The sequence below is a fragment of the Bradyrhizobium sp. USDA 4341 genome, assembly GCF_054063755.1.
The window spans coordinates 843292-898647 of the sequence record NZ_JBSSGO010000002.1 but is presented as its reverse complement, the minus strand read 5'-3'; the positions used below and the strand labels follow the sequence as shown (position 1 = coordinate 898647).

General features: G+C 62.8%; 60 protein-coding genes and 1 pseudogene (2 of these 61 cut by a window edge). 35 read left to right on the top strand and 26 right to left on the bottom strand.

Annotated features, from left to right (window positions below; genetic code table 11):
- Positions 1–339: the 3' portion of a hypothetical protein gene (locus ACVIGB_RS09985; protein ID WP_456722799.1), read on the top strand. Its footprint begins 27 nt before the window's first position; 339 of the gene's 366 nt are visible here — the last part of the coding sequence; its start codon lies off the left edge, out of view; the stop codon is at positions 337–339.
- Positions 332–520: a hypothetical protein gene (locus tag ACVIGB_RS09980; protein WP_456722800.1), complete on the top strand. Its 189-nt coding sequence runs from the start codon at positions 332–334 to the stop codon at positions 518–520. The genes ACVIGB_RS09985 and ACVIGB_RS09980 overlap by 8 nt, the downstream gene beginning before the upstream one ends.
- Positions 521–533: 13 nt before the next feature.
- On the opposite strand, the gene ACVIGB_RS09975 is transcribed toward ACVIGB_RS09980, so the two are convergent.
- Positions 534–719: a hypothetical protein gene (locus tag ACVIGB_RS09975; RefSeq protein WP_456722801.1), complete on the bottom strand. Its 186-nt coding sequence runs from the start codon at positions 717–719 to the stop codon at positions 534–536.
- 87 nt (positions 720–806) lie between these two features.
- On the opposite strand from ACVIGB_RS09975, the gene ACVIGB_RS09970 reads away from it, so the two are divergent.
- From ACVIGB_RS09970 to ACVIGB_RS09920, 11 genes are all read left to right on the top strand, one after another.
- Positions 807–1412: a phage tail protein gene (locus ACVIGB_RS09970; protein ID WP_456722802.1), complete on the top strand. Its 606-nt coding sequence runs from the start codon at positions 807–809 to the stop codon at positions 1410–1412.
- 124 nt (positions 1413–1536) lie between these two features.
- Positions 1537–1752, top strand: coding sequence for a hypothetical protein (locus ACVIGB_RS09965; RefSeq protein WP_456722803.1), 216 nt, complete (start codon positions 1537–1539; stop codon positions 1750–1752).
- A 144-nt stretch (positions 1753–1896) separates the two neighbouring features.
- On the top strand, positions 1897–2412 hold the full coding sequence (locus tag ACVIGB_RS09960; RefSeq protein WP_456722804.1) for a hypothetical protein: 516 nt from the start codon (positions 1897–1899) through the stop codon (positions 2410–2412).
- A 12-nt stretch (positions 2413–2424) separates the two neighbouring features.
- Positions 2425–4233 carry a phage terminase large subunit family protein gene (locus ACVIGB_RS09955; RefSeq protein ID WP_456722805.1) on the top strand — a complete coding sequence of 603 codons (1809 nt, stop codon included), beginning with the start codon at positions 2425–2427 and terminating at the stop codon, positions 4231–4233.
- 7 nt (positions 4234–4240) lie between these two features.
- A complete protein-coding gene (locus tag ACVIGB_RS09950) occupies positions 4241–4603 on the top strand; it encodes a hypothetical protein (protein ID WP_456722806.1) in 363 nt (120 codons plus the stop codon).
- 128 nt (positions 4604–4731) lie between these two features.
- Positions 4732–6351 (top strand): phage portal protein, encoded by a 1620-nt coding sequence (locus tag ACVIGB_RS09945; RefSeq protein ID WP_456722807.1) that lies wholly within the window; start codon positions 4732–4734, stop codon positions 6349–6351.
- Positions 6352–6366: 15 nt separating this feature from the next.
- Entirely contained in the window at positions 6367–6651 is a 285-nt protein-coding gene (locus ACVIGB_RS09940) for a hypothetical protein (RefSeq protein ID WP_456722808.1), read from the top strand.
- 2 nt (positions 6652–6653) lie between these two features.
- Positions 6654–7292: a hypothetical protein gene (locus ACVIGB_RS09935; RefSeq protein ID WP_456722809.1), complete on the top strand. Its 639-nt coding sequence runs from the start codon at positions 6654–6656 to the stop codon at positions 7290–7292.
- 35 nt (positions 7293–7327) lie between these two features.
- Positions 7328–7657, top strand: coding sequence for a hypothetical protein (locus ACVIGB_RS09930; protein WP_456722810.1), 330 nt, complete (start codon positions 7328–7330; stop codon positions 7655–7657).
- Between the two features lie 146 nt (positions 7658–7803).
- Positions 7804–10080, top strand: a complete 2277-nt coding sequence (locus ACVIGB_RS09925; RefSeq protein ID WP_456722811.1) for a phage tail tape measure protein — start codon at positions 7804–7806, stop codon at positions 10078–10080.
- 425 nt (positions 10081–10505) lie between these two features.
- The gene (locus ACVIGB_RS09920; protein WP_456722812.1) at positions 10506–10892 is read left to right on the top strand and encodes a hypothetical protein; all 387 of its coding nucleotides are present in this window, start codon (positions 10506–10508) and stop codon (positions 10890–10892) included.
- Positions 10893–10923: 31 nt separating this feature from the next.
- On the opposite strand, the gene ACVIGB_RS09915 is transcribed toward ACVIGB_RS09920, so the two are convergent.
- Positions 10924–11448, bottom strand: coding sequence for a hypothetical protein (locus ACVIGB_RS09915; RefSeq protein WP_456722813.1), 525 nt, complete (start codon positions 11446–11448; stop codon positions 10924–10926).
- Positions 11449–11672: 224 nt separating this feature from the next.
- On the opposite strand from ACVIGB_RS09915, the gene ACVIGB_RS09910 reads away from it, so the two are divergent.
- The 8 genes from ACVIGB_RS09910 to ACVIGB_RS09875 all read left to right on the top strand — a co-directional run bounded on the left by ACVIGB_RS09910 (position 11673) and on the right by ACVIGB_RS09875 (position 16740).
- Positions 11673–11933 (top strand): hypothetical protein, encoded by a 261-nt coding sequence (locus ACVIGB_RS09910; protein WP_456722814.1) that lies wholly within the window; start codon positions 11673–11675, stop codon positions 11931–11933.
- A 147-nt stretch (positions 11934–12080) separates the two neighbouring features.
- Positions 12081–12488, top strand: coding sequence for a hypothetical protein (locus ACVIGB_RS09905; protein ID WP_456722815.1), 408 nt, complete (start codon positions 12081–12083; stop codon positions 12486–12488).
- 90 nt (positions 12489–12578) lie between these two features.
- Positions 12579–13295 carry a hypothetical protein gene (locus tag ACVIGB_RS09900; RefSeq protein ID WP_456722816.1) on the top strand — a complete coding sequence of 239 codons (717 nt, stop codon included), beginning with the start codon at positions 12579–12581 and terminating at the stop codon, positions 13293–13295.
- A 33-nt stretch (positions 13296–13328) separates the two neighbouring features.
- Positions 13329–13616, top strand: coding sequence for a hypothetical protein (locus ACVIGB_RS09895; RefSeq protein ID WP_456722817.1), 288 nt, complete (start codon positions 13329–13331; stop codon positions 13614–13616).
- A gap of 399 nt (positions 13617–14015) precedes the next feature.
- Positions 14016–14504, top strand: a complete 489-nt coding sequence (locus tag ACVIGB_RS09890) for a thermonuclease family protein (RefSeq protein WP_456722818.1) — start codon at positions 14016–14018, stop codon at positions 14502–14504.
- A gap of 40 nt (positions 14505–14544) precedes the next feature.
- Positions 14545–15051, top strand: a complete 507-nt coding sequence (locus tag ACVIGB_RS09885) for a hypothetical protein (RefSeq protein WP_456722819.1) — start codon at positions 14545–14547, stop codon at positions 15049–15051.
- A complete protein-coding gene (locus tag ACVIGB_RS09880) occupies positions 15052–15693 on the top strand; it encodes a DUF2971 domain-containing protein (RefSeq protein ID WP_456749135.1) in 642 nt (213 codons plus the stop codon).
- 318 nt (positions 15694–16011) lie between these two features.
- Positions 16012–16740 carry a hypothetical protein gene (locus ACVIGB_RS09875; RefSeq protein WP_456722821.1) on the top strand — a complete coding sequence of 243 codons (729 nt, stop codon included), beginning with the start codon at positions 16012–16014 and terminating at the stop codon, positions 16738–16740.
- A gap of 47 nt (positions 16741–16787) precedes the next feature.
- Here ACVIGB_RS09875 and ACVIGB_RS09870 read toward each other — a convergent pair whose 3' ends face one another.
- The 3 genes from ACVIGB_RS09870 to ACVIGB_RS09860 all read right to left on the bottom strand — a co-directional run bounded on the left by ACVIGB_RS09870 (position 16788) and on the right by ACVIGB_RS09860 (position 19387).
- Positions 16788–17084, bottom strand: a complete 297-nt coding sequence (locus ACVIGB_RS09870) for a hypothetical protein (protein ID WP_456749134.1) — start codon at positions 17082–17084, stop codon at positions 16788–16790.
- Positions 17085–17271: 187 nt separating this feature from the next.
- Positions 17272–18555, bottom strand: coding sequence for a tyrosine-type recombinase/integrase (locus tag ACVIGB_RS09865; protein WP_456722823.1), 1284 nt, complete (start codon positions 18553–18555; stop codon positions 17272–17274).
- A 319-nt stretch (positions 18556–18874) separates the two neighbouring features.
- The gene (locus ACVIGB_RS09860) at positions 18875–19387 is read right to left on the bottom strand and encodes a MarR family winged helix-turn-helix transcriptional regulator (RefSeq protein WP_456722824.1); all 513 of its coding nucleotides are present in this window, start codon (positions 19385–19387) and stop codon (positions 18875–18877) included.
- Between the two features lie 453 nt (positions 19388–19840).
- Here ACVIGB_RS09860 and ACVIGB_RS09855 point away from each other — a divergent pair, with 453 nt between their 5' ends.
- Together ACVIGB_RS09855 and ACVIGB_RS09850 are read left to right on the top strand one after the other, a co-directional pair.
- Entirely contained in the window at positions 19841–21379 is a 1539-nt protein-coding gene (locus ACVIGB_RS09855) for a porin (protein WP_456722825.1), read from the top strand.
- A 431-nt stretch (positions 21380–21810) separates the two neighbouring features.
- Complete coding sequence (locus ACVIGB_RS09850) at positions 21811–21990, top strand: hypothetical protein (protein WP_092125663.1); 180 nt, start codon at positions 21811–21813, stop codon at positions 21988–21990.
- Positions 21991–22124: 134 nt separating this feature from the next.
- Here ACVIGB_RS09850 and ACVIGB_RS09845 read toward each other — a convergent pair whose 3' ends face one another.
- Entirely contained in the window at positions 22125–22256 is a 132-nt protein-coding gene (locus ACVIGB_RS09845; protein ID WP_456722826.1) for a hypothetical protein, read from the bottom strand.
- Positions 22257–22494: 238 nt separating this feature from the next.
- Here ACVIGB_RS09845 and ACVIGB_RS09840 point away from each other — a divergent pair, with 238 nt between their 5' ends.
- A complete protein-coding gene (locus ACVIGB_RS09840; RefSeq protein WP_092114716.1) occupies positions 22495–23457 on the top strand; it encodes an SDR family oxidoreductase in 963 nt (320 codons plus the stop codon).
- A gap of 74 nt (positions 23458–23531) precedes the next feature.
- Here the strand turns inward: ACVIGB_RS09840 and ACVIGB_RS09835 are convergent, their stop codons facing one another.
- The 4 genes from ACVIGB_RS09835 to ACVIGB_RS09820 all read right to left on the bottom strand — a co-directional run bounded on the left by ACVIGB_RS09835 (position 23532) and on the right by ACVIGB_RS09820 (position 27277).
- Positions 23532–23999 carry a GcrA family cell cycle regulator gene (locus ACVIGB_RS09835; RefSeq protein ID WP_456722827.1) on the bottom strand — a complete coding sequence of 156 codons (468 nt, stop codon included), beginning with the start codon at positions 23997–23999 and terminating at the stop codon, positions 23532–23534.
- 48 nt (positions 24000–24047) lie between these two features.
- A complete protein-coding gene (locus ACVIGB_RS09830; protein ID WP_016844973.1) occupies positions 24048–24248 on the bottom strand; it encodes a hypothetical protein in 201 nt (66 codons plus the stop codon).
- A 173-nt stretch (positions 24249–24421) separates the two neighbouring features.
- Entirely contained in the window at positions 24422–26248 is a 1827-nt protein-coding gene (locus ACVIGB_RS09825) for an AMP-binding protein (RefSeq protein ID WP_456722828.1), read from the bottom strand.
- 87 nt (positions 26249–26335) lie between these two features.
- Positions 26336–27277, bottom strand: a complete 942-nt coding sequence (locus ACVIGB_RS09820; RefSeq protein WP_456722829.1) for an acetamidase/formamidase family protein — start codon at positions 27275–27277, stop codon at positions 26336–26338.
- A gap of 66 nt (positions 27278–27343) precedes the next feature.
- Here ACVIGB_RS09820 and ACVIGB_RS09815 point away from each other — a divergent pair, with 66 nt between their 5' ends.
- The 3 genes from ACVIGB_RS09815 (at position 27344) to ACVIGB_RS09805 (ending at position 30285) form a co-directional block, all read left to right on the top strand.
- On the top strand, positions 27344–28138 hold the full coding sequence (locus tag ACVIGB_RS09815) for a YdcF family protein (RefSeq protein WP_456722830.1): 795 nt from the start codon (positions 27344–27346) through the stop codon (positions 28136–28138).
- Positions 28139–28230: 92 nt separating this feature from the next.
- A complete protein-coding gene (locus ACVIGB_RS09810; RefSeq protein WP_456722831.1) occupies positions 28231–29016 on the top strand; it encodes a DUF169 domain-containing protein in 786 nt (261 codons plus the stop codon).
- A gap of 93 nt (positions 29017–29109) precedes the next feature.
- The gene (locus tag ACVIGB_RS09805; protein ID WP_456722832.1) at positions 29110–30285 is read left to right on the top strand and encodes a saccharopine dehydrogenase family protein; all 1176 of its coding nucleotides are present in this window, start codon (positions 29110–29112) and stop codon (positions 30283–30285) included.
- A 129-nt stretch (positions 30286–30414) separates the two neighbouring features.
- Here the strand turns inward: ACVIGB_RS09805 and ACVIGB_RS09800 are convergent, their stop codons facing one another.
- Positions 30415–31611 carry an FAD-dependent monooxygenase gene (locus tag ACVIGB_RS09800; protein ID WP_456722833.1) on the bottom strand — a complete coding sequence of 399 codons (1197 nt, stop codon included), beginning with the start codon at positions 31609–31611 and terminating at the stop codon, positions 30415–30417.
- Between the two features lie 123 nt (positions 31612–31734).
- On the opposite strand from ACVIGB_RS09800, the gene ACVIGB_RS09795 reads away from it, so the two are divergent.
- The gene (locus ACVIGB_RS09795) at positions 31735–32229 is read left to right on the top strand and encodes a MarR family transcriptional regulator (protein WP_456725206.1); all 495 of its coding nucleotides are present in this window, start codon (positions 31735–31737) and stop codon (positions 32227–32229) included.
- Here ACVIGB_RS09795 and ACVIGB_RS09790 read toward each other — a convergent pair.
- From ACVIGB_RS09790 to ACVIGB_RS09775, 4 genes and pseudogenes are all read right to left on the bottom strand, one after another.
- The gene (locus ACVIGB_RS09790) at positions 32201–33469 is read right to left on the bottom strand and encodes an O-antigen ligase family protein (protein ID WP_456722834.1); all 1269 of its coding nucleotides are present in this window, start codon (positions 33467–33469) and stop codon (positions 32201–32203) included. The two genes, ACVIGB_RS09795 and ACVIGB_RS09790, sit on opposite strands and share 29 nt — an antisense overlap.
- Positions 33470–33545: 76 nt before the next feature.
- Positions 33546–35081 (bottom strand): undecaprenyl-phosphate glucose phosphotransferase, encoded by a 1536-nt coding sequence (locus ACVIGB_RS09785; RefSeq protein WP_456722835.1) that lies wholly within the window; start codon positions 35079–35081, stop codon positions 33546–33548.
- Positions 35082–35196: 115 nt separating this feature from the next.
- Entirely contained in the window at positions 35197–36336 is a 1140-nt protein-coding gene (locus tag ACVIGB_RS09780; RefSeq protein WP_456722836.1) for a glycosyltransferase family 4 protein, read from the bottom strand.
- Between the two features lie 3 nt (positions 36337–36339).
- Positions 36340–36979, bottom strand: a pseudogene (locus ACVIGB_RS09775) (polysaccharide biosynthesis/export family protein).
- Between the two features lie 175 nt (positions 36980–37154).
- Between ACVIGB_RS09775 and ACVIGB_RS09770 the strand changes: the two are divergent.
- The gene (locus ACVIGB_RS09770) at positions 37155–39488 is read left to right on the top strand and encodes a GumC family protein (protein ID WP_456749133.1); all 2334 of its coding nucleotides are present in this window, start codon (positions 37155–37157) and stop codon (positions 39486–39488) included.
- A gap of 87 nt (positions 39489–39575) precedes the next feature.
- Here the strand turns inward: ACVIGB_RS09770 and ACVIGB_RS09765 are convergent, their stop codons facing one another.
- The gene (locus ACVIGB_RS09765) at positions 39576–40913 is read right to left on the bottom strand and encodes an MFS transporter (RefSeq protein ID WP_092114706.1); all 1338 of its coding nucleotides are present in this window, start codon (positions 40911–40913) and stop codon (positions 39576–39578) included.
- Between the two features lie 324 nt (positions 40914–41237).
- Between ACVIGB_RS09765 and ACVIGB_RS09760 the strand changes: the two genes are divergently transcribed.
- Positions 41238–42176, top strand: coding sequence for a LysR family transcriptional regulator (locus ACVIGB_RS09760; RefSeq protein ID WP_207829860.1), 939 nt, complete (start codon positions 41238–41240; stop codon positions 42174–42176).
- Positions 42177–42179: 3 nt separating this feature from the next.
- On the opposite strand, the gene ACVIGB_RS09755 is transcribed toward ACVIGB_RS09760, so the two are convergent.
- Entirely contained in the window at positions 42180–43373 is a 1194-nt protein-coding gene (locus ACVIGB_RS09755; protein WP_456722838.1) for a GNAT family N-acetyltransferase, read from the bottom strand.
- 168 nt (positions 43374–43541) lie between these two features.
- Here ACVIGB_RS09755 and ACVIGB_RS09750 point away from each other — a divergent pair, with 168 nt between their 5' ends.
- The gene (locus ACVIGB_RS09750; RefSeq protein ID WP_456725207.1) at positions 43542–44570 is read left to right on the top strand and encodes a polysaccharide deacetylase family protein; all 1029 of its coding nucleotides are present in this window, start codon (positions 43542–43544) and stop codon (positions 44568–44570) included.
- Here ACVIGB_RS09750 and ACVIGB_RS09745 read toward each other — a convergent pair.
- A complete protein-coding gene (locus tag ACVIGB_RS09745; protein WP_050400909.1) occupies positions 44567–44776 on the bottom strand; it encodes a DUF2842 domain-containing protein in 210 nt (69 codons plus the stop codon). The genes ACVIGB_RS09750 and ACVIGB_RS09745 overlap by 4 nt on opposite strands.
- Before the next feature lie 191 nt (positions 44777–44967).
- Between ACVIGB_RS09745 and ACVIGB_RS09740 the strand changes: the two genes are divergently transcribed.
- On the top strand, positions 44968–46053 hold the full coding sequence (locus tag ACVIGB_RS09740; RefSeq protein WP_456722839.1) for a COX15/CtaA family protein: 1086 nt from the start codon (positions 44968–44970) through the stop codon (positions 46051–46053).
- A 4-nt stretch (positions 46054–46057) separates the two neighbouring features.
- Here the strand turns inward: ACVIGB_RS09740 and nadC are convergent, their stop codons facing one another.
- From nadC to ACVIGB_RS09700, 8 genes are all read right to left on the bottom strand, one after another.
- Positions 46058–46909, bottom strand: coding sequence for a carboxylating nicotinate-nucleotide diphosphorylase (gene nadC, locus ACVIGB_RS09735; protein WP_456722840.1), 852 nt, complete (start codon positions 46907–46909; stop codon positions 46058–46060).
- Positions 46906–48456, bottom strand: coding sequence for an L-aspartate oxidase (locus ACVIGB_RS09730; protein WP_456722841.1), 1551 nt, complete (start codon positions 48454–48456; stop codon positions 46906–46908). The genes nadC and ACVIGB_RS09730 overlap by 4 nt, the downstream gene beginning before the upstream one ends.
- Positions 48453–49439, bottom strand: a complete 987-nt coding sequence (gene nadA, locus ACVIGB_RS09725) for a quinolinate synthase NadA (protein ID WP_456722842.1) — start codon at positions 49437–49439, stop codon at positions 48453–48455. Before nadA ends, ACVIGB_RS09730 begins: the two co-directional genes overlap by 4 nt.
- Before the next feature lie 54 nt (positions 49440–49493).
- Complete coding sequence (locus tag ACVIGB_RS09720; protein WP_456722843.1) at positions 49494–50453, bottom strand: NUDIX hydrolase; 960 nt, start codon at positions 50451–50453, stop codon at positions 49494–49496.
- Positions 50454–50467: 14 nt separating this feature from the next.
- Positions 50468–50872 (bottom strand): hypothetical protein, encoded by a 405-nt coding sequence (locus ACVIGB_RS09715; RefSeq protein WP_456722844.1) that lies wholly within the window; start codon positions 50870–50872, stop codon positions 50468–50470.
- 157 nt (positions 50873–51029) lie between these two features.
- On the bottom strand, positions 51030–52310 hold the full coding sequence (locus ACVIGB_RS09710) for an O-acetylhomoserine aminocarboxypropyltransferase (RefSeq protein WP_456722845.1): 1281 nt from the start codon (positions 52308–52310) through the stop codon (positions 51030–51032).
- A gap of 147 nt (positions 52311–52457) precedes the next feature.
- Positions 52458–53042 (bottom strand): CoA-binding protein, encoded by a 585-nt coding sequence (locus ACVIGB_RS09705; RefSeq protein WP_092114695.1) that lies wholly within the window; start codon positions 53040–53042, stop codon positions 52458–52460.
- 110 nt (positions 53043–53152) lie between these two features.
- Positions 53153–53980, bottom strand: a complete 828-nt coding sequence (locus ACVIGB_RS09700) for an enoyl-CoA hydratase (RefSeq protein ID WP_176530969.1) — start codon at positions 53978–53980, stop codon at positions 53153–53155.
- A gap of 70 nt (positions 53981–54050) precedes the next feature.
- Between ACVIGB_RS09700 and ACVIGB_RS09695 the strand changes: the two genes are divergently transcribed.
- The 3 genes from ACVIGB_RS09695 to rpsI all read left to right on the top strand — a co-directional run.
- Complete coding sequence (locus ACVIGB_RS09695) at positions 54051–54479, top strand: PaaI family thioesterase (RefSeq protein ID WP_092114693.1); 429 nt, start codon at positions 54051–54053, stop codon at positions 54477–54479.
- A 153-nt stretch (positions 54480–54632) separates the two neighbouring features.
- Entirely contained in the window at positions 54633–55097 is a 465-nt protein-coding gene (rplM, locus tag ACVIGB_RS09690; RefSeq protein WP_050405657.1) for a 50S ribosomal protein L13, read from the top strand.
- Positions 55097–55356 carry the 5' portion of a 30S ribosomal protein S9 gene (gene rpsI / locus ACVIGB_RS09685; protein ID WP_092114692.1) on the top strand. Its footprint extends 217 nt past the window's final position, so the window shows 260 of its 477 coding nt (coding positions 1–260); the start codon lies at positions 55097–55099; its stop codon lies off the right edge, out of view. The genes rplM and rpsI overlap by 1 nt, the downstream gene beginning before the upstream one ends.

Here is a 55356-nt window from a genome sequence, read left to right as displayed (position 1 = left end):
GCTAAGGGCCTCAAGCCCGCTGCCATCGCCTTGGAGCCGGGCAAAGCCGCTCACGTGCAGGCAGGCGACACGCTCGGCCCTCAACCGGGCATATCGACCCGCGACCTCGCGCTTATCGGTATTGACGCCAAGCTGGCGCGCCTGACCGATGCAGCCGAACGCCAAGCCGACGCGCTCGAAACGTTCGTCACGCTCTTCGCGAGCTGCATCGGTACCACTCACGCGTTCTGCCCGGGTCGAGCGGAGGACGAGACGCCTCATGTCAACTTCCTACGCGCGAGCGCTGACGGCGGGCCGTTCAGATGCGACTCGTCGCCCGATGAGGCTGACGATGAGTGAACGCCACGCGCGCACGCTGCCGAACGCCGAGACGAACAGCGCGACCGCGCTTCTCGATAAGGCCGCGCAGGCGATGCCGACGCATTGGAGCCCGGGTCCGGGCTTCAATTTGTTCTATGCACGGCTGTTAGCTGCGCGACGTATCAAGCCCTTGGTGTTCGTGTCGGGGCCGATGATTTAGGCGAGGCCAATACTTAGCGTTGGTGTCCGACGCCGATACCGAGTTGCGAGGCTTTGACGCGCACCGCGCCGATAGTGCGCTTGAGTTCCTTCGAGACCTTCACGACAGGCGTACGTGCCTTCGAGTGCTTCTTCAGGCTCTTCACATCTGCCGTGGTCCATTCGCGGCGATTCTGAGTCTTCTTCTTTGCGCGCTTCAATTCAGTGACTCCACGTCCATTGACGCTGTGCAGTAGCAACAGCCGCTCGTGATCGCAACTCACAATGCCTTGCTGGGGATAAATACGATGAGTTTGTTACAAGTCAGTGTCGACGCTACTTCACTGGAGAAGTGGGCGTCGGAGCTTTCAACGCGCGGCATTCGCAATGCTATCCGCCGAGCTGTCGACCGATCAGCGACCGCAGCGCGCAAAGTCGCGCTTGAGGTGATCGCGAAGGACGCGGGCGTCTCTGTCGCGCGTATCCGTCCAGGTGTTACGAAAGTGCGGCGCACCACTCAATCCGATCTAAGCGCATCATTCACCGCGAACAAGCTGCGCATCGGCATTCTCAACACGCAAGGTGCAACCGTAAGCCGTCGCGGTGGGTTGCATGCGAGCACGTTCCGGCTGACGGGCGGCGGTAGCTCTTCGCTCGACGTGGCGAAGGCCTTCGTGATCCGCGCCAATGGCGGCAAGTTTGTAGCAATCCGACGCGGCAAGGAGCGGCTTCCGGTGAAAGGCATCTATGCCGAGCAACCGTCCACCGCGATGGCCCAGGACAATGGCGCGGCGCGATTGGCATGGCAGAAGGAAGCCAACGCGCAGGTAGCTCAGCGGTTGCCGCAAGAGATACAGAAGCAGCTTCTCGCCGAAGGCATCCCCTACAGCCCGCCCACCGACACGGGCGATTAGACCAACACCGTCGCTTGAGTGGTATCGACACGCTCGCGACGATTAGCGCGCCGCGTCCGGCAGAGTGGAATTGAGACGACGCCTGTCGGGCGTGGCGCGCGACCAACTCACAGGAACAACAACGATGAACCACGACCACACGTTAGAGCGGCTGGTAAAGCTGCGTGCGAATGGCGAGATACTGCCGAGCACGGTGAATGTCCAAGGCCGCATGGTCGAGACGCGCCGTTTCCTCGAAGGCTTTCGCTTCGACAAGCGCGAGGCGTCGCCCACGATGACCGCGCGTATCGCGACGATGGAACGCCCGCTCATGTGCGAGGTCGCGCTCTCGCTCCTGTAGGTCCCCAAGGCCACGACAATGCGCCATGGTGAGCCGCCGCAGGGGCGCTTGGGTCCCTCCCGGGCACCCCTCGCGCCGCCGAGCGGTGCACTGCCGCACCATTTTCACTGAAAACGCCGACATTTTCGATAGCAGAGAACCCTCATGGGAAGGCCGAGAGGCATTATCCGCAGGATCGCGGACGAAACGAGCCTGGATCAGGCGACCGTGCGTCGCTTGCTCGCGGCGGCCGACATCACCGAACAGAACTGCGAGGCGGACTTCGCCCGTGCTGTTGAGACAGTGAGAAGCTCGGCGGACAATGACCGAGTAATCGGCCATGCCGCGAGCGGAAGAGGCGAGGGCGGGACCAATAGCGAGTACGCCGCAGCGAAAGCGGAAGCGGAGCGCTACCGCGCCGAGAAGATGCGGCTGCAAAACGAGCGGCTGCGCGGCTCCCTGATCGACCGTGCCAGTGTCACCAAAACATACACCCGCATACTCGGCGATTTAAGAACGACGTTGTTGGCGATGGGCGGAAAGCTCGCGCCGCAGCTTCTCGGGCAAACTGACGTTCGCTTGATCGCGAAGATTCTCGACACCGAAATGAGAGACACGCTCACCGTATTCGCTGATGAGCAAAAATTTGCTGAAGCGCTAGACGACGAAGCGCTCGGCTAAAAGCGAGATACAATGATCGACAACGCATTAGCGTCGGCGATGCTCGGCGCTATGCGTCCTCCGCCGATTATATCGCCGCGTGAGTTTGCAGAAACCAACATACGGCTTCCCTCAAATGCGGCTGCCCGCCCGGGGCCGTTGCGGCTTGCACCCTACCAGATCGAGCCGCTCAATTACTTCGCAGAAGACGACGCAGACGTACTTGTGTTGGAGTGGGCGGCACAGACCGGGAAGAGCACCATTGTCAATGCCGTGCTCGGCCATATCATTGGCTGCAACCCGGGTCCCACGCTCCACGTCTCACCGACCGGGGACCGCTCGAAAGAGCTGGTTCGCGAGCGTCTAGACCCACTGATTGCAAGCTCTCCCGCCCTTCGCGCTTTGGTCGGTACCGGTAACGGTACCAAGAGGGGGAGTGCGGGCGGCACGGACAGCACGTCGCTCAAGACCTTCCCTGGGGGGTCGATTGCCTTTGCGTCGAGCTTCAAGGCCGATGAGCTTGCAGCGCGAGCGATCAGGTTTTTGCTGCTCGATGAGACGGACAGATTCGCGGGCGCGCTCCCTGGCGAAGGCGATCCCGTCGCACTCGCTTTTAAGCGTACCAAGACCTTCGAGGACAACGGCCGTCGTGTCCTCCTCGTCAGCACCCCGACGACGCGCATGGGGTCGCGTATCGATTCTTGGTTCAAGCGCGGAGATCAGCGCAAATGGTTCGTCGCCTGCCCCGATTGCGTTCACAGCGGACCGCTAGATTTTGCGGACATCAAATGGACACCGGGTAAGCCTGAGACCGCTCACCACGTCTGCCCGGACTGTGGCGTGGTTCACGGTGAGGCGCAGCGGCGCGCGATGGTGGGAGCGGGGAGATGGATTGCCACCGCAACCGGCGAGAGGGGCATTAGGTCTTACCATCTAACCGAGTTGGCCTCACTGTTCAGCACGATGGCTTCAGTTGTTCAGCAATTCGAGGCTGCGACCACGCCAGAGGCCAAGCAAGTCTTCTACAATACCGTGCTTGCCCAGGCCTACGACGCAACGACAGAAGTCGAGTTGTCTGCAAGCGAACTACAGCAACGCGCCGAGCAGATCGCGTCGCCGTACCGTGCGGATATGGTGTTCGTCAGCGCGGGCGTCGATGTGCAGTCCAATCGTCTTGAAGTGACATTCTTAGGTCACCACGCCGATCAGACGTTAAGTGTTCTCAATCACGTTAAGCTGGTGGGGGACACAAGCGGTGACGCGGTTTGGCATCAGCTTGACGCGGCAATGGAGTCCGCCTTTCGAACCGTAGACGGCCGCGTGTTGCCCGTTCTAATTCAGGCAATCGACTCAGGCTTCAACGCTGATCAAGTCGTGAAGTTCGTGCGATCTCAACGCCGAAAGTCGCGCTCGGCGTACGCCGTTAAAGGTAAGGGAGGCTTCGACCGAATGCCTCTCGTCAGTGGCGGACGACTTAAAGGTCAGATGCAGTTGCTGATTGTCGGGGTCGACGCGGTCAAGCTCGCCGTTCAAAAGGCACTTGCGATTGAGGAGCCGTCTCCGGGTTATATCCGACTGCCGGAGCACTTGGACGAAGAATACTTTGCCGGTTTGGCATCCGAGCAGTTGCGTGCCCGCGTCGTGAATGGTGCACCGCGCTTCGAATATCACCGCACCGTGAGACGAAACGAGCCACTCGATTGCCTGGTGTACGCCACGGCCATCGCAAGGCATCCCCAAGTTCGGGCGGCAATTGAAAAGCCGCCCGCACCTACACAACCCAAACCATCATTCGAAGAGTCGCTCAAGCGATTGGCGGCTCTCTCCGAACCCATGAGGTAACTACACCATGCGCGAATACAAGAAACCGGCCGCTGTTAGCGGCGAAGCGAACGCCGCAATCGCGAGTGAACGTATGCGAATCCGAGATATTCTGGAAAGCGTTGAAGCGCGGCGCAATCCTGCTATGGCGCAGAAACTTGCGCTTGTCGCGGCGCTCGACGCTGAGACAGCGAGGAGCATCCTGGGTGAAGCGCCTGTCGCTAATCCTTATCTTGCGGCCTTGGATCGCGAAGTTCCGAGCGGCCTGAACGCGGCCACGGTAGACATCACCGGCGATCCGAGGGCCGCGCGCATGAAAGAGATCGCGGAGGGTGTAAAAGCCATCAACGCCGCGAACCGTCGCGCGCAGGGCCTTGCCGCTAAGGAATAGGTCCTATGTCAAAGATCAAAGGACGCGGTGCTTTCCGCACCGCTCGCGCTGGCCGGGGATCAGGTACAAGCGGACGGACTCGTGCCCCTGGAGTGCCCAAACGGCTTGCGGCTGCCGCCAAGGACGCAATGATTAAGCCGCTCGCACCGATCGAATCTGTCGGAGCAGCACGAGCGGGTATTCTCGACGGGACGGACGGCAAGCCGTCGCTCGTTTGGGCGCGTTACGACGCCGGGCCGTTCACTGCCGGTAACCTTGGCGGATGGCAGCCGTATTGGGGCACTCCTGGCAGCGAGATTAGCCGCGAGCGCTCATTGGTCGCTTCGATCACGCTCGACCTCTTGATGTCTAATCCAGTCATTGCGGCGCTCGTGGAAGGCTTTGCGACCTACGCAGTAGGAAACGGGCTCACGCTCTCTTCGCGACCCAACTATGGCGCGCTTGGCATCTCCAAAGACGCTGCGCGGGAGTTATCGCATCAGATCGAAACGGCATGGCAGGAGTGGGCGAAAACTGGTGCCGAATGCGACGCTTCAGGCCGCCACTCGCTGCATCAGCTCGCGGTCGCAGCATACAAGAGTTTTCTGCTCACTGGCGAAACGCTCTTCATTGTCGGGCAGAGTGCAGACGGTTCGGTCACACGTACGAAGGTCAACATGCTTGATGTTCGCCAGCTCGACCAAAGCATCACCCGCGTCGCCGAAGGCAACAACGGGGGAACCATCATGCAGGGGGTGCAGTTCAGGAATGGCAGGGTAGAAGGCTATTGGATCAGACCCTTCCAACTCGGCAATTTCAACACCGCTCCGCAAGCAACGTTCGTGAGGGCTCGTACGTCGTGGGGGCGGACAGTGGTTGGGCATCTCTTCGACATGATCGCCCCGGGACAAATTCGCGGCATCTCACCGCTCGCGCCCGCTCTGACGCCTGCTCATTCGAAGTCGACGCTGCGGGAGTTTGGGCTAGCCGCCGCCCTGGTGCAGTCCATGATTGCAGCCACGGTAGAATCTGATCTACCCCGGGATGCCGCGCTTAGGTCGCTTGCGACTGCCGACGCTATGGACGTGCCTGCACCGTCGGGTGTTTCACCTGAAGCATGGGCGGAGGCTCGCGCGGCATACTATGAGACCGTCAAGGTAAACCTTCAGCCGGGCGTGGTCACTCACATGATGAAGGGCGACCGGCTCGTTCTGCATCGGCCGCAGAGCCCCAATACTGTTCATGATGCCCTAGACAAGAGCTTGTCCCGGGAGGCCGCCAAGGCGGCGGGCTCATCAGCAGAGGACGTGTCGGGAGATTACTCGCAGACATCCTTCAGCGCTTCACGCCTCGCGCAGGAACTACCGTGGCGGATCAACAAGCGCAGACGCTCTGCAATCGTTGAACCGTTCTATCAAGCGGCGTTCGTCGCGTGGCTCGAAGAGATGTGTGAGACCGGGCGTATCCGCCTCCCGGCTGGTGCACCGGCCTTCTGGCAGGCCCCCGAAGCCTATAGCAGCGCAATTTGGCGCGGCGAAGGTAAGCCAGTGGCCGACCCGTTGAAGGCAGCTCAGGCCGATATTCTCGAAATCGAAAACGGCTTGTCGACGCTCGAAGCGAAGCTCGGCGAACGTGGCTTGGACTTCGAGGAAGTATTGGCTCAGCGCAAGAGCGAGCGAGAGCAATTGGAAGCGGCTGGCCTGCCTTATCCCGTGCCAAAGAACCGGGACGATTGGAAGGCCGAAGACGACGCGTCTTCGTCGACCTAGCAGGACACTACAAACATGACAAACTGCAAACCCGGTGGAGGCGTCCCCACCGTCGACAACCCGTGCGCAATGCTTGGAGCGCTGCGCGCTGCGTTTCTTCAGCTACTTGCCGGACAGGCGAAGGCCGTGGTCCGAAACGGCGATCAGTGGCTCGAATTTCAGCGCGGCGACGCAAAGACATTGCAGCACGAGATTCGCCGCCTCGAAATCATCTGCGAATCCGGCATCAGCGTTGGGCGCGCGGTGCGCGTCGGGCCGTACATCCCCATGAACGCGCCGCACCGGCGCTTTAGGTACTGACCATGAAAGAGAAGATAGCCATTCCACTGGATGGCGTGCCCAGCATCGTCTTGCTGGACAATGGCAGCCGCATGACGAGTGTCAAAGCGGTGGCTGCGGGGTATCGAATTGTCGACGCGTCCGCGATCAAGAGCGCTGAAGCCGCAAACGTCGTAGTTGATGCGGTCTCACGCTGGCGGCTCGCAATCGAATGCTTGCCGGAGGCAACTGAACGAGCGGCGGCAACAGCCGAATTGCTGGCAAGCCGCAACCCCGAAACCCTGACGGTAGAGCAGGCCCGCGCGTTTCTTCGCGGCCTGCCCCTTGAGACCGAGCACACCGAACAGACGGAAGACACCATGACAACCGACCCGAGGGCGGAACGCCTCGCTGAGATCGAACGCTCTATGAGCACGTTCAACAAGAACAACGGGCACGCGGGCAAGGACCTCCGCGCCAATATCGCGGACATCGACCCGGCGCGACTGCGGCGTTTGGCTGAGATCAAGCTGAACGCGATGAACTCGAATGGGCGCATGACATCCGACTTCAAGAAGCTGAAGCTCGCTCTCGACACGCATTCGAGACTTGGTGGCGACTTCTCGCGTGTGCTCGCCCAGGCGGGCGTCAATGCGCAGAGCCTAGCGCCTAAGATCGCCTAATCCCATCATCCATCCGACATAGGATCAAACCCCAAATGACTGCGCAGACCTTTCCCCTCAGCAAGCCGCTCACGACACACGATGGCAAGCTGACATCGTTGACGCTCCGAGAACCCACTGCTGGCGCTTTCATCGACAACGGCGAACCCTTCAAGGCCAACGTTCGCAGAGATGCCAACGGTCAGCCAGAGGGCCTCGATTTCGACTACGACAACAAGGTCATGATTAAGTGGCTTGTAGATATGACCGTCGAGAAAGTTGATGACATCGTCCTTAAGAGTCTGAGCGCGAGGGACTACCGCAAGTTCAGGGACCTCGCGACTGATATCATCTTGCTGGGGGTGCAGGACCGCGACCCTACCTGACCGTTCAACGCGCATGCGCAACGATGATACGCTTTGGAGTGCAGCCGTCCGAGCTGCACGCCATGCCCGTTGGACGGCTAATGAACCACATCAAGATGCAAATGGAGCTGAAGAAGTTCCTCGACAAGAATAGGGGATAGCTTCTCATGAGCAATCCAAGCGTAACCGTAACGATCGGAGCAAACGATCAGGCGACGCCGCGACTACGTGAACTACTTGAACGGGCGAAGCAGGTCGATCAAACGACCAAAGGGCTGTTCAAGGATAGCGGCAGCGCGAACATCGCTAATCAGTTCAGGCAAGCGAACAGCGCTGCCCAACAGTACCTCACCACGCTTGATAAGATGCACAAAGTGCAAGCCGCTATCGGCGCGTCTGCTGCGGGAGTATTGGGTGCTAAGGCCTTTCAGTTCGCGAAGTCGGCTGTCTCCGATTACATCCCCTATGAACGGGACGTGCGGTATCAGCGCGCCATCCAGCACTATAGCAACTCCGATATGGCGTTGCTCGACAGGCAGAGGATCGAAGCCGCCACTATCTACGGCCTGAAGCCGGAAGACACGTTGCACGCTCAGCAGGCGTTCGTGACGCGCAACTTCTCCGCGCCGATCACAGAGGCCGCGACGAAGCAGGCTATCGTCCTTGCCAAGGCCTTGAACGTGAAGACGGAGGAAGCCGCGCGAATTGTCGAAGGCCTCACGTTCGGGCAGGGTATCCACCTTCACACCCGAGCCGACGCCACACGTGAGATAGCGCGACAGACCGACTTGGCCGCTATCGCGGCTAAGGCCGGTGCCATGAGCCCGGAAGACATCCAGCAGTTCGGCAAGTTCGGTATCGGCATGTCGACGGCAGCCGGTATCCGGGCCGAACAAGCGTTTGCGACGGCGATGACCCTGAAGCGCGCAAACGTGGGAGGTGACGAGTCGGGCGTCTTCATGCGCGCAGTGGGCGCTCGCCTGCTCGCACCGACGAAGCAAGCTTTCGAAGCGTTCGCCCATATGGGCATCAATTATGCCGACTACGCCCCCCAAGGCGCGGTCAGCACGGACGCAATCGATGCCTCGTTGCGCCGACGCTATGGCAAGGGTCTGTCAGAGGCAGGCAAGACGAGCCTTAGCGCAGCACTCAGCGATGAGTCCCGGAACGTGCTCGGGAGCCGTGAAGATTTCTCGGCAGCCGTCCGTGAGGCCGTCGAGGCCAGCGGCGAGAAGCTGTCCAGGATGGATCAAAAGCACCTCGTGGATACGGCGCTCCGACAATACGACTTGTCGAAAGGCTCGCTCCGGGGTGGGGAGTTGTTTGACGCGATCCTTCAACGGGCGACTGCGCGGGACATGCAGGCCCTGGTAGGCGACAAACAGGGCGGCCGGGCCGTCATGCTGCTCAACTCGCTCGGGCAGTATCAGGAGTATCTCGAAAAGCTGAACCATGGCGATGGGTTCGCGCAGAACATCGCGAACGAGCGCATGCAAGGCTTGGCGGCTGCCGCAGACCGGCTTACCGCCTCACTCGATGCCGCCGAAAAGCAGCTCGTCAAGGCGAACGAGGGATGGCTTACCCCGCTCGCGGAGGCGGGGGCGAGGCTCGCAGGTTTCACGGCTGGGCTCTCGGACGCTCAGAAGCAAGCTATCAGCGTTTCGGCTGGGCTCGCTTCGTTGTCCGGCTTGACGGCTGCGGGAGCTACCGTTGTGTCGGTCATATCCAGCCTTACGGGGCTGGCTGCGAGCGCAAACGTGGCCTCAGCGGCGTTAGCTCGCACAGCGGGTGGCAGCGCCGTAGGAGCCGCCGCAACCGCCGCTGGAGGCGTCGCGGCCGGTTCACGTGTGGCGACCGGGCTCGGACTCGCGTCCAAGGCGTTCGGCGTGACCGCCATCGTGGCGGGGACCGTGCCGCTCGTGTACGGGCTGACGAACGATGAAGCTCAAGGCGTTACACGGGACCACACCCGTGCGGCGCGAGCGCGGGAGGCTATCCGTGCTGATGCGCAGGCACGTATGGACCGGGAGCTGGCGCGGGGTGGCGGAGTTGAGTTCGAAGATTTGCTTAGTGGCTCCGGGCCGTTTGACCGGTATCAGCCGTCTTCCTGGCCGAAAGCGAGGCGCGGCGCGACAAGCGAATACCTTCGCGTGCTCGGTGCATCAGACGAACGGCCGGGGGGCGGTTGGCAAGACTCAATTCGCAACGTCGGTCAGTCGTCCGGCTTCAAGGACGTTGCCGTAACCGGCACCGTGAGCGGCGCTGCCGATTTGGCGATCAATGTGTCCGGCGACATCAAGCCGACGCCGTACCTAGAAGGCATCATCCATCGAGCCGAAGCGAACGCCAACATCTCGCTGAGCGGCATGCTCGGTACCAGCATGCAAGGCCCCGGCGACAACAACACCAAAGCTTCCAGCGGTGCACTAACAGGGACAAGGTAGGATGGCGCTATTCCCAGATTCAGACAATTGGCGCGAAGCCATGCAGACTGAAGTTGGTCCGGCAATTGATGACGCGTTCGGCGAGTGCGTGTGGGTTACGCCTGCGGAGCCCGGCAAGCCTAACTTCCCGGCAGTACCGTGCCCTGATCGCAAAGTCAGGGTACGCGCTACGTACATGGCCAAGGCAATGACCCTAGCATTTGGGGAGGGGCGACGCGTGGGAAACCACGACGCCTATCCCCTCGTTTCAACACGGAAGCCTGTCTTCAGCTTCGGCTATGGCGTGTTGCCTTGGCCGCTGACGCAAGGGTGTCGTATCGCGCGAGACAACGGAGAAGTGTTCGAAGTGACTGACATAAAGCCCGATAGCGTGTCGCGCATTGAAGTGAACGTCGTGCAGCTAGGTAGACAAAAGGACGACTATCATGGGAATGGGTGATCCCACTGCGCGCCTGTCTGGGTGGCCCCGCTCATCAGCTTCGGAGCGGGACATCCCGGATACGATTGCCTACGGGCTCGCATGCCTGCGCGACATGAACGGCGATTCCATGCGGCTCTTGATCTGGCTAGACAACGACTGGCCGGACCAACTCATCCCCGCGCTTACATGGTACGCCGCGCAACCCCGCAGCGGAGTATCGCAGACCTTCGTGAAGTACCTCATCAAATACGCAGGTCCGGCAATGCTTGAACGCGCGTTCGGGAAGCGTCGCGTGCGCGAGCTGCTGCAGCGCTATCCAGGCTGGGGTGATCCCGCAGGACTGCGCGGGCGATTTGACGGGTTTGGCGGTACAGACGGGCTTCCACACTAAGGCGTTGATAGCCGCTTGACCTGTCCCGTGACTACAGCCGGGTTGCTGTCACTTTCCCGGTTGCCGGGTCCCAAGCTTCGCTCTGTATCCTGACAAAGTCATTTAAGATCAGATCGACGACTCCCGAAAATTCATCCGGGGTAACGTGTAGAAGTCGCTTCTTCAAGTGCCAGTCGGATGCAATGGCGAGGCCGTCTTCAATGCCATATTCGTCCTGAACGATCATCAGTTGAGATGCGTGGATGATTTCGTTCGCGAACTCTCCGATTTTTAAGTCCTTCAACTCGGGCTTTTCAATCGAATAGTTGTTATGAACAGTACCGCCAGACTCTCCAACGTAAGGTTGGTGAAACTCACCATTATCCCGCGACGGGAAGGTGCGAACCGTGATCTGCACATCAGCGAGCTTGTCGGTAATCAACCGTTTTTCCACCATCCGCCGAATGGCGAACGCGGAAATCATCAATGCTCGATCAAGCATGTGGAGTGGATTATGGGGAACGTCGGCATCCGATATCGCTTCGGCGAAGTGCGAGACAACCCGGTCCCTCTGCATCGAGAGCTCGTTTTTCCAAGTGTAGGACTGCCAACTACAATAAGAAAATGACACCTGTTCCGCTCTCGATAATTGTTGATCTTCGAATCGAACAGTCCTCGATTCTGTGAGACCTGTTAGCTGACTCTAACACCAAATGCTGTCCGCTCGAAAATAATCCCTTTGACAGTCCCTCAACCGTTTTGCGACAGACGTAGCGTTCTGACTTTCAAGGGATAGGGGCAATGCAACTCATCGCTACACGGCACTACGACGACTGGCATCCAACCACGCTGGAATGCTTCGAACTGCAGGACCGGATGTACCGCAAGCCAGATGGTTCATTCGTGCTGATGGTTGCGGGGCCATTGCCGGAAGATCCTTCAGTCGAAGAGTCTTACAGTCTCGAAGGCGTGTATGAGTGGTTGAGTGAGTGCGCATGGCAGATAGAGCGGACGGTGATAGTCAACGATTCCAATCGATGCCATCCGACCTACGCAGGCTGATGGAATTAGTTGTTACACGGCACGTGTGGGGACGCGGTTTGAGCGCAGAACAGACGCAGGCGAAACTTGCGTCTGCTCTCGATGAGGGTCGGCGGCATCTCGTTCGCGTGCGCAAGGGCGACAGTGGACGCTTGGAGATTGAGTTCGATGGACAGCTCGGAGACATCGGCCGCGCCTACAGACAAGCGGCAAAGACGGCACCCAACAATCTCCCTAGCTGAGTTCAGCGCGATACATGACGTTGATGTATCCGAGCTTGATCGGCCCGTCTCGCTAAAACAAGCTTGTGAGCAGATTTTTGCCAACGAAATCTCCGTAGCGACGCTCAAGGCGGAGCACAGGAGAGGCAATCTCGACCTGTTCAAAATTGGAAGGCAGTACTTCACGACGCGCCGGGACATCGCGGCGATGAAGGAGAAGTGTCGCCTCCCGTCTAAAGCGGGGAGCCACGCCAACCCGACAGACAGCCGAATCGAGGCCGCGCGCCTGCACGCTGCACAGGTGGCCCTCCGGCTAAGCCTCGCGAGACGCAAAATACGGGCTGATAAGACCTAAGATAGACGACAAGTCCCCCACCCACACTTGCGCGGTATCGTTGAGCTGTGGTCTAATCGCAACCTAACGATCTTGCGGGGACGGGGTGCGATGAAGAAGCGGCGCTGGGTTTTCTCGGCTGCTATTGGGGTGTCTGTACTGTTCACGCCGTCGGCTCTCCCAGCCAAGGGGGATGGCAATCCCGTTGACCCAAGGCTCGCATTCTTTCGCGAGTATATCCGTGAGATTACGGAATTGCATCAGCTGCGCGAACAGGCAGCAAAGGAGCTGGCAGAATCGCCGAGCGCCGACCAAAAGCTTGCAACGATGGTTCGTGTCGGTACTCGATACAAATTTCAAACGTCTATAAACATGAGGGTGATCCAAGGCATAGAGTTGGCCGCGCCCTGCAAGTCCTTCGCCGATGGACTTCGCGACGTGAACCAGCTTCGATGGTCAAAACATGCGGAGTTGGTCGACGCCGCCAAAGAGCTTCTGAGCGGACCGAAGCCCGGTGTGGATTACGGAACAATAACTGCTCGTGTGCCCGAGATCAGCGCAGAGCTAGAGCAGGTTGATCGGACGACCTTCACAATAGCCCCGGCAACGTTTCTTTGCTTGGTCGATCCGACAAAGGTTAACGGTGAAGGAAAGGTAGATCGCCTCATCGTTGACCGGAACGAACGCCGGTCGCTCGTCAAGCTACTGAACGACTCGTTCGGAGCGTCGCTCAATGTAGAGGGCGATGCCGACTCGTTTGTATCGGCCGCCAAGGTCTTGAAGCACGGGCTGGAAGGCCAGCAGTGGAAGGCGACCGACGACCGATAAGTAGTGTGGGAAAGCAGGGAGAGGGCGACCCAAGTGAAAGCAAACGCATTTTTGACTTTGTGCATTTTGATCGGCGGTATCGTTTGGTACGTATCGGATCACGGCAAGCCCTCGTTCAGCAAGAGTGAAATCAGCTCAATACAAGAAGACATCCGCAGCCAATTCGGCAAGCGAGACGGTGTCCGCGTTACCGATGTCAGCTTGGTGCAGGAAAGCGAGCGCAGGCTACAAGGTTTCGTAAAGCTTCAAATCGATCAAGTAGGAGAGGTAACAAAGGACTGCTCAGCCGCCATGTCTATGGAGGACGGGCAGACTATTTAGGGCTGTCGCTAAGCGATGTGATGGATATGAGACGGATTTGGATTTTTCTGATCGCGGCATTCGCGATATGCGCAACGCTGTGGGCCGCAAAAGGCTCCATCGTGGATGCTATAATGTCTGACGATTTCGTCGTCATCAATTCTACGACGGGCGCACGAAAAGCGTGCGTCGAAACGGATGACGCTGAAGCATGCAGCTTTGCGGTATCCCGCAGTTATACGCAGCTTAAACGGATGTGCGCCGAAACTCTGAGCGATGTTGTATTCAGTCGCGTGTGTCCCATTTACATGATTGAAGGACGCGACCTTGAAGCCGATCGTAGGTTTGCCGCGCGAGCCCATCTAACTAAGTAGATCGATGCGTTGGGCCTTTGCTTTTCTCTTCATACAAGTAGTTGCGATGTCGGGGGCGCTCGGGGGAGACTTGGTCGGACAAGCCAGCGTCATTGACGGCGACACGCTCGAAATCCACGGCACACGCATTCGGCTGTGGGGCATTGATGCACCCGAGAGCTCCCAGCTCTGTCGCGGTGATGACAGCTTGCCCTATCGTTGCGGGGCAAAGGCGGCAAACGAGCTGGACGCCTTCATATCGCGGCGGCCGGTTAGCTGCGAGCCGGTCGACCGTGACGTCTATGGGCGTACAGTCGCAACGTGCTCAGTTGGCGGCGTCGACCTGGGAGGGTGGCTTGTGCGGGGTGGGCTCGCGTTCGATTGGCCCCGCTACTCCAAAGGCAAGTACGACAACGCACAACGCGAAGCCGACCACGCCGGGCGGGGAGTGTGGGCGGGCAGTTACGTTGTGCCGTGGTTATACCGCGCATGCATCAATCAGGGCGGGAAGCCGCCTGGCTGTTCGGACGCCGTGAATCTAGAACAGCAACAATGACACTGATAGTATCGGCCAACCAGACAGAAGGGGCCTGAAAATGAAAGATAGCGAAGCGCGTGGGATAGTGCTCAAGAAGATGTACGATCTCCGCGAGACGAAGGACCGTCTTGAATTGCCCGATTTTGCAGATACTGGGTTGGAGGTGGACAAGGTTGGCAGAGTACTCGAACAGTTAGCTGAAAAGGGACTCATTCAGTGGAATCCTCGGCGGTCATCTATGACGAGCGCGGTTCGGTACATGGTGATCATGGCGAAGATCAGCGCGTTCGGTGTTGACGTCGTCGAGGGCGATGCCGCGCCACCGATGGCCATTACCATCGATTCTAGCATCAACGTGCACGCCTCGCAGGGTGTCCAGATCGGAGGTCACGGGAATATCCAGAACGTCAATTTGAATCTTGAACGGTTAAACAATTACGTTGACAGTTCAAACGCGAGCGCCGCCGAGAAAGATGAGGCGAAAAGCTTGTTGAAGCAGGTTTGGGAAAACCCGCTGGTAAAGGGCGCGATTGAGTGGGGAGCTAAGTATTTCGGAGGCGGCTAGATGATATATGATCGGCTCTATAAGCCGACGAATGACGAACTGATCTACCACTACTGCGGAGCGGATGCATTCACGCAAATCGTTCGGTCCAAGACTATGTGGCAAACAGCGTACTCTGCGCTCAATGACGCCACAGAGCGGAAGTGGGGCTATGAGCAGTTTCAAGATGCAGCAGACAAACTGAGGAAAGTTTGCGGCGCTGAGTTCATAGATCGGATCATGGAAATCGTCCGGCTAACTCAGGATCACTCGGTGGCTATGGTATCCAGCTATTCGCTCAACGGCGATCTTCTGAGTCAATGGCGCGCGTACGCGGATGATGGGCGCGGTTTTGCGATTGGCTTTTCGCCCCGAGAGCTGGAGTGGCCTGCAAAGCCGCTAAGGGTGCTCTATGACAGAGCCGCACAAAGAAAAGAGCTGACTAATAACATTAGGCATGTCTTTGAAACAGAGAAGCAGTTTGGGTTCAGATATGACGAACGCTTCAATCATCATTGGTTCGCGTTCGCGTTGGACTTGTGCGCTTACAAACACCCGTCGTTCGCTGAAGAGATGGAGATTCGGAACGTTCACATGTCAGGCTTGGCGCTTGACGAGCAACGAAAGGCGGATAATGATTCCGCTTGGAGGGATCGACGGTGATGGGATGAGGCGCGCCGGTCCGCAGCAAATCAATTACCGGGTTCGCAACGGAATTCAGGTCCCTTATGTTGTATTGGATATGACGGATGGCGGCAGAAATGCTCCCATCAAAGAATTAGTCCTTGGTCCAAAAAACCCCGACACCGAAGATAATGTCGCGACGTTCTTGGCTAGCGTGGGCTGGAAAGATGTCAAAGTGAGTCGATCTGACGCGCCTTACGTCTAAGGGCAGCTGAGCCGATTACGTGGAAGAAGGGGCTCATTGTGTCACGAATGCCGAAGTACGAGAAGTTTCGGAATGAGCGTCTTCGGAGGTTTATGCGCGAACAGTCGCGAGCGAAGGAGCCCAAAGCAAACAAGTTTTGGGTTGTTGTAAATAGCGGAATCTTCCTGTGGTTCTTATCTGCATGCCTTGTGACCGTCGGCGGTGGCTACATTACGAATCACCAACAGTGCATGCGCGATGCCGATCAGCTCATTTCGCGCCGCGTCCAGTTGGTGACCGAGCTGCGTTCGAGGCGCCTGGCGTTTAGCTCATCGGTCGCAAATCTTAAGAAGGTGCAACCGCCGTTCGGACCTGGAAAGCAAGGCTCAATTCATTCTGATCTCGCCGCTCTTTCATTTGCCGACGTGCAAAGCGAATATTGGAAGGTCATTGAGCGCATTAATTTTGACCGTCTTCCCGATAGTAGGGTGATGGATGCTCAGATACGTTGGTTGCATCTCGATTCGTCGCGCGCCGATAAGGAATACGAGCGCTTTCGGGAGCCAGCGGTATCGCCCCCAACCAAGCCCGATGAGGCTCTTAAAGTGTTCAAGAAGACGGTCGAGCTACAGTTGCTTCGCGATACATTTGAATCTGATCTAGATGCGTTGGCTTATTCGTATGAACCGGACTGCACCGTGTCGCGGACCTTAGGGACGGCACTAGGTTACAAACCACGAATCGTGCGCGCGGCTGTCTCGCCGATGTTCGAATTGGGAGACACCTCGATCATACTGCAAGAGGATATTGAAGCGATGGACAAGCGGGAAAAGCAGGACTGATTTTGAGCGCGCTAAGTAATTTGCGCGGAGCTTAATTGCAGGCTCAGTCAAAAAATCGGTTTGCTTATCGCGCGGCAAATTCCTGATCGATAATATTTCATTGCGCCTGTTTTCTTACCCGTACCATTCCGCCCCGTGTACGATGTTGTCTCCATTAAGAAATTGTACTCGCCTGTTTCGCGGTTGATGTAGGACTGCATCTCTCTGCTCTCGCTGCCCTTGTCAATTGTGCTTGGATAATTGGCTTTGCCGGTGCAGGCAACGATGCGGTTTCTAAGTTCGCAATTTCCCGTAGTCAGAGCGAATGAGCGCGTGTCCGCCAGCTCACCGTTCTGAAGCCGCAAGATAGTTTCGAATTTGGTCGGCTTCAGGGAGTCGATTGTCGGCTCGCTGAGAATAACTGTGAGCGCTGCCTTCGCACTTCAAAAGAAGATTATTCGGTAGCTCTTCAGCTGCGGCGGCTGTAGAGCACAGGCAGGCCAGCACTATCGCTGCTCGCATCGTTGATACCCCTTCAGGTCAAAGCGAAGTTTAGGCGGGCTCACACACGCTGCAACCGTCCATTGCAGCCTCAATCGTCAATATGGCTTCTCGCTTCTCTTCAAACATGTGCCAGCGGGCATATATGCCAGTCACGCCCTTATCGTTGTGATTAAGTAACGCCTTCACGTAGTCGACCGGCAACCGGGCAGCTTGCACGATTGTCGCCGCCGTTCGCCTCAGGTCATGAGGCGTGAAGGCTGCCAGCTCTTCGTCTTCAAGCAAACGGCGGACCGCCTGACTCATCGAGTGACGGGCGAGCACGCCGACGCTCTCGAAGCGACTGGCAAACACGGGCCTGTCATTCTTGTCTTCTCCCTCATCGGGCTTGCCGATCTCAAGAGCCGCTTCGATCAACTTGACCGCAGTTGGGGAGAGGGGGACCGTATGCTCCGCCTTCTTATTCTTGGTCCGCACAGCCGGAATGATCCAATGCGGCTTGTCGCCGCTAAGGCCGTGAAGCTCGGAACGCATCATGCCAGCGACTTCGCCCGGCCGCTGAGCTGTCAGCAATACGACTTTCAGCGACAGACGGGTCCCGTCCGTGACGCCTGCTTTCTCATCGTCAAGGATAGCGAAAAAGGCCTTCAGTTCGTCCAGCGTTAGGACGCGATCCTTCTCGACTTCCTTGCCCCCGACCTTCTTCATGCCGTGCAGGAAGTTCTCGGACAGAATCTCCCGGTCGTTCGCATAACCCCACATGGTGCGGATAACAGACTGTGTCCGGTTCGCCGATGAGGGTGAGGCCTTGGCAATCTCTTCGAGGTGCTCCCTGATCTCGCTACGCGTGAGGGAGCCGACTGCGCGCTTCCCGAATTTGGCCTTCGGGCGCTTCAGATACCCTTCGTCGTTTTTCCAACTGCTCTTGCGCGGCGTTCCGGTGCGAGGGTCGATAGCCTTAATGTGCTCGACGTACTGGTCGCACAGCTCGCCGAACGTCACCACGCCCTTGCGGTGCTCGACTAGCTGACGCTCTTGGGCGGCCTTGGGGTCCTCGCCCTGGCCGTTCCTGGCTTCTTCCCGGTCCCGGGCCTCCCGGGCGAGCTTCAGACTGAGGGCCGGGGCCTTGGTACCGTACAGCCCCAGCGTCACGCGGCGCATGCCGCCCTTGGCGCGGGAGCGGTAGGCGAACGTCCAACGGGCGACGCCGGTCGGTGGACAGCGCAGCACCAAGCCACCCCCGTCGCTCACTTCGATTCGTTTGCCCGTGTCCTTAGCCTCCGCAATGGCCTTGTCGACCGCTTTGGCGGCGAGCTTGTTTCGACCCCTAGCCATGTACTTGCTCCGTAGCGCCCTAGTCTCCAGGCATGTGCCGGAGCGGCCTTATAGCCGATTTGGGAAACTTTTGGGAAACATTGGCGGGGGATTGGCCGGTTACTGATGGTAACTGGCGATAGCTTCTGATAAAAGCTAAGTGGCTAATTTTTATGTATAAATGGTATCTAAAGGTACGCGCTGAGACTAGCTGATATTCTTGCTCGGAATCACTGGGAGACTAGGGGTCGGAGGTTCAAATCCTCTCGCTCCGACCATTTTTCAAAGCATGCGATGTTGAGAGCATTCGGGCGTTGCTTGCCGCCCGATGCGGCCATCGTCAGGTCTCGAAATCCATCGCGGCGATCAGGCAGGCCTTTTCCATGCGGTTGTTGAGCATCGCAAGCTTGGCCGTGAATTCAGCCAGTTCGGGCTCGCTGAATTCCTCGAACACGGTCTTCTTGAACGCCTTGTGCTGGTCGGCGAGGCCCGCCAGATGCTTTCGGGTCTTGTCGGTCAGCGACAGACGGACCACGCGCGCGTCGGCCGGGGAGGGCGCGCGGCGCAGCAGTTCCTTCTGCTCGAGCAGCTTGGACTGCGTGGTCACGAACGACGGATCGACATGCAGCAGCTTCGACACCACGTTGATCGGCACGCCGTCATCCTTGTCGAGGTCCGAGATCGCGATCAGGATCATCCATTGCGGACCGCTGACGCCAAGCGCCTTGCCCCAGAGCTGGCGGACCCGTTCGAGATGCGAGTTGATGGACGAGATCTCGAGCGTAAAGCGCTTGATGATGTCGAGATTCTCGATGGCGCGCAGGCGCGCCTGATCCTTCCTGGTCACTGACACAGCTTCCCCTTCCCTAGGTGCCGACTCAGCTTTGTGCTGATTTATTTCTTGATTCCCGCGTCGGCGGGACTTTTTTTCTAGTAAGTCGCTCAGGAAGGCAAGTGAACGTAAAGCAATTATGATGCGTATGTGACCGTTCGGCTATTTGGGGTGCGACAAATTTGCCCATGCAGGTAAGGGGCTTAAGTCGAGCGTTGCCGGCGAGACACAGTGTGGCCGCATTCGTATTCCTGACTTTATAAACTATTTTGATTGGGCAACTCGCCCATGCATATTGAACCCGGCGGTAGGGGAATCTCGATCGTCCCGTTGCGGTGATCGTTCAAGTCCGTCGCACACCACAGATTGATCTGAGGGTGCGAGGTTTGGGGAAAACGGTCTTGGACAATGCGGGAGGATCACGGGGCGCTCGCGACCCGGACTCTACGCATATGAGCAACTTGGAGGTTTGATATGAAATTGGCGAAGAGCCTTATTCTGGGCTCGGCCGCTGCGCTGGTCGCGGTCGGCGGGGCACAGGCGGCCGATCTTCCCGTTAAGGCCAAAGCGGTCGAATACGTGAAGGTTTGCTCGCTTTATGGTCCGGGCTTCTACTACATCCCCGGCACCGACACCTGCATCAAGCTCGGCGGCTACGTGCGCGCTGACTTGGTCATCAACGGCAACAGCGTCTACGGCCCGAACTACAATGGCGCCAGCGGTGCCAACAACCGCTTCACCAACGGCTACACCTGGCGTTCGCGTGAAGACCTGAACATCGATACGCGCACCGCGACCGAGTACGGCGTGGTCCGCACCTACTTCGATGCGGTGTTCACCTGGACCTCGGACAGCTACGGTCCGGGCGCTGCCGCCGGTTCGACGATCTATTCGCCGATCGGCACGTCCTCTGCTCCGAACAACGCCAGCTCGGGCAACGTTGCGGCCGGTTCGGTCGGCGTCTACTACGCCTTCATCCAGTTCGCCGGCTTCACCATGGGTAAGGCGGTCTCGCAGTTCGCCGCTCCATGGACGGGCTATCCGGGCAACAACTATGACGGTCTCGTCGGCGGCGTGAACACCACCAACGGCGTGAACCAGTTCACCTACACTGCGCAGTTCGGCAACGGCGTCTCGCTGGCTCTGTCGGCGCAGGATCAGGTGGCGTACTCCCAGGCTGGCGTGAACAACCTCGGCGCCGGTGGTGCCTATGGCTCGAGCGACTTCGCCGGCACGATCGCGCCGGACTTCATCGCCGCGCTCAAGGTCGACCAGGCTTGGGGTATCTTCCAGGCGTCGGTCGCGGCGCATGACAATCACGCAGCCTACTACGGCGGCACCGAGTTGACCGGCCATCCGGACGACAAGTGGGGCTGGGCTGGTGCACTGGCCCTGTCGATCAAGAACATCCCGACCGGACCCGGCGACACCATCAACATCCAGGGCGTCTACACCGACGGTGCGACCCGTTACAACATCCAGGACCTGGCCAGCCAGGCCGGCTCGATCGCGATCTACAGCGGTTCGAACCTCCCGGGTGCGTATGGCAGCGTCGGCTTCGGCACTGCGCCTGACACGGTGTTCGGCCCCGGCGGCCAGCAGCAGAGCATCAAGACCTGGGGTATGCGCGGTGCGTACACCCACAACTGGGATCCCTACTGGAACACCAGCATCTACGGTGCTTACGCTGCTATCTCGTACAACGACACGGCCAAGGCCCTCATCTGCGGCGTTGGCGGCGTGGGTGGTACCTTCCGTGCCGCGTTCGCCGGTGGCGCTGGCGTGACCAACTGCAACCCCGACTACAACATCGCGCAGATCGGTGTGATCACGCGCTGGACCCCGGTCAAGAACCTGACCTTCTCGGCCGACGTGACCTACTCGCATCTCGATCAGAAGTATTCGGGCGTAATCACCACGTCCGCTGCCGCGGTCGGCAAGCCTTCGGCGATCTACGAGCTGAAGGATCAGGACACTGTCCAGATGCTCCTCCGCGCTCAGCGCAACTGGTAATACCGGTTGATCTGATCACGATCCTACAGAACCCCGGCAGGCAACTGCCGGGGTTTTTCTTTTAGCGAGAGATCAGCGGACGAAGGTGGGCTGCGTCATTTCGGTCCAGGCGAACAACGAAGACGTGCCATGCGATTCATTCGCGGCAAATTTATTTACTTACCTGATCTACTAAACTATATACGTGGCGGCCAACACATTGAATGATGGCTCTTAGCTCATGCTAAGCCTCCCAAACCTCCGGCAATGCCCTGCCGGAGGTTTTTGATTCAAGGCGCGGGCGATCGTGACGCCCGCGACCGTCGCAAACAGCTGCCCGCAGCAGGGCCCGCACCATCTCATCCATTCAATGTCGTCAAGATTTGACGGAATCGATCCGCAGTGCATTCTCGTCATTCATGGGACGCTTCAAGAACAGCCGCCTGGCTCGGATGAGCAGCGGCCATTACTGCTTGATCCGGGATCTCGGGCTGGTGAAGGGTGGCAAGGGATTGCGGCACCATGAGGTTGTCATCGACTTCTCGTGGCGCGGCCTGCTCAAGCTTGTCTTGAGCGTTGCCAGCGGCGTGCTGCGACGGCGCGCGGCTGTGCGGATCGAGACGGCCGAATAGCGCGGAGCGGTCCGGCGCTCCGACCTGGCGTTCAACGGGGGCGCGGACAAGCGTTCGAGATCGAGCGACATCATCTCGGCATCTGAGAGCGCGCATGTATTGCGCCACGCCGCTTCTGCGCTTGTCTGATCTGATCAGCGTGAGCCGTCGGCGCAGGCGCCGTCGCGCGGCTTCGGCGGTGTGACCTCGGCGGCAGCGGCCGCAGCGGCAATGCCGGCCGCGATCGCCATCAGCGTCGTTGCGACCAATCCATTCAGGATCTGCACGATCGTTGTCTCCGCTTGTCGATATCGGATTGTTCGCTGCGCGGAATGATTTCGTTACGGCGCCGGCTGCCTCGATTTGCTGCTGGCGGCACACTTGCGCGTGAAGGGCGGGCGCCGTTGCTGCGCGATAATTCGGTGATGTAGAGTGCCGCAGCCAAGCGGCTGGGACTGCGATCCGCGCTCGAGCCGAAACCAAGAACAATCAGGCAAGAAGAATCAAGGAAGGAACGGATCTCACATGAAGGATTTCGCCGGAAAGATTGCCGTCATCACCGGTGGCGGCACGGGCATGGGGCGCGAGCTGGCGCGGCAGCTCGTTGCTGAAGGATGCAATGTCGCGATGTGCGACGTCTCGGCCGAGGCGATGGCCGAGACCAAGCGGCTCTGCGAGGTCGAGAAGCTGCCGCAGGGCCTGCGCATCACCACCCACGTTGCCGACGTCTCGATCGAGGATCACTACAAGCGCTTTCGCGATGAGCTGATCGAGCAGCAGGCGACCGACAAGATCCATTTGCTGTTCAACAACGCCGGCATCGGCGGTGGCGGCAGCCTGTTCACCAACACGCGCGAGCAGTGGGAGCGCACCTTCAACATCTGCTGGGGCGGCGTCTATCTCGGCGTCCGCACCTTCCTGCCGCTGCTGGTGAAGGCCGACGAGGCGCACATCGTCAACACCTCGAGCGTCAACGGCTTCTGGGCGTCGGTCGGCATGGGCGTGTCGCACACCGCCTACAGCGCGGCGAAGTTCGCGGTGAAGGGATTCACCGAGGCGATGATCAACGATCTTCGGCTCAACGCGCCGCATGTCAAATGCTCGGTCGTGATGCCGGGTCACATCGGCACCTCGATCGTGTCGAACTCGCGCAAGGTGCAGAACGGCGCCGACCAGCTCAATCCCGACGAGCTCAAGCAGGTTCGGCAGCGTCTGCAAGGGCAGGGCATCGACGTCGCCAAGATGTCGGATGCCGACATCCAGCAGCTCGCGCTCGACCGCGCTCGCATTTTCCATGACGAGGCACCGACCTCGGCGGCTGCCGCCGCCAAGATCATCCTCGACGGCGTGAAGGCCGATCGCTGGCGCATCCTGGTCGGCGACGATGCGCATCTGCTCGACGAGCGCGTGCGCAAGACCCCGGAGCAGGCCTACACGCCGGAGTTCTACCAGGGCATCGTGGCGGCGACCGGCTGGAAGGTCGGGTGAACCAGCGATCCGGTTCTGATGGATCAGAACCGGACCTGCTTCCCGTTTTGACGCGGTGTGCGTCGCGCGAAACGCTACCCGCGCATCGCGCGCTGGCGCGATCCCGCCTGGTAGGCGAGGCGGCAATGCCCGGAGCAATAGGGCATGCCGCCGAGCGGCGTGTTGCCGCAAAAGCAGAAATCATCGGCGCCCGGCGTGCTGATCGGCCAGCGGCAACGTTGCTCGCTCAGCTCGAACAGCGAGCAGTTGTTGGCGCTGACGATCGGCGCATCGTCGGGCTCTTGTTTGTAGACCGCCTGAAGCAACCGGAGCTGTTGCTTCGCGGTCGCCCGTTGCGCCGCGTGCGCGGTGGATTTCTTTCGCCTTGCCCGGCGTTCGTCCGGCGTCGTGCGCGTGAGGTTCAGCCGGGACAGCTTGCCGATCACCGCATTGCGGCTGACGCCGATATTGACGGCGATGTCGCGGCAGGAGAGGCCGGCTTCAAAGTAGATCTTGAGTTGGTCGACGCGCTCCGGCGTCCAGGTCGGCTCGATGGTAATCATTTTGACGGTTCCACGTTCTGTTGAACCGCCGCGCCGACGCACACGCCGTCAAGGCGTGCGTCCGTTGTCGCGGATTGCAAGCAACCCGTCCTTGATGGCGAGCCGAATGCCTTCCTCGATCAATGTCCGTGCGACGCCCGGGACGCTCGTGCCGTGGGTGCCCTGTCTCACCAGCTTCTCGAGGTAACCAATTGTCGAGAGCGCCAATGTGACCGGGACGCGGTCGGTTTCGGCTTTTTCTGTAGCCATGAGAAAACGCTTAACCCTGAACGCCTGTACTGAAAAGTATCTATTTAGAGTCTATTTAGGAATATGGCGGCCCGTCAAGCCACGAGCTGCGAAACTGGACGCGCACACCCGCGCGCGCCGGAAGCTGGTTCCGGCGCGGCGCTGCGGTCAAATTAGCTAGACGAATGAGGGCGTTAGGATCGTAACTCGACCTTGACTGGGAACTTCTTGAGAAGCCGCTCAGCTGTTTCGGCCTTGTCCGCAGGCGCGCTCACGCTCAGGTACAGCCCGCGGGACGGGTCGGTGATGGCCTCGACACTGACCTCGCCGGACAAGCCCTCCCGAGCCAGCAGCTCACGCGCGGCCTCGCCGGCGGCGATCTCGCGCAGCTTCGGCTTGAAGATCTTGCCGACCGGCGTGACCGGCATCTCCGGGATCACCGACACCACGCGCGGCCGTGCGGGCGGCTCCAGGATGTTGTCCTGCACGAAGGCGGCGAGCGCGTTCGGATCGATATGGGCGCCGGGCTGCGCCGAGACGAACAGCATCGGCACTTCACCGGCATAGGTGTCGGGACGCCCGACGGCCGCGGCCAGCGCCACGCCCGGAAACGCCAGCGCGGCATCCTCGATCGCCCGCGGGTCGATGTTATGGCCGCCGCGGATGATGACGTCCTTGGCGCGGCCCAGGATGTAGACGAAGCCGTCGGCGTCGATCCGGCAGATGTCGCCGGTGCGCAGCCAGCTGTCGCGGAACGCCTCTTCGGTCTGCTTCTTGTCGACGTAACCAGCGAATACCTGCGGGCCCCTGGTCAGAAGCTCGCCGACCGGCGAGGGCCACGGGCCGGTGTGCAGCTTGCCGCCGTCGAGGATCGCGAGCTCGACCAGCGGATTGCGGGTGCCGACGCTCTCGGCGCGCGGCTTTACGCCGTGCACGTCGTGCGTGATGGCGCCGGCGAGCTCGGTCATGCCGTAGAGCTGCTGGATGCAGGCACCGCCCCAGGTGGCAAGATAACGCCGTTCGATTTCCGGCGGGCAGATCGAGGCGCCGGTGGCGGTGACGCGCAGCGTCGAGATGTCGCTGTCCGCGACCGGGATGTCGGCCAGCGCTCCGAGCGTGGTCGGCACGTTGCCGGAGATGTTGACGCGGTATTTCTCGACGATCTTCCAGAAATGCGTGATCAGTGACGGATCGCGGGCGCCGGCCGGGCCGGGGATGAAAATCGTCGTGCCGGCGGAAAGGCAATTGGCCGTCGTGCAGAATAGGCCTCCGACATGGAACAGCGGCATCGTGATCATCGCGCGCTCGCCGCGATGGAAATCGAGTGCCATGCGTGAGGACACGGTGGAGGCGACCATCGCGCGGTTGGTGAGCCGCGCCACCTTGGGGTGACCTGTCGTGCCGCCGGTCGGCAGCATCACCGCGACACGGTCGGCCTCGCTCATGTCCTTCGACTTGCCGTAGTCGTCGCGCCACGCAGGATCGGGCCGCAGCACCTCGCCGTCGAACGCGATGCTGCCGTCGAGCGGCACGATCACGGTGCGCTGCAGCGACGGTACCTCGCGCTGCAAGCCTTCGACTCTTTCATAGAGCCCCCCCGGCATGCCCGGCGGCGGCGCCAGCAACAGCTTTGCCTTGATGGCGTTGAGCTGCGCGACAATCGCCTCGCGCGTGAACAGCAAATTGAGTGGCTCGGCGACACCGCAGGCGGCTGCGCCGAAGATCGCGACCACGGTCGCGGGGCAGGCCGGGAGCAGGACGGCGACCGCGTCGTCCTTGCCGATGCCCTGGCTGCGGAAATAGCTTTCGGCGGCCTTGATGCAGCCCATCAGATGATCGTTCGAGATCACGACCGGGTTGGGATCGAGCGGCGAACGCAGATAGATCGCGGCTTCCGCCTCAGGCGCGCCCTGCGGACCACGGGCAATGAGATCGAGGATGCGCGGGCAGGCGGCGAGCGTCTCCTGCATCTCCTTGTCGCGCGCAGCCTCGTCGGCCGGCGAAAGCCTGTCCTTCAGCATATCCGTCCCCGTCCATTTTTGTTCGTTGGGACGGGGATTGTATCGAGCCGCGCTTGCGGAACACAAGTGCGGCTTATCGACCGGCCGTCAGCCGTGAACGACCGATTTGGCGATCATGCAGTGAATGCCCTTGGAGCCGTTGACCGTCTGCGTGACGCGCAGGTCGGCGGCCAGGCTGCACAGCGTATAGGCGTCCTCGCGCGACAGATTGCGCTTCTCGCCGAGCAGCACGATCATGTCGCGCAGCGCTCGCACCACGCACTGGTCGAGATCGGGATCCATCGCCATGGTCATGTAGTGGTCGGCGGTCTCGGCGCGCGGATAGGTGAGCTTGAGGTCCTTGCGCAGGGTCAGGCGGAAGCGGCCGGTGAGCGCGGTCTCGATCGCGGTGACGCAGACCTCGCCGTCGCCCTGCACGCCATGACCGTCGCCGCAGGAGAACAGCGCGCCCGGCACGAACACCGGCAGATACAATTTGGCTCCGGCCCCGAGCTCCTTGTTGTCGAGATTGCCGCCCATCGCGCGCGGGATCAGCGAGGAGATGCGGCCCCAGGCCGGCGGCGGCGACACGCCCATCACGCCGAAGAACGGTTTCAGCGGCAGGTCGAGCCCCCACTGCATGCGGCCGACCATGCGCACGCGATCGAGCGGGATGTTGAGGATGCGGGTCTCGTGGAAGTCGTCGGGCAGGGTGCCGGACAGCGGCTTGATCAGATTGTAGCCCCAGTCCTGCCGGAGCTGGACGTCGAGAATATCGACCTCGAGCACGTCGCCGGGTTCGGCACCGCTCACGGCGATCGGGCCGGTCAGGATATGCCCGGGCACCATCCGCTCGCACTTCGCATGGATGTCGTCGAGCTCCGGCGGCACATAAAACTTCCCGCGGTCCGGCACCACGTCGGGGCCGCCGCTGACGGTCTCGATCGTGACCTCGTCGCCGCTCGCGATGGTCTGGACCGGTTTCAGCTTTGCTTCGAAGAAGCCCCAATGGCAGGTTTCGGGACTGGATTTCAGATGATGATGGGTCATGTGACGGCTTTTGATTGCACTTCGGGCAGCGTATGACGCTGTAGCAGAACTTCGCAGAGGCTTCCCTTGTTTTTTGTGCTCTCCAAGACGCTCGGCATCATACTGCTGCCGATCAATTTCCTGATCGGTATCGGCGTGATCGGCGCCGTTCTGCTGCTGACGCGGTTTGCTCGGCTCGGCCGCAGGTTGATGGTGGCGTCAGCGCTGCTGCTCGCGATCTGCAGCTTCTCGCCGCTCGGCAATGTCCTGATCTCCGCCCTGGAGCAGCGCTTCCCGCCATGGGACGCCTCGCGCGGCGCGCCCGACGGCATCATCGTGCTCGGCGGCTCGATCGATGCCGATCTGTCGGTTGCGCATGGCACGCCGGTGGTGCGCACTGCGGCGGATCGCGTCATCGCGGCGGCGGCGCTCGCGCGCAGATATCCGAATGCGCGCCTCGTGTTCACCGGCGGCAGCGCGAACCTGATCTCGAACGACGTGCGCGAAGCCGACTACGCCGCCGAGATGTTCGAGAGCCTCGGCATTGCCAAATCGCGATTGACCATCGAGCGCCGCTCGCGCAACACGGTGGAGAATGCCGAGTTCTCCAAGGCGCTGGTTGATCCCAAACCGGGTGAGCGCTGGCTGCTCGTGACGTCGGCCTATCACATGCCGCGGTCGGTCGGGCTGTTCCGCAAGGCGGGATTCAACGTCGAGGCCTATCCGGTCGACTGGCGCGTCGGCAATGTCATGAGTTTCGCGACGCTCGCGATCGACGGCCTGTCGCGCACCGATCTCGGCACACGGGAGTGGATCGGGCTGGTTGCCTACCATCTGGCGGGCAAGACCGACGATTTGCTGCCGGGACCGGCCGCACGGTGAGCCGCACCACGAGCTTGTCGCTTCCCTCGGCCAATCCGGCTAACATCAAATCAACAGGCGGCGCCAAGCCGCCGATCACGGGAGTTTTCGCCATGCAACAGCAGACACCGCCGGAACAGTTCGACCTCTCCGCAATCGTGGCCGACCTGAACAACCTGCTGCGGCTGAAGACCACGGTCATCGGCATCAAGATGTTCGCGCGCGTCGAGGAGATGGAGGCGATCCCGAAGATCCGCCGCCCGTCGGCGGTCCACACCACGGATCAGATCGTCAGCATGGCCTCGCGGCTCGGCTGGACCGTCGGCATCACCTGCGATGATCTGGTCGGCGCGCAATGCCGCGCGGTGATCGGGCTCGCGCCGCAGGACGAGAAGTGGCTTGCCGGTGAGAACTATGTCGGCGTCTGGCACGGCACGGCCGAAGACGCGCGCAAGCGCCAGGAGGCGCTCGACGTGGTGCCTTACGGCCAATATCAGGCGATGGCTGTGAGCCCGCTGACCAGCGGACGCCTCAATCCGCCCGACATCTGCCTCGTCTATGCGACGCCGGGACAGATGATCATCCTGATCAACGGGCTGCAGTACACCGGCTACAAGAAGTTCGAGTGGGGCGTGGTCGGCGAAACCGCGTGCGCGGATTCGTGGGGGCGGGCGCTGAAGACCGGCGAGCCGAGCCTGTCGTTGCCGTGCTTCGCCGAGCGCCGCTATGGCGGCGTGCCCGACGAGGAGATGCTGATGGCGCTGCCGCCAGCCTATCTGGTGAAGGCGATCGCGGGGATGAAGCAGCTCGCCAAGAACGGCCTGCGCTACCCGATCGCACCCTATGGCATCCAGGCCGACGTCCGCGCCGGCATGGGCGTGTCCTATGCCAAGAAATAGCTGCAAGAAATAGCGGCAAGAAATAGCTGATTGCGTCGCCCCGCCCGCGATGACAAAAGGGGCGCCCATTTCGCTGCGCAGGGAGCCTGATCCATGTTCTCGTCGAAACTCGACATCGTCGTCTATGGCGCGACCGGCTTCACCGGCCAGCTCGTCGCCGAATATCTCGCGGCGCATTATCGCGACGGCAGCTTGAAATGGGCAATGGCCGGGCGCAGCAAGGACAAGCTCGCTTCGGTCCGTGATGCGATCGGCGCGCCCGCCGACACGCCGCTGATCGTCGCCGATGCCGGCGACGCCGCATCGCTGAAGGCGATGCTGGCGCAGACCAAGTCTGTCGTCTCGACGGTCGGTCCGTATCAGCTCTATGGCAATGAGCTGATCGCGGCCTGCGTGGATAGCGGCACCGACTATTTCGATCTCTGCGGCGAGCCGGTCTGGATGCGGCAGATGATCGACAAGCACGAAGCTGCCGCAAAGGCCAGCGGCGCGCGTATCGTGTTCTCCTGCGGCTTCGACTCGGTGCCGTTCGAGCTCGGCGCCTTCTTCGTCCAGGAGGAAGCCAAGCGGGTGTTCGGTGCGCCGGCGCAGCGCGTCAAGGGCCGCGTGCGCGACATGCGCGGCACGCTGTCCGGCGGCACGGCCGCGAGCGCCAAGGCAACCTTCGATGCGGTCGCCAAGGACTTGAGCCTGGTCGCGATCCTCAACAACCCGTTTGCATTGACACCGGGCTTCGAGGGCCCGAAGCAGCCGCGCGGCAGCAAGCCGGCCTATGAGGACGATCTGCACTCATGGGCCGCGCCGTTCATGATGGCGCTGATCAACACGCGCAACGTGCATCGCTCCAACATGCTGATGGGCTTTCCCTACGGGAAGGAGTTCGTCTACGACGAGATGGTTCTGACCGGTCCGGGCGAGAAGGGCGAAGCGATTGCCAAGCGCGTGATGGCGCTGAATGCGGAGAAGACCGGTCCGAGCGCGCCGAAGCCTGGCGAGGGGCCGTCGAAGGAAGAGCGCGAGAACGGCCGCTACGATCTGCTCTATCTCGCGGTCGCGCCGGACGGCCGCATGGTCCGCGCCGGCATCAAGGGCGATCGCGACCCCGGCTACGGCTCGACCTCGAAGATGATCTCGGAATGCGCGATCTGTCTATTGCGCGATACGCCCGACGTCGCCGCCGGCTTCTGGACGCCGGGAGCGGCGATGCAGGGCAAGCTCATCAAGCGCCTGGTCGATCACGCCGGGCTGACGTTTGAGGTCGAGAAGTAAGTTGCGTAGCCTCATCGGTGTCATCGCCCGGCTCGACCGGGCGATCCAGTACGCCGCGGCCTCTCGGCTCAAGCACTGCGGTCTCTGGAATACTGGATCACCCGCATGCGCGGGTGATGACAGCCGAGGCTACGCCGCGCGCGGGTTGTAGGCGTACATGAAGTCCATGCCCTTGGACGACACCGGCAGCAGCAGCTTCAGCAGGTGATCGCGCAGCCAGGCGCCGGTCGGGCCGAACTCGCGCTTGCTGTTGCCGTTGCGCCGGGCGATCGCCACGATCTTCTCGGCGCGCGGCCGCCGCTCGTGCTCGAAGGCCTGGAACGTCATGCCGAGCTCCTGGCCGTCGCGCATCAGCGTGCCGAGCCGCAGCCCATCCTCCAGCGCGAGCGACGCGCCCTGGCCGGCATGCGGGCTGGTGGCGTGCGCGGCGTCGCCGATCAGGAGCGTGCGCTTGCGCGACCAGGTCGGCAGCGTCGCGACGTCGAGCGTGTCGGTCACCACGATATTCTCGGCGGCCTCGATGATCTCAGGGATCGGCGCATGCCAGCCGGCGTGGAAATCGCGCAGATGCTGCTTGATCGCGTCCTGGCTCTGCAGCCGGTAGGCCGCCGCGGTCATGCCGTGCGAGGGCTGCGTGCTCCACCACATCGCACCCGTGTCCGGATCGGGGCTGCACAGGCCGTAGCCGAAGAAGCCGCTCTGCCCGAACGTCGTCTCAACCTTCTGACCGATCGACAGGCGCTCGAACATGGCCCGCGGCACGAAGCCGCCGAAACCGATCAGCCCGGTGTCGAACGGCGTCGGGCCATCCGGGATCACGTGCCGCCGCACCGCCGAATGCACGCCGTCGGCGCCGATCACGAAATCGCCCTCGGCGGTGGTGCCGTCGTTGAAATAGGCGATGACCGGCTGGTCGCCGCGATCCTCGATCTTCACCAGCTTCTTCTCGAAGAACACCGAGACGTTGGAGGCCCATGCCTTGTCGATCAGGGTCTCGTTCAGGGTGGCGCGGCACATGTTCACCGCGGGCTGGCCGAAGCGCTGCTGCATGTTCTGATTGAGCGAGCCGAGCTTCTTGCCGCCCTGCGAATAGAAATCGAAGGACTCCGCGACCGAGCCGCTGCGGATCAGTTCGTCGGCGAGGCCGAGCTCCGCCAGCACATGCATGCCGTTCGGCGCGATCTGCAAGCCCCCGCCGATCCCGGTGGAGTAGGGCCATGCTTCATAGAGCTCGGCTTCGATGCCGGCGCGGGTCAGGAACATCGCGGTCACCGGACCTGCGATGCCGGCGCCGATGATCAGAGCTTTACGGGGACGTGAGGTCATGCCTTGCTCCATGCATCCGTGCGGGGTACGAAAGGTCATTTGCTAATTATCTTAGAAGATAAGATATTAGGCGAGTAAGATATGGGAGCAGCTTTGTCAAGTGCGAAGTCGCGCGCAGCGCTGATGCAGGAACTCGAGGAGGCGATGCGCCGGTCATCCGCGCAGGGCGTGATGTACGGCCAGGCCGTTGCAAACATGGCCGGAATTTCCAATTCCGATATGGAATGCATGGACATCCTCCACCTTGAAGGGCGCGTGACCGCGGGGCGTCTCGCCGAAGTCACCGGGCTGACCACCGGCGCGATCACCGGCGTGGTCGATCGTCTGGAGAAGGCGGGTTATGTGCGCCGCGAGCGGGACGAGAGCGATCGCCGCAAGGTCTTCATCTCGGTGGTGGAGGAAAAAGCGGCGGAGATCGGCAAGTTCTACGTGCCGATGCAGGAGGCGATGCTCAAGCTCTGGAGCCGCTACACCGATGACGAACTGCGCCTGCTGCTGCGCTTCGCCAATGACGGCTACAAGGGCGTGCTGGAAGCGACCGGCGCATTGAAGGCGGTAATCGACATGCCGCCGGCGCAGCGCGCCGAGCTCAAGCTGCCGCCGAAGTCTCGTCGCTGACCTCGGCCGGTGTCGCGCGGGTGCGCTCGGTTGCCGCGTACATGCCCCACATCGTGCCGAGCATCATCCAGAAGTGCCGCCAATGGTCGGTATCGATGATGAAGCTCTCGGCGACGATGCCGAGGAATGCCGAGAAGATCGCCAGATAGTCGCGCTGCCACGGCACCCGCTTGTAGACATAGCGGAAGCCGACGATCGCGCTGACGAACACCAGCGCCGGATAACAGATGCCCGAGATCCAGCCGCCCGACATGAAGGCGTTGAGGAAGGAGTTGTGGGTATCCTCGGGGAAGTAGGTGTGGAATTGCAGCGGCCCGATGCCGAACGGCAATTCGAGCGCCATCTGGGCGCCGAGGATGTGGCGGCCGAACCGGCCGAAGCGGCCTTCGTCGTAACTCTGGTCGAAGCTCGCGCGCTGCTTGAACATGTCGGCGACCGAGCCGATCGACAGCAGCACCGCGATCAGCGCAACGGCCAGGACCGCGGCGATCAGGGTCATCACGATGATGCGCGAGCGCTGCGCTTGCGAACGGCTGGTGAACACCATCAGCGCCAGCATGAAGGCTGCGGTGACGATCAGGCCGCCCCAGGCGGCGCGGGAGAACGAGAGCAGGATCGCAAGCGAGATGATGCCGAAGGCGATGGCGTTGCGGAACGCCTTGCCGAAGCGGTCGGTGACCACGCTTTGCAGCGTGAACAGCGCCGGCAGGATCAGGAACGCGCCGAGCACGTTCGGATCCTTGAAGGTGCCGCGGGCGCGGTCATACAGCGTCAGCAAATCGTAGCCGCCGGGTACCAGGTGAAAGTAGCCGGCGATGCCCGAAAGCGAGGCGATCATCGCGCCGACGATCAGGCCGCGGCGCAGCATGTCGAGCCGCGCTTCGGTATCCTCCGACATCACCATCGCGAAGAAGATGACGGTGACGGCCATGTACCAGGAGGTGAGGACCCAGTTCACCACCTCCGGCTTGTCGAGGAACGGCACCGCGCCGATGCTGTAGCCGACATTGAGCACGATCAGCGCGAACAACAGCGGCATGAACACGAGCTGCATGCGCAGGCCCGTACCAAAGAACAGCACGCAGGCGGTCAGCGTGACGAGTTCATACGGGCTCGGCTCGATGAACACGATGGCGATCGACGCGCCGGCGAGCCACACCAGCGCCCGCTGCAGCGCCAGCACGCCTGGCGGTGCTGATGCCGGCGAATGGGACGTCCCGGCTGTCGCCGCATAGGCCATCGGATACTCACGCAACGCAACAGGTACATAATCTGACGCTCGTCATTGCGAGGAGCGTCAGCGAGGGCAATCGATCTCAGTACGCGTTCTCGTTCTTGGTCAGCAGCGAGAACGGGGTCTTGAGCAGGATGTAGAGGTCGAACAGCACCGACCAGTTCTCGATGTAATAGAGGTCGTATTCGACGCGCTTCTGGATCTTCTCGTCGGTGTCGACCTCGCCGCGCCAGCCGTTGATCTGCGCCCAGCCGGTGATGCCGGGCTTGACGCGGTGGCGCGCGAAGTAGCCGTCGACGGCCTCGTCGAACAGGCGGTTTTCCAGCTTGCTCTGCACGGCGTGCGGACGCGGGCCGACCAGCGAGAGATTGCCCTTCAGCACCACATTGAACAGCTGCGGCAATTCGTCGAGCGAGCTCTTGCGGATGAAGCGGCCGACGCGGGTGACGCGCGGATCGTTCTTGGTCACCACCTTGGAGGCGGTCGGATCGGCCTGGTGATGGTAGAGCGAGCGGAACTTGTAGACGTCGATCCGCTCATTGTTGAAGCCGAAGCGCTTCTGGCGGAACAGCACCGGGCCGGGGCTGTCGAGCTTCACCGCAAGCGCCACCAGTCCGAGCACCGGCAGTGCCGCAAGCAGGGCCAGGCCGCCGACCACGCGGTCGAACAGCCATTTCAGCACCAGATCCCAGTCAGTGATCGGCGCCTCGAACACGTCGAGCGTCGGCACCTTGCCGACATAGGAATAGGAGCGGGGGCGGAAGCGCAGCTTGTTGGTATGGGCCGACAGGCGGATGTCGACCGGCAGCACCCAGAGCTTCTTCAGCATCTCCAGGATCCGGGTCTCCGCCGAGATCGGCAGCGCGAACAGCACGAGGTCGACGCGGGTGCGGCGGGCGAACTCGACGATGTCGTCGACCTTGCCGAGCTTCGGTGAGCCGGCACAGGTGTCCATCGCGCGGGCGTCATTGCGGTCGTCGAACACGCCGAGCACGTGGATATCCGTGTCGTCGTCGGCGTTCAGCGCCTCGATCAGCTTCTCGCCGTTCTGGTCGGCGCCGACGATGATGGTGCGGCGGTCGAGCCGGCCGTCATGCGCCCAGGCGCGCACCATCGAGCGCAGCGCCAGCCGCTCGGCGATCAGCACCGCAAGGCCGACACAGAAGAACGACGACAGCCAGACCCGCGACACCTCGCCGCCGAGCTTGGCCAGGAAGGAGACGCCGATGAACAGCAGGAACACGACGGCCCATGACGAGATCATCCGCGTCATCTGGCGGAGCTGGCCGCGGAAGATCTGCACCTGGTAGATGTCGGCGGCCTGGAAGCAGACCACCGCCGCAGCCGACATGCCGAGGATCGATGCGATATATCCCCAATGGATGGCGAGCGGCCTGACGTAGGCAAAATAGAGCCCGACGCCGACCAGGCTGAGCAGCACGAAATCGGCGAGGCGAACCACGCCGGTGATCACGACCGGCGAGTAGGCGCTGCGAACTTTCTGATTGGTAACGGTGAGCGCGGCCGGCGACAGGCGGCGGCGGCGTTCGACCTGCGGCTGAGCGGCCGTCGCAGACGCAGCGGCATCCAGCATCGAGCGTGCGTTAAACGGTTCCACGAGTCCACGTCCATTCCTGTGCTTGCAGATGAGCATCCGCGCGCAGCAGTGAAATTCCCCCGGACGCGAGTTAAGGGGACAAATCGGAAGAAACGGTTACGTGTGTAAGAAATGGTTAATGTTTGGCGAATGCGTCGCGATAGCCGGCCAGGACGCCCTCGACCATCGCACTCTGCGAGAAATGTTCGGAAATCCGTTCGCGCAGTTGCTCGGCGCGCGCCGCGGTCGCGGCGGGATTGTCGAGTGCGGCCTTGATGGCGTCGGCCATCGCGCCGGCGTTGCTGGGCGCGAACAGCGCGTCGGTGTGGGTATAGAAGATTTCCGGGATGCCGCCGACATTGGCGGCGATCATCGGAATTCCCGCAGCGCCGGCCTCGATCACCACATAAGGCATCGAATCGCCCCGTGACGGAACCACGAGAACGCTGCCCTTCGAGAAGCCGTAGCGCGCCTTGACGTGGCCGATGAAGCGGACGGCGTCGCCGAGCGACAGCCGCTTCACCTGCTCCTTGAGCCGTTCGAACTCCTCGCCGTCGCCGCCGAGCGTCAGCGTCACCGGCTTGCCGTCGGCGCGCAGCTTGGCGACCGCGTCGATCAGGAGATCGGCACCCTTGATGCGCCGGAATTCGCCGACATAGGCCACGTCGGAGGCGTCGTCGGCCTTGGCGACCGGTTCGAATTCCTCCGACGTGACGCCGTTGAAGACGCAGCGGACGAGGCCTGAGGGCTTGCCCACGGTGCGCTGATAGGTGTCGCGGGCAAACGCGCTCTCGAACAGGAACAGGTCGGTGCTGTTCATCAGCGTGCGCTCGAGCTGGCTGTAGAAGCGGCCCTTCCAGGTGTCGAGCGGATAGTGCAGCGAGCCGCCGTGCGGCGTGTAGACCCGGATCACCTTGTTCGAGCTCCGCCGCAGCCGGACATAGGCGCCGGCCTTGGCGCCATGACCATGTACGACATCGGGTTTCAATTTCCGGATCAGGCCGGCGATATGCGCCCAGACCATGAAGTCGGCGAAGCGTGGCTCGCGGCGTATAGCCACCCGGTGGACCCCGAGCTTGAGGCGCGGCTCGATCTCGGCGAGGACCGCATCAGCCCGTGTGCCGCCGGTCAGGCTGTCGGCGACGATGCCGACATGGTGACCGCGTTCGATCTGGCCGTTGGCGACATCGAGGATGTGACGGATGATGCCGCCGACCGGGGCGCGGACGACATGCAGGATGCGAAGCAGCCGTTCCTCATTTTGATCCTGTGCCATCGATCAGAACCAGCGTTCGCCGACGAAGACGGTGTCGCCGGGCCCGATCGGCGTGCCCAAGGGAACGACAAAGCGGCCGGCGCCCGATGCATCGGTATGGGCGAGGGTGACCTGGTCGCGCTGGGCGCGCGGCGAGAAGCCGCCGGCGATCGCCACCGCGCTCTCGACCGTCATGTTGGGTACATAGGGGTACTGGCCGGGGGCCTGGACTTCGCCGAGGATGAAGAACAGGCGGTAGGATTCGATCTCGACCGCCACCGAAGGCTCGCGGATAAAGCCGTTGCGCAGCCGTGCCGTGATCTCGGCGGCGAACCCCGGCAGGGGTGCGGCCGCGCGCCGGCACGGAGCCGATCAGCGGCATCGTGATCGCGCCGGCCGCATCGATCGCGTAGGAATTGGTCAGGCCTTCCTGGCCATAGACCACGATGCGAAGCTTGTCGCCGGGGCCAAGATTGTAAGCCTCGCGCGTCGGCTCGGGCTCGGCATAGGCCACGGCCATCGGCGTGGGCGCGGCAAATGCCGGCTGCCCATACGCCATCGAATCGAGGGCCGGGTCGCCGGCAACCGGCGACGTCCGGCCCATGCAGCCCGACAGCGCGAGCGCAGCAATCAGACAAACGAGGGGAGCGCGCAGATCGCGCATGTGAGGAATCCCGCAACAATATCGGCGTCGATTAACGGCACTCATGGTTAACAAACGATGACGGAGTGGTGGTGGCCGCCGCATCCGTCAACCGCGCCGATTAACCCAGCAGCAACCTTAATGGACTGTAATCGCCGCCATTGAGATGGAATCGCGGCGTCCGCGGGAGTTGGTTATGCGTTTTGCATTCTGGCGTAGAGGCAAGGAAACGGCGGTGCAACGGGCGTTGCCGAAGTCTGCGCCCGTTGCCGCCGAAGCCATTGCGAAGCCGGCTTCGCCGATATCAGCTCCTGACAGGCCGGCGCGTCCGACGGAGGCGACAGATCTCGATCTGCATGTGCTCGGGCGCGCGCTGGCGCGCAAGCGAAGCTGGATCATCGTGCCGACCGTGCTCGTGTTTGCGGTGTCGCTTGCCGCCGTCAACGTCGTGACGCCGCGCTACAAGTCGGAAGCCCGAATCCTGATCGACAACCGCGAGAATGCCTTCCTGCGCCCGAACGGCGAGCGCGACCTGGAGCGCACCTCGCTCGACGCCGAGGCCGTGACCAGCCAGGTGCAACTGCTGCTGTCGCGCGATCTCGCCCGCGACATCATCAAGAAGAACAAGCTCGCCGAGCGCCCCGAGTTCGATCCGGTGCTGCGGGGCTTTTCGCCGCTGAAGTCGCTGCTGGCGCTGTTCGGCATCGGCCGTGACCCGTTCAGCCTGACGCCGGAAGAGCGGGTGCTCGATTCCTTTTACGAGCGCTTCCAGGCCTATGCGGTCGATAAGTCGCGCGTCATGGTGATCGAATTCCAGTCGGAGGATCCCGAGCTTGCGGCGCGCGTCGCCAACTCGATTGCCGACGGTTATCTCGTGTTGCAGCAGGCGGCGCGGCAGGACCAGGCCAGGTCCGCCAGCACCTGGCTGCTGGGCGAGATCGATAAGCTGCGCAGCAAGGTCGCGGAAGCGGATTCGCGGGTCGAGGAATTCCGCTCCAAGTCGAGCCTGTTCGTCGGCACCAACAACATCCCGCTGTCGAACCAGCAGATGGGCGAGCTGAACACGCAGCTCAACAATGCCCGCGCGCTCAAGGCGGATGCCGAGACCAAGGCGCGCCTGATCCGCGAGATGCTTCAGGGTGGCAAGCCGATCGAGGCTACGGAAGTGCTCAATTCCGAGCTGATCCGCCGGCTCGCCGAACAGCGCGGTACGCTGCGCGCGCAGCTCGCCGAGCAGTCGTCGACGCTGCTCGACAACCATCCGCGCATCAAGGAATTGAAGGCCCAGATCGCCGACCTCGACCGCCAATTGCGCGAGGAAGCCGGCAAGATTTCGCGATCGCTCGACAACGACGCCCGCGTCGCCGATGGCCGCGTCCAGGCGCTGCAAGTGGGCCTGGATCAATCGAAGAAGCAGGCGTCGTCGAGCAACAGCCAGGACGTCCAGCTGCGCGGATTCGAGCGTGAAGCCAAGGCGCAGCGCGATCTGCTGGAAGCCTATCTCGCCAAATATCGCGAGGCGACCGCACGCGAGAACATCGAGGCCGCGCCGACCGACGGCCGCATCATCTCGCGCGCCACGGTCTCGAACACGCCGGCCTATCCGAAGAAGCTGCCGATCGTGCTGATCGCGACGCTGGCGACGCTGTTGCTGTCGGCCGGCATCATCATCACCGGCGAGCTGCTGCGCATCTCCGCGCCCGGCGCGGTGGGCCGTGCCTTCGCGCCGGCCGCCGCAGTGATCCGGCGCCGCGAACCCGTCATGGAGACCGCGACCGTCGACGAGCCGGCACTGACGCTGCCGCCTGAACCTGAGCTCGCGTCGCCGCTCGCGCCCAGCCTGTCGCCCGAGCCTGATTTGAGGCCCGACCCCGCAGTCGCATATGAGCCGGTCGTCAGCGAGCCGCAGCCTGCGCCCGCCCGGACGGCCAACGAGATCGATGAGCTGGCCGAGCGTCTGGTCGCGGCCGGTCCCGCCGCCCACAAGGTCACGGTGCTCGGCCCGGCTGCCGCCGAGAGCGTCACGCTGACCGCGCTGACGCTGGCCCGTCTGATGGCGCGTCAAGCCAAGGTTGTGGTGGTCGATCTCGTCGCGTCCTCGCCGGCGCTGACGGCGGCCACGGTCGATCCCGGTGCGCCCGGCCTTGCCGAACTGATGCAGGGCGAGGCGACGTTCGCACAGATCATCACCAAGGATCGGCAGTCGCGGGTTCAGATCGTCAGCGCCGGGCGTCCGGGCTTCGATCGCGCGCATCTGCAATCGCCGCGGCTGGCGCTTGCGATCGACGCGCTGCTCCGGGTCTACGACCACGTGCTGCTCGACGCCGGCACGGCCGTCGACCTGCCGGCCGAACTGCTGACCGCAAAGGCGCAAGCTGTCGTCGTGCCCGACGCCGGCATGGCGCAGGATGCCCGCCGCTCGATGGTCGATCAGCTCAGGGCCGTCGGCTTCTCCGAAGTGACGATGCTGAGCAAGCCCTGCGCGCCGTCGGAAACGGTCGTGGCGGGTCCGCGCGTGGTGGCGGCCTGACCGGACCTCCAGGGCGCGATGAGCTCAGTTTGAGACGTCATCGCGCTTCGCTTTGGGAGGCCGCTTCACATGCTTCCTGATGGCGCCTCAGTGCGCCATCATCGGCTCGCGCATCGATCGCTCGAGGACCGGATCGATCCGCAGCCTGATCGTGACCAGCGCGCCGATCAGTCCGACGACCGCGAGCAGCAGCAGGCCTGCGGTGAATCCACCGGTCAGGTCCTTCAGATAGCCCATCGCGAACGGGCCCGCGAAGCCCGATAGATTGCCGAGCGAGTTGATCGCGGCAATGCCGGCCGCGGCCGAGGCGCCGTTCAGAATGCTGGCCGGCATCGGCCAGAACATCGGCGGCACCGCCGAAACGCCGATCTGCGCGAGGCAGAGCAGGCCGATGATCAGCACCGGGCTTGAGACCAGTCCGGCCAGGCCGATGCCGACGGCGGCGAGCACGAGTGCGCCGGCGACATGGTAGCGCCGCTCACCGGTCTTGTCGGAATGGCGGCCGAGCAGCACCATGCCGACCGCGCCGAACACGAATGGTAGCGCCGCGATCAGGCCGGTCTGGGTGTCGGTGACGCCAAACGCCTTAATGATGGTGGGCAGGAAGAACGCGACGCCGTAGCTCGCTGCATTGAGGCAGAAGTAGACGAAGGCGCAGGCCAGCACGCGCGAATCGGTGAGCGATTGCAGCACCGAGATGTGCTCCACCGCTTCCTTCTTCTGCCGCTCGATCTCAAGGGTGTTCTGGACCCATTTGATCTCGTCGGGCTGCAGCCAGCTCGCCTGGCGCGGGAAGTCGGGCAGGAAGGCGAGCACAGCGAAGCCGACCAGGACCGACGGCAGCGCTTCGCAGATGAACAGCCACTGCCACCCGGTCAGACCGCCTCCGGACAGGTTGAGCAGCAGGCCCGAGATCGGTGCCCCAATGATGCTCGAGATCGGGATCGCGAGCATGAACAGGCTGATGACGCGGGCCCGATAGATCGTCGGGAACCAGAGCGTCAGGTAGAAGATGATGCCGGGGAAGAAGCCGGCCTCGCAGGCGCCGAGCAGCAGGCGAAGGAAGTAGAAGATCCACTCGCTCGAGAGACCGCTCGCCGCCGACATCTGCGGGATGAACGCGAATGCCGCCGAGACGATGCCCCAGCTGATCATGATGCGGGCGATCCAGCGCCGCGCGCCAAACCGTTCCAGAAGGATGTTGGAGGGCACTTCGAAGAAGAAGTAGCCGACGAAGAACAGGCCCGCGCCGAGCCCGTAGGCGGCTTCGCTGAGGCCGAGCGCCGTATTCATGTGCAGCTTGGCAAAGCCGACATTGACGCGATCGAGATAGGCCACGAAGTAACACAGGATGAGGAACGGAATCAGCCGCCGCATCATCTTTCCGATTGCGCGCTTCTCGACATCGTCGCTCATCGTTCCCATCCCTTCCGGTTTTTCGATTCGGCGCACGGTAATCGCGCTGTCCGGGCGGCACCTTCGTGCGGCCGCAGCGGTCCGTCGCCTTGCCCTTGCAAGTATTGCATTCATTGTTGTGTAATCGAGAGCCGCGTGACTAATGGCATTTGGGAATGGAGCCACGGCGAAACTGTCATGATGCACCGCGGTATAAGCGCGGGAACCCCAGAGCGTTTTCCAGCGAAGTGGATACCGGTTCGCGGCAGGAAAACGCGTCAAGACAGAATCTGGAGCCCCGTTCCGGTCTAATCGGAACGGAGAGGCCCTTGCCGGGCAGGATGGTAGCAGGCCGTGATCAATAACCTGAAATTGCGCCAGCTGCGTCTGCTGGTCGCTCTCGACAATGAGCGCAAGCTGCAGCTGGCGGCCGAGCGGTTGAACATCACCCAGTCTGCGGCATCGAAGATGCTCGCCGAAATCGAGGCGCTGGCGCGGGTTCCCCTGTTTGAGCGGACGGCGCGCGGCGTCGAGCCCACCGCCTATGGCTCGATCCTGATTCGCGGCGGCAAGAGCGTGCTGGCCGATCTCGACCAGGTCACCGACGAGTTCGCGGGCTACAAGTCCGGCGAGCTCGGCACCGTCTCCGTCGGAACAGTCGCCAAGCCCAGCATCGACCTGGTCGTCGACGTGATCCAGTATCTCGGCGAGAAGCTGAACCGGGTGAACATCTCGCTCGATGTCAGCACCAGCCCGCCATTGATCACGCGTCTGCTCGCGCTCGAGTTCGACTTCGTCGTCGCCAGGATTCCGGCCGGCATCGACCCCCGGCAATTCGATTATTATGAGATCGGCGCAGAAGAGGCGGTGCTGCTGGTTCGTGCCGAGCATCCATTGGCCGGCCGCGAGACCGTCGAGCTGGAAGACATGGCCGACCAGCAGTGGATTTGCCAGCCGCGGGAATCCTTCATGCGCCAGGCGCTGGAGAGGCTATTCATGAGCCGCGGCGTGACGCCGCCGCGCCGGGTCATCAACACCGAGTCGTTCTTTGCCTCGGTCGGGATTGCCGCCGGCATCGACGCGATTGTGCCGGTTCCCATGCTGGTGTTCGATCTGGTCGACCCGCAGCGGTTCAAGATGCTGCGTCTTCGCGACCGGCTCCTGTTGGAGAATTATGGCCTGATCAAGCTGCGTAAGCGTGCGCTGTCACCTGCCGCGGCGCTGCTATTCGACGCGATGAGGCGGCTCGGCGTACCGAGTGGCGGCGCAGAGCAGGGTGAAGCGGCGAGCTGAGGCTCAGCGGAACATGCTGCGCAGGTTCTGCGCGATTTCGAACAGCGCCGGATTTTGCTTCACGGCGCGCTTGGCGCGGCTGATGGCCGACAGCGCGCTCGCCGCCGGCTTGCCGCGCAGGCTGAGCGGAATGAAGCTGTCGACGATCGCTTCGTCGTCCTTGCAGAACAGCCGCTTGTACTCGTCCGAGCCGATGCCGAGGTCGAAGGCGCGGTAGTTCAGGCCGGCATGGCGATCGATGATGTCGCGCATCAGGATCAGGCCGGGGCTGAACTTGGAATTCGCCGACATCGTGTAGGTGTTGAACATCATCGAGAACCGATGACCGTCGGAGACACCGGCGAAGATCGCAATCACTTCCTCGTCGCACTCCAGCGCGTGGATGTCGATCGCGTAGCCCTTGCCGTCGGCGCGCGGCGCCAGGCAGGCGCTGCGAATGAACTGCTCGACGCCGGGCTCGGCGAACACGTCGGGCAACTTCTGCTCGGCCATGCGCTGCGGCTTGACGCGGAAGAACCAGTCGAGCAGGCGGCAGACGTCGGTGCTGTCGCTCGCGACATGGTAGCGGTAGCCGGGCAGCGCCTGCAGCTTGCGCTCCTTGCCCTTGAGGCGGCGGCGAAACGAGTTGCTGATCAGCGCCGCGGGGGCTGCGCCGGGCTCGATGATTAGCAGCGGGCAATCGTTCACCGCAGCCTGGTGCGGCAGCAACGCCAGCGGATTGGGCTGGTCCTGCCAGCGCAGCGGCTGCTGACACAGCACGAGCGCGTCGACGCGAGACCGCTCGGCGATTGATCCGGTCAGCGCCGTGATGTCGGCCTCGGTTGCGTTGGCGGCGAAGTCCTTGTCGTACAGCGCCATGTTGAAGGTCGCATGCTTGCCACCCATGAAGCCCGCGCAGCTCGCGCCCAGGCGCTGCTCCACGGCGAGCGGCAACAGCAGCAGCGGACGGCGTTCGCTGTCATGGGCGACGACGATGAAGGGCCGCAGGCCCTCGCGCTCGCCGACCTGGCGCTGCCAGTTGGCGAGGAAATCGAAGCGCTGATAGGGCGTGTAGCTGTGTTGCGGTGTCTCGAGACTGCGCCAGGTCGCCTCGGCCGCAGTGAGGTCATGAAAGATGTCGACGCCGGCAACGCGGATTGCGTTCGGCCATGGTCGCGTCCCCGCCGTCTGGCCTTCAACTGCCGCCGCCATGATCATCTCGGAGCCCAAATTTTTTAAGGTATTAATTTACAGGTCTCGGCTGCGGCCGACCTTCGCAGGGAAATGTCAACAAAGAGTAATAACAATGCCGCGGCGGGGTGTGGGAACCGCCGGGCAGAGGCGGGGATCTTGACGCCGGACAACGGGATTTTGCGGCGAGCCCGGATGGAGCTCGCCTATTTCAGCGGCGCCTTCCGTCTGCGGGAGCACGAGGCCGGGGGCGCCGGGGTGATCTTGCGCTTCGCGCGCGTCCGTCCTGCGCACCGGGCCCGGTTCCAGCCGCTGAAATCCCAGGAGATCACGCCGGCCTTCCTCGATCGCAGCATCCGCGCGCTGAAGCGCTGGAACTACGACATCGTCGGGATCGACGAGGCCTGCCGCCGCGCGGTGACCCTGCCGGAGCGCCGGCGCTTTGCCTGCCTGAGCTTCGATGGCGCGACCAGGGACTTCGTCACGCACGGCTATCCCGTGCTCGCCAGGCACGGCGTCCCCTTCACCCTTTATCTGCCGACGGCCTTCCCGGACGGCGTGGGCACGGCGTGGTGGCTGGTGCTCGAGGACATCATCGCGCGCGAGAGCCGCATCAGCCTGATGATCGACGGCAGGGAGCGGCATTTCGTGGTCTCGAGCCTGTCGGACAAATACGAGCTGTTCGATTTCCTGTCCGGCTGGCTGCGCAAGCTGTCGCCGCCTGATCTGTCCTATGCGGTGAACGATCTCGGCCGGCGCTATTCGGCCGATGCGGCGCAATTGTCACGCAGCGCGTCGCTCGACTGGCAGGATCTGGCGAAGCTTGCGGCTGATCCGAACGTGACATTCGGTAGCGCGACCGTGAATTATCCGGCGCTGTCGAGCCTGAAGGATGCGGCCGCGCAGCGCGAGATGGCGATGGGAAAGGCGGTCGCCGAGAGCGCGCTGCGGCGGCCGATCAAGCATTTCGCATTCCCCTTCGGGGACCGCGACGCGTTCCGCCGTCCGCATGTCGTGATGGCCGAGGAGGCCGGCTTCGCCAGCGCGGTGTCGACCATATCAGGGGTCGTCGAGGCGCAAGGACGCACCAACCTCTACGCATTGCCGCGCATCGCATGGGACGGCCGCGTGCGATCGCTGCGGATGATGCGCGTGCTGCTCTCGGGTGTGATGTTCGCACCGGTTCGGCCGACGCGGCATGCGCGCGGCGAGGGCGGGACCTAGGCGCGGTCGGGCCGCGACATCCAGGAGACGATCGGCATCGCCGGCAGCACCCAGCCGAGCCCCGCGACGACGTAGAAGATCGCCTGCAGCAGCCCCGAATTGGCGAGCCAGGGGGTTTGGGCGACCGTCATGCCAAGCAGCGACCACACCACGACCAGGATGAGCAGGGCGATGGTTCCGAGCAATTTGCGGGTGCGTATGGCCATGGCGGATATGTATGACTCGTGATCCAGAGCGTTTTCGAGCGAAGCGGACAGCGGTTCGCGTTAAGAAAACGCGTCAAAACAAGATTCTCGAGCTTCGTTCCGGATTGATCCGAACGAGGCTCCGGGCGGCGCTTGCGCCGCTTGCGGGCCGGACTATAAGGGGCCCGAAAATCCAATCAAGTCAGGGCGAAATGGCCGGTATTTCCGCACAACCATCGCAGCTCCGCGCCGTCAGGGTCTGGCTGATCGCGGTCGCCGCCCTGATCGCGCTGATGGTCTTGGTCGGCGGCGCCACGCGGCTCACCGAGTCCGGCCTGTCGATCGTCGAATGGAAGCCGGTGACCGGCGCGCTGCCGCCGCTGACCGAGGTGCAGTGGACGAAGGCCTTCGAGGGCTACAAGACCATCCCGCAATATCGCGAGCTCAACGCCGGGATGACGCTCGAGCAATTCAAGACGATCTTCTGGTGGGAGTGGAGCCACCGGCTGCTCGGCCGGGTGATCGGCGCCGCCTATCTGCTGCCGTTCCTGTATTTCCTGTGGCGCGGCGCGGTAAGCGGCGAGCTCGGCCGGCGGCTATGGGTGATCTTCGGCCTCGGCGCGCTGCAGGGCGGCGTCGGCTGGTGGATGGTGGCGTCCGGCCTCTCGGAGCGCGTCGAGGTGTCGCAGTATCGGCTGGCGACGCATCTGGTGCTGGCGCTCCTGATCTTCGCGGCGATTGTCTGGACGCTGCGGCGCTTGACGGACCGTCCATCCGTGATTGCGCCGCTCAGGCTGAAGATCACGAGCGCGGTGCTGCTCGTGCTGACCTTCGTTCAGCTCTATTTCGGCGCGCTGGTCGCGGGCCTGCGCGCGGGCCGGGTCTACAACACCTGGCCTGAGATCGACGGCGGCTTGATTCCGTCGGCCGACCGTCTCTGGTTCGAGACGCCGTGGTGGCGCAACCTGTTCGACAACACGCTGACGGTGCAGTTCGAGCATCGCATGACCGCTTACCTGCTGTTCGCGCTGGCGATCGCGCATGCGATCGATGCGGTGCGTGCACGCGCCGGAAGTGCGGTGATTGCGGGCGCATGGTGGCTCGTTGCGGCGATCACGCTGCAGGCGACGCTCGGCATCCTGACGCTGCTGCATCAGGTGCCGATCGATCTGGCGCTGACGCACCAGGCGGTCGCGATCGTCGTGCTGACATTGGCGGTTCTGCAAGCCGAGCGCTTCGCCGCGCGCCGGACCGAACGGGACCAGCCGACCCTCGTTCCGGTCGGCCAGTCTCTCTGATCGATCAGGACAGATAGTCGAGCCCGATATCGAGCGCGGCCGAGCTGTGAGTCACCCAGCCGACCGAGATCAAATCAACGCCGGTGGCGGCGATCGCCGCGGCGGTCGCAGCCGTGATGCGGCCGGAGGCTTCGGTGAGCGCCTTGCCGCGCGCCATCGCCACCGCCTGGCTGAGCTGCTCGGTCGTCATGTTGTCGAGCAGGACCGCGTCGACGCCGAGTGCCAGCACCTCTTCAAGCTGCGCCAGCGTGTCGACCTCGACCTCGATCTTCACGAGATGGCCGGTATTGGCTTTGGCGCGCTCGATCGCAGGACGGACACCGCCGGCGAGCGCGACGTGGTTGTCCTTGATCAGCACGGCATCGTCGAGACCGAAGCGGTGATTGCCACCGCCGCCGGCGCGGACCGCGTACTTCTCCAGCGCGCGAAGCCCCGGCGTGGTCTTGCGGGTGCAGACGATCTGCGCGCGCGTGCCAGCGACGGCCTTGACGAGCGTGGCGGTTGCGGTCGCGACGCCGCTCAGATGGCAGAGGAAGTTGAGCGCGGTGCGCTCCGCGGTGAGCAGGCTGCGGGCCGGACCGTCGATGATCGCGATGACCTGGTCGGGTTCGACCGCGCTGCCGTCGGGCCGCTTGGCGCGCAGCTCGATCGCCGGCGACACCGTCTGGAAGGCTGACCGTGCGATGTCGAGCCCGGCGATCACGCCGGGCTGCCGCGCCCGCATCACCAGCCGGGCCTGCTGGCCGGCCGGCACGATGGCGTCTGCCGTGATATCGCCGGCGCGGCCGAGATCCTCGCGCAAGGCGGTTTGCACGATCGGCTCATACAGCAGCGGCAACAGGGGATTGAGGGTCATGAGCGGGCACTCCTGGCTGATAGCTTGGATTCAACGATGCGGTGCGCGGCGGCGAGCGCCTCGGCACGGGTGACGGAAGACGGCGCCGCCGACAAAGCGGTGTGCGGGAAATCGGTGCGGAAATGACCGCCGCGGCTTTCCTCACGCCTGATTGCGGCAATCGCGATCATCAATCCGACCAATGCTGCGTCGGATGCTGCGCTCTGACTGCGCGCGAGCGGATAGAGGCCGCGGATCGCGCGGGCGATCCCGTCGCGGTCGCGCAGCACGCCGAGCCCCTGGGTGAGGATCGGACGCACGGCGGAAGGATCGGCGGCGGGCGACAGCGTGTCGTCGCCCAGCATCGAGCGTGGACCTGCGCTGACGCCTTCGATGCTCTCGGCGACCCAGCGCGCACAGACGATCGCTTCCATCAGCGAGTTGCTGGCGAGCCGGTTGGCGCCGTGCAGCCCGGTGCGCGCGGCCTCGCCGCAGGCCCACAGGCCTTGCACCGTGCTGCGGCCAAGGCCGTCAACCGCGATGCCGCCCATGTGGTAGTGCACCGCCGGCCGGATCGGGATCGGATCATTGGCGGGATCGATGCCCGCCATCTTGCAGAACGCGCTGATCACGGGATAGCGCTGCGCGAAGTCCGCGCCCGGATGCTGGCGCGCATCGAGGAAGGTGCGGTGTCCTGCGGCGCGATGGTGCCAGACGGCGCGCGCGACGATGTCGCGTGGCGCGAGTTCGGCGCCGGGCTGATCGGCCATGAAGCGCCGGCCGGTCTCGTCGATCAGGGTCGCGCCGTCGCCGCGGATCGCCTCGGTCAACAGCGGCATCGGGCGTGACGGCCCGTCGAAGGCGGTCGGATGAAACTGCACGAATTCGAGGTCCGACAGTTTTGCGCCGGCATGTGCCGCGAGCGCGAGCCCCTGGCCGAAGCATCCGCCCGGATTGGTGCTGTCTGAAAACAGCCCACCGATGCCGCCGGTCGCGATCACGACGCGGTTGGTCGCGATCGTCAGCGCGCTGCGGTCGTTGGCCGCAAGCACGCCTCTGACTGCATTGTCCTCGACCAGCAACCTGCGCGCCTCGACACCTTCCAGCAAGGTGATTGATGGCGTCCGGCGGACCGCGGCGATCAGCGCGCGCATGATCTCGCGGCCGGTGCCGTCGCCGGTGGCGTGCACGATGCGGTTGCGGCCGTGCGCGGCCTCGAGCCCGAGACGCCAGCTGCCGTCGGCGCGCCGGTCGAAGGCGACGCCGAGTTCGGCCAGATGCTCCACGGCGGCAGGCGCGGCATGGACGATCCGGGATGCTGCGGCCGCATCACAGAGGCCGGCGCCGGCCACAAGCGTGTCGGCGAGATGGAGAGCAGGGGTGTCATCCGCGCCGACCGGTGCGGCCAGGCCACCCTGCGCCCACATGCTGGAGGCTTCCGCGCCGAGTGGCGATTTCGACAGCAGCACGACCGGCTCGGGCGCGAGTTGCAGCGCGGTCATCAGCCCGGCGGCGCCGCCGCCGATGATGACGGGGCGGCCGTTGAGATCGGAGATATCGGTACTCATATCGCCAGCATCCTTTCGACGCTCCTGCGCGCGCGATCGGCGATCGCGGGGTCGATCGTGACCTCGTGCTGATTGGTCTCCAGCGCGTGGCGGATGTTCTTCAGCGTGATCCGCTTCATGTGCGGACACAGATTGCAGGGGCGGACGAAGTCGACATCGGGATTGCGGGCCGCGATGTTGTCGCTCATCGAACATTCCGTCAGCAGCACGACGCGCGGCGGACGTTTGGTCTCGACGAAAGACTGCATCGCAGCCGTCGACCCCGAATAGTCCGCTTCGGCGACGACCTCGGGCGGGCATTCCGGATGCGCCAGGATGGTGACGTCGGGATAATTTTCACGCAGCTGGCGCACGTCGTCGGCGGTGAACAGCTCGTGCACCTCGCAGTGGCCCTTCCAGGCGATGATCTTCTTGCTGGTCTGCTTGGCGATGTTCTGTGCCAGATATTCATCGGGCAGCATGATGACGCGCTCCGCGCCGAGCGATTCTACCACCTTCAGCGCATTGCCTGACGTGCAGCAGATATCGGACTCCGCCTTCACCGCGGTCGATGTGTTGACATAGGCGATAACAGGCGCGTCCGGATAGCGCGCGCGCATCAGCCGCACGTCCTGTGCCGTGATGGAATCCGCGAGCGAGCAACCGGCCTTGAGGTCGGGGATCAACACGGTCTTGGCCGGGTTCAAGAGCTTCGCCGTCTCTGCCATGAAGTGCACGCCCGCGAGCACGATGACATCGGCGTCGACCTTGGTCGCTTCACGCGCGAGCAAGAGACTGTCGCCGACAATATCGGCGACGCCGTGGAAGATCTCCGGCGTCTGGTAGTTGTGTGCCAGCACCACCGCGTTGCGGCGGCGTTTCAGTTCGAGGATCGCATCGACGTCCTCGGCGAAAGTGGCCCATTCGAACGGTGGGATGACACGCTTGACGCGCTCATAGATCGGCGCGGTGCGGGTGAGCAGATCGGTATCGAGTGCAACCATTTATACTCTCCTTGAGCATAAGATGGCTTATACTTATCCTGAGCATAAGGCGTGTCAAGTGCGCGAAAGCGGAAGCTTGGTGCCGACGACGGCCCGTTCGGCCAAGACGGCATGGCGGAAGCGGAACAGCTTGGCCGGCCGTCCGACGGTATCGGCGGCCATTGCGCCAGTCTCTTCAACGAGTTCCTGCTGCTCCATGAGCCGGCGGAAGTTCTGCTTGTGGACCAGCCGGCCTGCGAGTGCCTCAACACTGCGTTGCAGTTGCAGCAGGGTGAACTCGGCCGGCATCAATTCGAATACCACCGGACGGTATTTGATCTTGGCGCGTAGCCGCGCGATTCCGGTCGCGAGGATGCGGCGATGATCCGCCGTCATCGGCTTGCCCGGCACGATCGGCGCCTCGCGGTCATGCGCGCGTCCGGCTTCCGGGATCAGCAACGCCTCGTACAACAGCTCGTAGCGCTGCAACACGAGTTCTTCATTCCAGCCACGATCCTCGAGGCCGAAGGTGATCGCGCAGCGCTGCCAGCGCTCGCGCTGCAGCGTTGGTGACGGGGCCGCCTTCGCCCACGTCTTCAGCTTCGGCGCGATCATCTTCGCCAGGCAGGCCGGCGTGCCGGCGCGATGATCTTCCCAGGGGAAATAGTCGTACCAGCCCGACCAATGCGCCTCAAAGCCTTCGCCGACCTGGTCTTCGCGGGTCAGGCCGAGATAGCTGATCGAGACGCTATGCGGCGTCCTGGCGTCGCCGGACCGGCCGCGGTCGGCAAAGGTGTAGAGCTGCTCGACATAGCCGAGCGGATGGCCGGTCTGCGCCTCGACCCACGCCCGCAACGCGGTCTGCAGCGAACGGTGGGTGAACTCGAACGGGCCGCTCGGCAGCGCGGAGCCGCCGGCGATGGTCATGATCTTCGGTGTGCCGTCGGTCACGGCGACCAGCACCGCGACGAGGTCGGCGGTCACCGCGTTGCCCGAAGCCGGTGCGCTGGTTTTCTTCTGCGGCGATCTGGCCACGCGCGCGTCCCGGGCTAGCAGTAGCCGTAGACGCCGCAGGCGTAGGGCAGGCGATCCCAGTAGTCGACATAGGCGCCGCCGTAATACGGGCCGAAATAGTTGTAGGAATGCCAGTTGCCGTAATAGCCCGGCAGCGACGACGATCCGGGCAGCAGCGGCTCGCCCCGCACGATCGGGATGTACGGCTCTGAATTGAGCGGGATCACCGTGGGCTCGACGACCACGAGCTGGCGTCCGCGCCGCACATAGGTCGGCTGTGTGATGGTGGTGCGGTAGGCGTAGTGCCGGCGCGGCAGGCCGGCCGGCAGCTGGCGCGCAGCCTTGACGGTGGCGCGTTTGGTGACGACAGGGCCGTCGGCGGCGTCAGCAGGCGAAATCGCAAGCAGCGCGATCGCGAGCGGCAATATCCAGCGCAGCATCAATGGTCTCCCGAATCATCCGGAGCCTATCACTGCCACTTTATGCCGGATTGAGCGTTAACGAGAGACCCGTCGGAATTAAGCGTTAACGAGACGGTCGTTTCGGGCAAGATTGCCGGAGCGATGCGGGCGCACCGCTCCGGAACCAACGTCGGGATCAGGCGCGCAGGGCCTGGTCGAGGTCGGCGATCAGGTCTTCCTTGTCCTCGATGCCGATCGACAGCCGCACCACCTCGGGCGCCGCGCCCGATTTCACCTTGGCGGCGTCGTCGAGCTGGCTATGGGTGGTGGAGGCCGGGTGGATCACCAGCGAGCGGGTGTCGCCGACATTGGCGAGATGCGAGAACAGCTTCAGGTTCGACACCAGGTTGACGCCCGCGTCGTAGCCGCCCTTGAGGCTGAAGGTGAACACCGCGCCGGCGCCTTTCGGCGCGTATTTGCGCTGCAGGGCGTTGTACCTGTCGCCGGGCAGGCCGGCGTAGTTCACGGCCGACACGGCGGGGTGGGTGGAGAGGAATTCCGCCACCGCCTTGGCATTGTCGCAGTGCTTCTGCATGCGCAGCGGCAGCGTCTCGATGCCGGTCAGGATCATGAAGGCGTTGAACGGCGACAGCGCGGGGCCGAGGTCGCGCAGGCCGAGCACGCGGCAGGCGATCGCGAAGGCGAAATTGCCAAAGGTCTCCTGGATCCGGATGCCGTGATATTCAGGGCGCGGCTCGCTCAGCATCGGATATTTGTTGTCCTTCGACCAGTCGAAGGTGCCGGCGTCGACGATGATGCCGCCGAGCGAGTTGCCGTGCCCGCCGAGGAACTTGGTCAGGGAGTGCACGACGATATCAGCGCCATGGTCGATCGGCTTGATCAGATAGGGCGAGGCCAGCGTGTTGTCGACGATCAGCGGCACGCCGGCCTTGCGCGCGACGGCCGCGATCGCCTCGATGTCGGTGATGCTGCCGGCGGGGTTGGCGATCGATTCGATGAAGATCGCCTTGGTGTGTGGCGTCACCGCGCGCTCGAAGCTTTCGATCTCGTCGGGATCGGCCCAGGCCACGTTCCAGCCGAACGCCTTGAAGGCGTGGGTGAACTGGTTGATCGAGCCGCCATAGAGCTTGCGCGCGGCAATGATCTCGTCGCCGGGCCTCAACAGCTGCTGCAGCACGACGAGCTGCGCGGCGTGGCCGGAGGCGACCGCCAGCGCTGCCGTGCCGCCCTCGAGCGCTGCGACGCGTTCCTCGAGCACCGCGTTGGTCGGGTTGCCGATGCGGGTATAGATATTGCCGAATGCCTGCAGGCCGAACAGCGAGGCGGCGTGGTCGGCATCGTTGAAGACGAATGACGTGGTCTGGTAGATCGGCGTCGCCCGCGCGCCGGTGGTGGGATCAGGCTGTGCGCCGGCGTGCACGGCGAGGGTGGAAAATCCCGGAAGGCGATCGGTCATTCTTTGTGTCCTGTTGTGGCCTGGTCGAAACGCGCGGCATGCTGATGGCGGCGGCGCTCGCCGTCAAGCGAGTTGGGTACGCCGCCAGTTTTGGGAGGGGCATCCCGGGCTATACCGGACGATCGAAGCGATTATTCCGCTACGATGTCAGGTCGTCTCCGTCTTGTTCTTCGCCGCGCGGTCGGATGCCGCAGTCTGGCCGCCGCCAAAGCTCGTGCGGTTGAGCGACAGCCGCATGCCCTGCGTCGGGATCGGCGCGCGCTTGGAACTCAGCGTGCGCGAGTTGACGCCCATCCAGGAGATCTCCGACGACAGCCGGCCATACTCGATCTTCGGGCAGCGGTTCATCACCACCTTGAGTCCCGCGGCTTCCGCCCTCTCGGCAGCGGCATCGTCGCGCGCGCCGAGCTGCATCCAGATCACCTTCGGCAGCGGCGACAATTTCAGCGCCTCCTCGACGACCGGCATGATGTGGCTCGAATTGCGGAAGATGTCGATCATGTCGATCGGGCGATCGATATCCGCCAGCGATGCGACGAACGGCTTGCCCATCAGCGCCTTGCCGACATGGCCGGGGTTGACCGGGATCATGTCGTAGCCGCGCTGCGCCAGATATTTGAACGCGAAATAGCTCGGCCGCACGTTGACCGGCGAGGCGCCGACCATCGCGATCGATTTCACATTGTTCAAAATGCTGCGGATGTAGTTGTCGTCGTAGGCGTCGTGGTTCATTTCTGATCAATTGTCCGGTGACGTCAGTGCGAGGAGCGTAGCGACGAAGCAATCCATTCTATCGTCGCATGGTGAGGTGGATTGCCTCGCTCCGCTCGCAATGACGAAGGTTATTTGTCCTGCCATTTCGGGTCGCGCTTCTCGATGAAGGCGCCGATGCCTTCCTCGGCGTCGCGCGCCATCATATTTTCGGTCATCACCTCAGCGGCGAAGCGATAGGCGTCCGCGAGGCTCATCTCGGCCTGGCGATAGAACGCTTCCTTGCCGAGCTTGACGGTGTAGGCCGATTTCAGCGCGACCTTCTCGGCCAACGCGATCGCGGCGTCGCGTTCGGTGCCGGCCGATACCACGCGGTTGACGAGGCCGATGCTCTGCGCCGTTGCCGCCGAGACCGGTTCACCGGTCAGCAGCATCTCCATCGCCTGCTTGCGCGGCACGTTGCGCGACAGCGCCACCATCGGCGTCGAGCAGAACAGCCCGATATCGACGCCCGGCGTCGCAAACGCCGCGGCTTCGGAGGCGACCGCGAGATCGCAGCTCGCGACGAGCTGGCAGCCGGCGGCGGTGGCGATGCCCTGGACGGACGCCACCACCGGTTTCGGCAGATGCACGATCGCCTGCATCATCGCGCTGCAGGCGTTCATGATCTCTGCGAAATAGGCGCGGCCGCGGTCGGCGTCGGTGCGCCGCGCGGTGAGCTCCTTGAGGTCATGGCCGGCGCAGAAGGCCGGGCCGTTGGCCGCGAGCACGACGGCACGGATGCTCTTGTCAGCGCCGATATCGTTCAGCGCAGCGTGCAGCTCGCCGATCAGGCCCTCGGAGAGGCTGTTGCGGGCCGCGGGGCGATTGAGCGTCAGTAGCGCGATACTGCCAACGGTCTCGCGCAGCAGGATCGGCTGGTGTTGCGGCGCTTCCGCGCGGGCGGCTTGGGCGGACATGGTGAAATTCCACTTTGGTCTGTATGACAACTTAATGTAACAGGCAGGCTGAAGCGAGGGCAGGGGCGGCATGGCGATTGCGAAAATGAGCGTGGCTGATCTGGAGGAGTTCCTGCGCAAGGAATTTCCGCAGGCGTTCACCCACGACGACATCAGGATCGAAAGCGCCGATGGCGAGACGGCCTTGCTGCGCCAGCGCTACAGCGAGCGCATGCTGCGGCCGGGCGGTACGGTGTCCGGACCGACCCTGATGGGGCTGGCGGATTTTGCGATGTATGTGGTGCTGCTGTCCGCGATCGGGCCGATCGGCCTTGCCGTCACCACCAACCTCAACATCAACTTCCTGCGCAAGGGCCAGCCGGGGCAGGACGTGCTCGCGGTCGCCAGGCTGCTCAAGCTCGGCAAGCGGCTTGCGGTCGGCGAGGTGAACCTGCTGTCCGGCACCTCTCCGGATCCGATCGCCCATGTCACGGCGACCTATTCCATTCCAAATCAATAGGCTTTTTTGCGGTATTATTGCACCATATTTATAAGCTATTGTTTTCGCTGATGTAAAACGCGCGCGCCGACGTTGACGCGCGCCCGCGGCTTCTCTAGAAACCCACGCAGTTCGGCGCATACGGCGCCGATTTCCTTTTCACGGATTTCACACATGAGCACGTTCTCGGCCAAGCCCGCCGAAGTGACGAAGAAGTGGGTTGTGATCGACGCCAAGGGTCTGGTCGTCGGTCGTCTCGCCACGCTCGTCGCGATGCGCCTGCGCGGCAAACACCTGCCCACCTACACCCCGCATGTCGATTGCGGCGACAACGTCATCATCGTCAACGCCGCGCATGTGGTGCTGACCGGTCGCAAGCGCGACCAGAAGGTCTACTACAAGCACACCGGCTTCATCGGTGGCATCAAGGAGCGCACCGCGAAGCAGATCCTCGAGGGTCGCTTCCCCGAGCGCGTCGTCGAGAAGGCGATCGAGCGCATGATCCCGCGCGGTCCGCTCGGCCGCATGCAGATGGGCAATCTGCGCGTCTATCCGGGTGCCGAGCATCCGCATGAGGCCCAGAGCCCCGAGAAGGTCGATATCGCTTCCCTGAATCGCAAGAACACGAGGGCCGCATAATGTCCGATACTTTGCAGTCCCTCGACCAGCTCTCGCAGGTCAAGCCGGCCGCTCCCGACGCGCCGAAGTACGTCAAGAAGGTCGACAAGTTCAACCGCGCCTATGCCACCGGCAAGCGCAAGGACGCGGTCGCCCGCGTCTGGATCAAGCCGGGCGCTGGCAAGATCTCGGTCAACACCCGCGACATCGAAATCTACTTCGCCCGCCCGGTGCTGCGCATGATGATCCAGCAGCCGCTGGTCGCTGCCGCCCGTAACGG

Bases quoted from the DNA above. Each gene is read 5' to 3' on its own strand.
- ACVIGB_RS09980 (WP_456722800.1), top strand. From the start codon at position 332: ATGAGTGAACGCCACGCGCGCACGCTGCCGAACGCCGAGACGAACAGC.
- ACVIGB_RS09970 (WP_456722802.1), top strand. From the start codon at position 807: ATGAGTTTGTTACAAGTCAGTGTCGACGCTACTTCACTGGAGAAGTGG.
- ACVIGB_RS09965 (WP_456722803.1), top strand. From the start codon at position 1,537: ATGAACCACGACCACACGTTAGAGCGGCTGGTAAAGCTGCGTGCGAAT.
- ACVIGB_RS09960 (WP_456722804.1), top strand. From the start codon at position 1,897: ATGGGAAGGCCGAGAGGCATTATCCGCAGGATCGCGGACGAAACGAGC.
- ACVIGB_RS09955 (WP_456722805.1), top strand. From the start codon at position 2,425: ATGATCGACAACGCATTAGCGTCGGCGATGCTCGGCGCTATGCGTCCT.
- ACVIGB_RS09950 (WP_456722806.1), top strand. From the start codon at position 4,241: ATGCGCGAATACAAGAAACCGGCCGCTGTTAGCGGCGAAGCGAACGCC.
- ACVIGB_RS09945 (WP_456722807.1), top strand. From the start codon at position 4,732: ATGATTAAGCCGCTCGCACCGATCGAATCTGTCGGAGCAGCACGAGCG.
- ACVIGB_RS09940 (WP_456722808.1), top strand. From the start codon at position 6,367: ATGACAAACTGCAAACCCGGTGGAGGCGTCCCCACCGTCGACAACCCG.
- ACVIGB_RS09935 (WP_456722809.1), top strand. From the start codon at position 6,654: ATGAAAGAGAAGATAGCCATTCCACTGGATGGCGTGCCCAGCATCGTC.
- ACVIGB_RS09930 (WP_456722810.1), top strand. From the start codon at position 7,328: ATGACTGCGCAGACCTTTCCCCTCAGCAAGCCGCTCACGACACACGAT.
- ACVIGB_RS09925 (WP_456722811.1), top strand. From the start codon at position 7,804: ATGAGCAATCCAAGCGTAACCGTAACGATCGGAGCAAACGATCAGGCG.
- ACVIGB_RS09920 (WP_456722812.1), top strand. From the start codon at position 10,506: ATGGGAATGGGTGATCCCACTGCGCGCCTGTCTGGGTGGCCCCGCTCA.
- ACVIGB_RS09915 (WP_456722813.1), bottom strand. From the start codon at position 11,448: ATGCAGAGGGACCGGGTTGTCTCGCACTTCGCCGAAGCGATATCGGAT.
- ACVIGB_RS09910 (WP_456722814.1), top strand. From the start codon at position 11,673: ATGCAACTCATCGCTACACGGCACTACGACGACTGGCATCCAACCACG.
- ACVIGB_RS09905 (WP_456722815.1), top strand. From the start codon at position 12,081: ATGGACAGCTCGGAGACATCGGCCGCGCCTACAGACAAGCGGCAAAGA.
- ACVIGB_RS09900 (WP_456722816.1), top strand. From the start codon at position 12,579: ATGAAGAAGCGGCGCTGGGTTTTCTCGGCTGCTATTGGGGTGTCTGTA.
- ACVIGB_RS09890 (WP_456722818.1), top strand. From the start codon at position 14,016: ATGTCGGGGGCGCTCGGGGGAGACTTGGTCGGACAAGCCAGCGTCATT.
- ACVIGB_RS09885 (WP_456722819.1), top strand. From the start codon at position 14,545: ATGAAAGATAGCGAAGCGCGTGGGATAGTGCTCAAGAAGATGTACGAT.
- ACVIGB_RS09880 (WP_456749135.1), top strand. From the start codon at position 15,052: ATGATATATGATCGGCTCTATAAGCCGACGAATGACGAACTGATCTAC.
- ACVIGB_RS09875 (WP_456722821.1), top strand. From the start codon at position 16,012: ATGCGCGAACAGTCGCGAGCGAAGGAGCCCAAAGCAAACAAGTTTTGG.
- ACVIGB_RS09865 (WP_456722823.1), bottom strand. From the start codon at position 18,555: ATGGCTAGGGGTCGAAACAAGCTCGCCGCCAAAGCGGTCGACAAGGCC.
- ACVIGB_RS09855 (WP_456722825.1), top strand. From the start codon at position 19,841: ATGAAATTGGCGAAGAGCCTTATTCTGGGCTCGGCCGCTGCGCTGGTC.
- ACVIGB_RS09850 (WP_092125663.1), top strand. From the start codon at position 21,811: ATGAGCAGCGGCCATTACTGCTTGATCCGGGATCTCGGGCTGGTGAAG.
- ACVIGB_RS09840 (WP_092114716.1), top strand. From the start codon at position 22,495: ATGAAGGATTTCGCCGGAAAGATTGCCGTCATCACCGGTGGCGGCACG.
- ACVIGB_RS09835 (WP_456722827.1), bottom strand. From the start codon at position 23,999: ATGATTACCATCGAGCCGACCTGGACGCCGGAGCGCGTCGACCAACTC.
- ACVIGB_RS09830 (WP_016844973.1), bottom strand. From the start codon at position 24,248: ATGGCTACAGAAAAAGCCGAAACCGACCGCGTCCCGGTCACATTGGCG.
- ACVIGB_RS09825 (WP_456722828.1), bottom strand. From the start codon at position 26,248: ATGCTGAAGGACAGGCTTTCGCCGGCCGACGAGGCTGCGCGCGACAAG.
- ACVIGB_RS09820 (WP_456722829.1), bottom strand. From the start codon at position 27,277: ATGACCCATCATCATCTGAAATCCAGTCCCGAAACCTGCCATTGGGGC.
- ACVIGB_RS09810 (WP_456722831.1), top strand. From the start codon at position 28,231: ATGCAACAGCAGACACCGCCGGAACAGTTCGACCTCTCCGCAATCGTG.
- ACVIGB_RS09805 (WP_456722832.1), top strand. From the start codon at position 29,110: ATGTTCTCGTCGAAACTCGACATCGTCGTCTATGGCGCGACCGGCTTC.
- ACVIGB_RS09800 (WP_456722833.1), bottom strand. From the start codon at position 31,611: ATGACCTCACGTCCCCGTAAAGCTCTGATCATCGGCGCCGGCATCGCA.
- ACVIGB_RS09795 (WP_456725206.1), top strand. From the start codon at position 31,735: ATGCAGGAACTCGAGGAGGCGATGCGCCGGTCATCCGCGCAGGGCGTG.
- ACVIGB_RS09790 (WP_456722834.1), bottom strand. From the start codon at position 33,469: ATGGCCTATGCGGCGACAGCCGGGACGTCCCATTCGCCGGCATCAGCA.
- ACVIGB_RS09780 (WP_456722836.1), bottom strand. From the start codon at position 36,336: ATGGCACAGGATCAAAATGAGGAACGGCTGCTTCGCATCCTGCATGTC.
- ACVIGB_RS09770 (WP_456749133.1), top strand. From the start codon at position 37,155: ATGCGTTTTGCATTCTGGCGTAGAGGCAAGGAAACGGCGGTGCAACGG.
- ACVIGB_RS09765 (WP_092114706.1), bottom strand. From the start codon at position 40,913: ATGGGAACGATGAGCGACGATGTCGAGAAGCGCGCAATCGGAAAGATG.
- ACVIGB_RS09755 (WP_456722838.1), bottom strand. From the start codon at position 43,373: ATGATCATGGCGGCGGCAGTTGAAGGCCAGACGGCGGGGACGCGACCA.
- ACVIGB_RS09750 (WP_456725207.1), top strand. From the start codon at position 43,542: ATGGAGCTCGCCTATTTCAGCGGCGCCTTCCGTCTGCGGGAGCACGAG.
- ACVIGB_RS09745 (WP_050400909.1), bottom strand. From the start codon at position 44,776: ATGGCCATACGCACCCGCAAATTGCTCGGAACCATCGCCCTGCTCATC.
- ACVIGB_RS09740 (WP_456722839.1), top strand. From the start codon at position 44,968: ATGGCCGGTATTTCCGCACAACCATCGCAGCTCCGCGCCGTCAGGGTC.
- nadC (WP_456722840.1), bottom strand. From the start codon at position 46,909: ATGACCCTCAATCCCCTGTTGCCGCTGCTGTATGAGCCGATCGTGCAA.
- ACVIGB_RS09730 (WP_456722841.1), bottom strand. From the start codon at position 48,456: ATGAGTACCGATATCTCCGATCTCAACGGCCGCCCCGTCATCATCGGC.
- nadA (WP_456722842.1), bottom strand. From the start codon at position 49,439: ATGGTTGCACTCGATACCGATCTGCTCACCCGCACCGCGCCGATCTAT.
- ACVIGB_RS09715 (WP_456722844.1), bottom strand. From the start codon at position 50,872: ATGCTGCGCTGGATATTGCCGCTCGCGATCGCGCTGCTTGCGATTTCG.
- ACVIGB_RS09710 (WP_456722845.1), bottom strand. From the start codon at position 52,310: ATGACCGATCGCCTTCCGGGATTTTCCACCCTCGCCGTGCACGCCGGC.
- ACVIGB_RS09705 (WP_092114695.1), bottom strand. From the start codon at position 53,042: ATGAACCACGACGCCTACGACGACAACTACATCCGCAGCATTTTGAAC.
- ACVIGB_RS09700 (WP_176530969.1), bottom strand. From the start codon at position 53,980: ATGTCCGCCCAAGCCGCCCGCGCGGAAGCGCCGCAACACCAGCCGATC.
- ACVIGB_RS09695 (WP_092114693.1), top strand. From the start codon at position 54,051: ATGGCGATTGCGAAAATGAGCGTGGCTGATCTGGAGGAGTTCCTGCGC.
- rplM (WP_050405657.1), top strand. From the start codon at position 54,633: ATGAGCACGTTCTCGGCCAAGCCCGCCGAAGTGACGAAGAAGTGGGTT.